42 protein-coding genes and 2 tRNA genes (1 of these 44 cut by a window edge) are annotated in these 52517 nt (G+C 57.6%); 30 read left to right on the top strand and 14 right to left on the bottom strand.

Going from position 1 to position 52517, the window contains the following annotated elements:
- Window positions 1–660 precede the first annotated feature (660 nt).
- The 4 genes from sufT (at window position 661) to HY298_02610 (ending at window position 4074) form a co-directional block, all read left to right on the top strand.
- Window positions 661–1209 (top strand): putative Fe-S cluster assembly protein SufT, encoded by a 549-nt coding sequence (gene sufT, locus HY298_02625; GenBank protein ID MBI3849174.1) that lies wholly within the window; start codon window positions 661–663, stop codon window positions 1207–1209.
- Between the two features lie 277 nt (window positions 1210–1486).
- Window positions 1487–1562: transfer RNA gene (locus HY298_02620), tRNA-Ala, on the top strand.
- A 380-nt stretch (window positions 1563–1942) separates the two neighbouring features.
- Window positions 1943–2926 carry a hypothetical protein gene (locus HY298_02615; GenBank protein ID MBI3849173.1) on the top strand — a complete coding sequence of 328 codons (984 nt, stop codon included), beginning with the start codon at window positions 1943–1945 and terminating at the stop codon, window positions 2924–2926.
- 80 nt (window positions 2927–3006) lie between these two features.
- Window positions 3007–4074: an aminopeptidase gene (locus HY298_02610; GenBank protein ID MBI3849172.1), complete on the top strand. Its 1068-nt coding sequence runs from the start codon at window positions 3007–3009 to the stop codon at window positions 4072–4074.
- Between the two features lie 343 nt (window positions 4075–4417).
- Here HY298_02610 and HY298_02605 read toward each other — a convergent pair whose 3' ends face one another.
- The gene (locus HY298_02605; protein ID MBI3849171.1) at window positions 4418–5518 is read right to left on the bottom strand and encodes a M48 family metallopeptidase; all 1101 of its coding nucleotides are present in this window, start codon (window positions 5516–5518) and stop codon (window positions 4418–4420) included.
- Window positions 5519–6048: 530 nt separating this feature from the next.
- Here HY298_02605 and HY298_02600 point away from each other — a divergent pair.
- Entirely contained in the window at window positions 6049–6795 is a 747-nt protein-coding gene (locus tag HY298_02600; protein MBI3849170.1) for a GDSL family lipase, read from the top strand.
- Between the two features lie 105 nt (window positions 6796–6900).
- Here HY298_02600 and HY298_02595 read toward each other — a convergent pair whose 3' ends face one another.
- The gene (locus tag HY298_02595) at window positions 6901–7371 is read right to left on the bottom strand and encodes a hypothetical protein (protein MBI3849169.1); all 471 of its coding nucleotides are present in this window, start codon (window positions 7369–7371) and stop codon (window positions 6901–6903) included.
- A 57-nt stretch (window positions 7372–7428) separates the two neighbouring features.
- Window positions 7429–9846 (bottom strand): polysaccharide deacetylase family protein, encoded by a 2418-nt coding sequence (locus HY298_02590; GenBank protein MBI3849168.1) that lies wholly within the window; start codon window positions 9844–9846, stop codon window positions 7429–7431.
- A 228-nt stretch (window positions 9847–10074) separates the two neighbouring features.
- Between HY298_02590 and HY298_02585 the strand changes: the two genes are divergently transcribed.
- Together HY298_02585 and HY298_02580 are read left to right on the top strand one after the other, a co-directional pair.
- Window positions 10075–11337 (top strand): beta-lactamase family protein, encoded by a 1263-nt coding sequence (locus tag HY298_02585; protein MBI3849167.1) that lies wholly within the window; start codon window positions 10075–10077, stop codon window positions 11335–11337.
- Window positions 11338–11573: 236 nt separating this feature from the next.
- Window positions 11574–13217 carry an ankyrin repeat domain-containing protein gene (locus HY298_02580; protein MBI3849166.1) on the top strand — a complete coding sequence of 548 codons (1644 nt, stop codon included), beginning with the start codon at window positions 11574–11576 and terminating at the stop codon, window positions 13215–13217.
- A 104-nt stretch (window positions 13218–13321) separates the two neighbouring features.
- Here the strand turns inward: HY298_02580 and HY298_02575 are convergent, their stop codons facing one another.
- A complete protein-coding gene (locus HY298_02575; GenBank protein ID MBI3849165.1) occupies window positions 13322–14263 on the bottom strand; it encodes a transposase in 942 nt (313 codons plus the stop codon).
- 360 nt (window positions 14264–14623) lie between these two features.
- Between HY298_02575 and HY298_02570 the strand changes: the two genes are divergently transcribed.
- The 6 genes from HY298_02570 to HY298_02545 are packed head-to-tail and all read left to right on the top strand — an operon-like array spanning window position 14624 to window position 21467.
- Window positions 14624–16375: a phospholipid carrier-dependent glycosyltransferase gene (locus tag HY298_02570; GenBank protein MBI3849164.1), complete on the top strand. Its 1752-nt coding sequence runs from the start codon at window positions 14624–14626 to the stop codon at window positions 16373–16375.
- Entirely contained in the window at window positions 16372–17583 is a 1212-nt protein-coding gene (locus HY298_02565) for a DegT/DnrJ/EryC1/StrS aminotransferase family protein (GenBank protein MBI3849163.1), read from the top strand. Before HY298_02570 ends, HY298_02565 begins: the two co-directional genes overlap by 4 nt.
- A 3-nt stretch (window positions 17584–17586) precedes the next feature.
- Window positions 17587–18534, top strand: a complete 948-nt coding sequence (locus HY298_02560) for a glycosyltransferase (protein ID MBI3849162.1) — start codon at window positions 17587–17589, stop codon at window positions 18532–18534.
- Entirely contained in the window at window positions 18527–19501 is a 975-nt protein-coding gene (locus HY298_02555; protein MBI3849161.1) for a formyltransferase, read from the top strand. The genes HY298_02560 and HY298_02555 overlap by 8 nt, the downstream gene beginning before the upstream one ends.
- Window positions 19387–20550 (top strand): bifunctional UDP-4-keto-pentose/UDP-xylose synthase, encoded by a 1164-nt coding sequence (locus HY298_02550; protein ID MBI3849160.1) that lies wholly within the window; start codon window positions 19387–19389, stop codon window positions 20548–20550. The genes HY298_02555 and HY298_02550 overlap by 115 nt, the downstream gene beginning before the upstream one ends.
- The gene (locus tag HY298_02545) at window positions 20550–21467 is read left to right on the top strand and encodes a 4-deoxy-4-formamido-L-arabinose-phosphoundecaprenol deformylase (protein ID MBI3849159.1); all 918 of its coding nucleotides are present in this window, start codon (window positions 20550–20552) and stop codon (window positions 21465–21467) included. The genes HY298_02550 and HY298_02545 overlap by 1 nt, the downstream gene beginning before the upstream one ends.
- A gap of 746 nt (window positions 21468–22213) precedes the next feature.
- Here HY298_02545 and HY298_02540 read toward each other — a convergent pair.
- The 4 genes from HY298_02540 to HY298_02525 all read right to left on the bottom strand — a co-directional run bounded on the left by HY298_02540 (window position 22214) and on the right by HY298_02525 (window position 28357).
- A complete protein-coding gene (locus HY298_02540; protein MBI3849158.1) occupies window positions 22214–24763 on the bottom strand; it encodes an AAA family ATPase in 2550 nt (849 codons plus the stop codon).
- Entirely contained in the window at window positions 24760–25992 is a 1233-nt protein-coding gene (locus tag HY298_02535) for a restriction endonuclease subunit S (GenBank protein ID MBI3849157.1), read from the bottom strand. The genes HY298_02540 and HY298_02535 overlap by 4 nt, the downstream gene beginning before the upstream one ends.
- Window positions 25993–25994: 2 nt before the next feature.
- Complete coding sequence (locus HY298_02530; protein ID MBI3849156.1) at window positions 25995–28130, bottom strand: N-6 DNA methylase; 2136 nt, start codon at window positions 28128–28130, stop codon at window positions 25995–25997.
- 151 nt (window positions 28131–28281) lie between these two features.
- Window positions 28282–28357, bottom strand: a tRNA-Phe gene (locus HY298_02525).
- A 156-nt stretch (window positions 28358–28513) separates the two neighbouring features.
- Between HY298_02525 and HY298_02520 the strand changes: the two genes are divergently transcribed.
- The 5 genes from HY298_02520 (at window position 28514) to HY298_02500 (ending at window position 33433) form a co-directional block, all read left to right on the top strand.
- Complete coding sequence (locus HY298_02520; protein MBI3849155.1) at window positions 28514–28993, top strand: (2Fe-2S)-binding protein; 480 nt, start codon at window positions 28514–28516, stop codon at window positions 28991–28993.
- 51 nt (window positions 28994–29044) lie between these two features.
- Window positions 29045–29563 (top strand): four helix bundle protein, encoded by a 519-nt coding sequence (locus tag HY298_02515; protein ID MBI3849154.1) that lies wholly within the window; start codon window positions 29045–29047, stop codon window positions 29561–29563.
- Window positions 29560–31902: a xanthine dehydrogenase family protein molybdopterin-binding subunit gene (locus tag HY298_02510; protein MBI3849153.1), complete on the top strand. Its 2343-nt coding sequence runs from the start codon at window positions 29560–29562 to the stop codon at window positions 31900–31902. Before HY298_02515 ends, HY298_02510 begins: the two co-directional genes overlap by 4 nt.
- 34 nt (window positions 31903–31936) lie before the next feature.
- Window positions 31937–32779 carry a xanthine dehydrogenase family protein subunit M gene (locus HY298_02505; protein ID MBI3849152.1) on the top strand — a complete coding sequence of 281 codons (843 nt, stop codon included), beginning with the start codon at window positions 31937–31939 and terminating at the stop codon, window positions 32777–32779.
- A 213-nt stretch (window positions 32780–32992) separates the two neighbouring features.
- Window positions 32993–33433 (top strand): carbon monoxide dehydrogenase subunit G, encoded by a 441-nt coding sequence (locus tag HY298_02500; protein MBI3849151.1) that lies wholly within the window; start codon window positions 32993–32995, stop codon window positions 33431–33433.
- A gap of 219 nt (window positions 33434–33652) precedes the next feature.
- Here HY298_02500 and HY298_02495 read toward each other — a convergent pair whose 3' ends face one another.
- From HY298_02495 to HY298_02485, 3 genes are all read right to left on the bottom strand, one after another.
- Window positions 33653–34789, bottom strand: a complete 1137-nt coding sequence (locus tag HY298_02495) for a hypothetical protein (protein ID MBI3849150.1) — start codon at window positions 34787–34789, stop codon at window positions 33653–33655.
- Window positions 34790–34952: 163 nt separating this feature from the next.
- Entirely contained in the window at window positions 34953–36308 is a 1356-nt protein-coding gene (locus tag HY298_02490) for a Gfo/Idh/MocA family oxidoreductase (GenBank protein MBI3849149.1), read from the bottom strand.
- A 140-nt stretch (window positions 36309–36448) separates the two neighbouring features.
- On the bottom strand, window positions 36449–37264 hold the full coding sequence (locus HY298_02485; protein MBI3849148.1) for a prepilin-type N-terminal cleavage/methylation domain-containing protein: 816 nt from the start codon (window positions 37262–37264) through the stop codon (window positions 36449–36451).
- Window positions 37265–37514: 250 nt separating this feature from the next.
- Between HY298_02485 and HY298_02480 the strand changes: the two genes are divergently transcribed.
- From HY298_02480 to HY298_02435, 10 genes are all read left to right on the top strand, one after another.
- Entirely contained in the window at window positions 37515–37904 is a 390-nt protein-coding gene (locus tag HY298_02480) for a VOC family protein (GenBank protein ID MBI3849147.1), read from the top strand.
- 74 nt (window positions 37905–37978) lie between these two features.
- Window positions 37979–38383 (top strand): hypothetical protein, encoded by a 405-nt coding sequence (locus HY298_02475; GenBank protein ID MBI3849146.1) that lies wholly within the window; start codon window positions 37979–37981, stop codon window positions 38381–38383.
- A 155-nt stretch (window positions 38384–38538) separates the two neighbouring features.
- Complete coding sequence (locus tag HY298_02470; GenBank protein MBI3849145.1) at window positions 38539–38997, top strand: DoxX family membrane protein; 459 nt, start codon at window positions 38539–38541, stop codon at window positions 38995–38997.
- Window positions 38998–39019: 22 nt separating this feature from the next.
- Window positions 39020–39421, top strand: a complete 402-nt coding sequence (locus tag HY298_02465; GenBank protein MBI3849144.1) for a toxin-antitoxin system YwqK family antitoxin — start codon at window positions 39020–39022, stop codon at window positions 39419–39421.
- A 9-nt stretch (window positions 39422–39430) separates the two neighbouring features.
- Window positions 39431–40600 (top strand): exo-alpha-sialidase, encoded by a 1170-nt coding sequence (locus HY298_02460; GenBank protein ID MBI3849143.1) that lies wholly within the window; start codon window positions 39431–39433, stop codon window positions 40598–40600.
- Between the two features lie 139 nt (window positions 40601–40739).
- The gene (locus tag HY298_02455; GenBank protein ID MBI3849142.1) at window positions 40740–41036 is read left to right on the top strand and encodes a MoaD/ThiS family protein; all 297 of its coding nucleotides are present in this window, start codon (window positions 40740–40742) and stop codon (window positions 41034–41036) included.
- 318 nt (window positions 41037–41354) lie between these two features.
- On the top strand, window positions 41355–42539 hold the full coding sequence (locus HY298_02450) for an NnrS family protein (protein MBI3849141.1): 1185 nt from the start codon (window positions 41355–41357) through the stop codon (window positions 42537–42539).
- Between the two features lie 106 nt (window positions 42540–42645).
- Window positions 42646–44322 carry a GTP-binding protein gene (locus HY298_02445; protein ID MBI3849140.1) on the top strand — a complete coding sequence of 559 codons (1677 nt, stop codon included), beginning with the start codon at window positions 42646–42648 and terminating at the stop codon, window positions 44320–44322.
- 6 nt (window positions 44323–44328) lie between these two features.
- Complete coding sequence (locus tag HY298_02440; protein ID MBI3849139.1) at window positions 44329–46239, top strand: ABC-F family ATP-binding cassette domain-containing protein; 1911 nt, start codon at window positions 44329–44331, stop codon at window positions 46237–46239.
- Between the two features lie 2 nt (window positions 46240–46241).
- A complete protein-coding gene (locus tag HY298_02435; protein MBI3849138.1) occupies window positions 46242–46712 on the top strand; it encodes a hypothetical protein in 471 nt (156 codons plus the stop codon).
- Window positions 46713–46788: 76 nt separating this feature from the next.
- On the opposite strand, the gene HY298_02430 is transcribed toward HY298_02435, so the two are convergent.
- Window positions 46789–48969 carry a hypothetical protein gene (locus tag HY298_02430; protein MBI3849137.1) on the bottom strand — a complete coding sequence of 727 codons (2181 nt, stop codon included), beginning with the start codon at window positions 48967–48969 and terminating at the stop codon, window positions 46789–46791.
- Window positions 48970–49080: 111 nt separating this feature from the next.
- On the opposite strand from HY298_02430, the gene HY298_02425 reads away from it, so the two are divergent.
- Entirely contained in the window at window positions 49081–51558 is a 2478-nt protein-coding gene (locus tag HY298_02425) for a protein kinase (GenBank protein MBI3849136.1), read from the top strand.
- A 116-nt stretch (window positions 51559–51674) separates the two neighbouring features.
- Here HY298_02425 and HY298_02420 read toward each other — a convergent pair whose 3' ends face one another.
- Complete coding sequence (locus tag HY298_02420) at window positions 51675–51821, bottom strand: hypothetical protein (protein ID MBI3849135.1); 147 nt, start codon at window positions 51819–51821, stop codon at window positions 51675–51677.
- A 59-nt stretch (window positions 51822–51880) separates the two neighbouring features.
- On the opposite strand from HY298_02420, the gene HY298_02415 reads away from it, so the two are divergent.
- On the top strand, window positions 51881–52057 hold the full coding sequence (locus HY298_02415) for a DUF885 family protein (protein ID MBI3849134.1): 177 nt from the start codon (window positions 51881–51883) through the stop codon (window positions 52055–52057).
- 233 nt (window positions 52058–52290) lie between these two features.
- Here HY298_02415 and HY298_02410 read toward each other — a convergent pair whose 3' ends face one another.
- Window positions 52291–52517, bottom strand: partial view of a hypothetical protein gene (locus tag HY298_02410; protein ID MBI3849133.1) — the 3' portion only. The gene runs 2800 nt beyond the window's last position; the window shows 227 of its 3027 coding nt (coding positions 2801–3027); its start codon lies beyond the right edge, outside the window — the gene reads right to left on this strand; it ends in the stop codon at window positions 52291–52293.

Here is a 52517-nt window from a genome sequence, read left to right as displayed (position 1 = left end):
CTCCACGGACCCTGTCGTATTGTCCTGCACATCCAGTTTGCTCCAGTTGAGCAAATCGCTGGACGCTTCCAAAGCGTAACTCACCCCCACTTCGCCGCTGACAGTCACCCGTATCGCTCCCTGGCCCTCGAGCCCAACCGAGGGTAGCGAGAAGGCGCCGTACCGCGTCGCTCTTGGCTCTGGATATAGCGCTCTCCGTAAATCCAGCCGGCACCGGTCCCGCGCAAGGCCCACCAGCTGCCCAACACCAAGCTGAACAAGAGGACAAGCTTTACTTGCAGCCTGATCCTTGCCTGACGAACTTTGCTCTTCGCCTCACGGCAACAAGTTCCCAATGCATTACCTCCAGTCTTCAAGTTCATCGTTAGTATTACTCCCTGACATCCACAACCGTGCCTGGTTTATCGAGGATAACCAGCAACTTGGAAATATCGAAACCTACGCGAACGAATCTATACAAGCTTAAAGAATTGTCAGTAATGGCCAGACCTTATTCTATTGTAGCGTCAGCCACGACGAGTTGTCATGGCTGCCAGTTCCCAACCCCCGTTGAAAAGGCAGCACGCGGAAACGAGATTTTTGCTTTGGGCGGGCGGCCTGATCAGGTTAACTTGTCTCTGGACGCGTCGGAACTTGATGACAGTCAAACTATTTTTCGCCATGCAAGACGTGACTTCCGTCGAACTAAGCCGTGATTGTGAAGCGGTGCAAATCCCCGCTGGCAGCGTGGTGACGTTGCCGGCACGTATGCCGGTCGATATTACTCAAACGCTCGGCGGCACTTATACGGTCCATGCGCAGGGCGGTTTGTATCGCATTGCCGCAAAGGATCGCGACGCGCTCGGAATTGAATCAACTTCGTACGCTGCACGGGGAAACGAATCGAAGGAAGGTGCCGTGGATGAAAAGCTGGTCTGGGACACTTTGAAAACGTGTTTTGATCCGGAGATTCCGGTGAACATTGTCGATCTGGGACTGGTTTACGACATGCACATCGACGCGCTACCTGATGGCAAAAATTTCGTGGCGGTGAAAATGACCCTCACCGCACCAGGTTGCGGGATGGGCAGCGTCATCGCGGGGGATGCGCAAGGGAAATTGCTGGAGTTGCCCGGAGTCGATGAAGCAAGCGTGGATATTGTCTGGGACCCGCCCTGGCACCAATCCATGATCACCGAACAAGGCAGGAAGATTCTGGGACTCGATTGATGCGGCGAGACTTGGCGTTGAGCGATCGGCGACCGCGCGCCGCGATCAGGGCGTGAGAATGATTTGCCCGTGATTGGCGCCTTGACCGGACTGGAAACAGTGCCGCTCAGGAAACAGAAGCACATGGTCAAGGTGTTCTTGCTTGGATTCGTCGCCCGGCCGCTGTCGCCGAGGGCGAACGTATTCTGAAATTGAGCCCCGTGCCGAAGGCGCGTTCTCGCATTTGGAGAATCGCTTTGACATTCCGACGTGGGATTCTAGATTGACCGCCGCGGATGGGGTCGTAGCTCAGTTGGTAGAGCACCACAATGGCATTGTGGGGGTCAGGGGTTCGAATCCCCTCGGCTCCACCATCCAGAATCCCCCAGCAAGCCCACGCATCACGCTTTGTTTGCGAGATTCACGCAGTCTCTCAACCGGTGACTTGAAATCGGTCACCACGCAGGACGGAAGGGGCAAGATGGTACTCATGTCGGCTCGAAGGAAACCACCGCGCTGAAGCAGAGGTGTGATCGACGCAGCTTCACCCCTTGCGCCTTGGAATTGGTGCAAAGGCCATGAAGGCAGGTTCTTATTCGCACTCGAAAGGTTGGGCAACGTTCAATCGGCGGTTCAACTCCGCCTGCGAAAGCTGCGTTCGACGGAGACCTCCGGTTGCGCTTGCGGTCGGAAAGGCCTATACTTATGCACGGCATCGCGGTTGCTACTTGTGAAGTAGTAAAATGGAATCGTGATGAAGACGTTCAGGACACAACGAAGTAGAGTTGCAGGAATTTTCCTTCCCGGTGGGCGGTTGCGCGGTTTCGATCTCCGTGGTGGTCGCAATCAGGTTTCCCGAAGCCACAGAATCCGAAAGAACATCTGTCTCCGCCAGCAACGCTCAATCTTTGCTCGCTCGCTCTATTGTTTGCTGTACGGTCTGGCCCTGGTTGCCGCGGTCAAGGGACAAGCCGCCGATCAAGGCGTTAACCTCCAGTACCTGCCGCCAACCGAATCGCTTGAGTCACCAGCCGGAGAACCCACCGCGTTTTGGGACCGTTACAAGGCCACGTTCGACCAAAATGTTGAGGAACAATTTGCTGATGATTTTCGACCGTTTAACGCCTTGAATTGGAGCCTGAAACTGGCGGACCGAGACTCCCAGCAACTCCGCGAGCGCATTCCCGACGCAGCCCGCCATTCGCTTTCAAGGGCGGTTGTGGACAGTTTCCGGGAAACCGTGCTCGAGCTTCCGTTCATGGTGTGGCTCAAGGATCATCAAACGTTCGTGACCGATCTGCTCCTGAACTCATTGGGCAATGTTCACGAGGAAGCGGTGTCTCCGCTCGACCCGTCTTACCGGGCTGCGGAACGCTCCTGGTGGCAGCAGTTGTCGGCCAGCCGCAGCGTGAACTACGGCGTCCGTCCATTCAGGACGAGTCCCTACGCATTCGTGAGTATGGCTTTCAAGGACGGCGACCGGGTATTTCTGCTGGCCAATGCGCGCTACTATTATCACCTGTTCGCGGAACAGAGGGTCGAGCTGGCATTGTCCGTGCCGCTGACCCACGGAATCTCTTTCGACGTCGGCACCTCCTACGAGTTCGGTCAGCGCGACGATCAAAAAGGACTCGTGGTTAAACTCTACAAGCAGTTCAAGAACGGCGGTTACCTGCATATCGGACTGGATGCGAAACGCAACCCTGTCCTGTTCGCCGGAATCGCGCTCCCGTTCTAACCCTTTCCCGCAGGGCGCGATTTTGAATCGTCGGATTGGTTATCCTCGACCCAGTCGCGGCAACATTCTAATGTTCTGAAGTGACGCGCGTATTTTTGCTCATGTTGGCGGCAGGGCTTACGGGTTGCCAGACCGCCAACTACTATAAGCAGGCGGTCCAGGGTCAATACCAGGTTCTGAAACATCGGCGGCCCATGAGCGAGTTGATTGCCGATCCGCAGACGCCAGCGTCACTCAAGGAAAAATTCCAAGTGGTCCTCAAGCTGCGTGAGTTTGCAGAGTCGGAACTCAAACTGCCGGCCAACGGTCATTACCGGAGCTACGTCGATCTCCATCGCCGCTACGTGGTTTGGAACGTTCATGCCGCGCCGGAATTCTCGTTGACGCCCAAAACGTGGTGGTATCCGGTGGTCGGCAGCCTCAAGTATCGCGGCTATTTTTCGGAACACGACGCCCGACACTACGGGGACAGCCTGGCGGGAAAAGGGTTTGATGTTTACGTGGAAGGAGTGGAAGCCTACTCCACGCTGGGTTGGTTCAAAGACCCCGTCCTAAACACGTTCATCAATCACAGCGAAGCGGAGCTGGCGGAGACCATTTTTCATGAACTGGCGCACCAACGGGAATTTATCCACGGCGACACGGATTTCAACGAAGCATTTGCCACGACGGTGGGACAAGAGGGCGTGCGACGCTGGCTGCTGGCCTCGGGGGATGCGGCGGCGTTGGGAGACTATCAACTCGCGATTGAACGTAACGAACAATTCGTGCGCTTGGTTCAAGCGACCCGGCGCGAGCTTGGATCATTTTACGACAAAGAAAGCTCGGGCTGCGCCACGAACATCCTGCACTCGTTAGCCGAGCGACGGCGACAAAGGGAAGACATCCTGGGGCGACTGCGCCGCAACTACGAGCGACTCAAAGCGCAGTGGGGCGGGGTCGGCAATTATGACAACTGGTTCTCGCAACCGCTCAACAACGCGCAACTCAACACCGTGGCCACCTACTATGATCTCGTCCCGGCATTCCAAAAGCTTTTACAACAGAACCACGGCAACCTCGAAAAGTTTTATCGGGAAGTCCGCGTTACGGGCAAACTGCCGAAAGCCGAACGGCATCGGAAACTGTTCGAGCCGGAAAAGAATTGATCAGGTCCGAGCCGGAACGACGGTGTTGAACGCCCCCTCTCCATGAACCGCTCGGACAGTTTCATGTTGCATATGCAACATAAATTTGTCCGGGCAGTTCAGGGGTTCAATGCGCGAATCTTTCGGGGAATTCTCACCCCGGCGCTCCCCATGGACCTGCTGCCAACCCAACCCACCCCTGACCCCTCCCAAGAGGGAAGCAAGCGACCGTGCGCCTGCCCACCGCGAAGCAGGCGGGCCGCTCCCCACCTGGGAGGGGCTGGCGGCGGGTTCACGGGTTTAATGCGTGGAATCGTGGAATCTTCTTTCGGGGAATTCTCTCCCCGTTGTCACAGCCGACCACTCATGGGCCGGGCGGATCAAACTGCACAAAGCCGGTCTTCCGTTTCAATTTCTCCCACTTGGCTTCCAGCCGCCGAATTCGCGCCTCGGTGGGAGGATGCGAACTGAACCCGCGCAGATTCGTGTGGCTCAATTTGAGTTTGTCTTCCTCGGCTTTCAACGCCTGCAACGCCCTGATCATTCCCCGCGGATCGATGTTGGCATTCACGAGATATTGCCAGCCGACATCATCCGCCTCGTTTTCATACGCGCGGGAATAGGTTTGCCCGACCAAGACACCGGAACTGTTGCCGATGACGCCCAACAAGCCGCGATTATTTCCAGTCAACAGCCGCGCGAGCAGAAACGGTCCCATGGCGGAGATGATCTTGCGGAAACCATGGCGTTGCGTGACGTGGGCCATTTCGTGCGCGAGCACGCCGGCCAATTCTTCCGGACCTTTCACGACCTCCAACAAGCCGGTGTTCACCATCAAGTGTCCGCCCGGCAACGCGAAGGCATTGGGGATGGGAACATCGAGGAGGTGGATTTGAAACGTGCGGTTCGTATCCGGCAGGGCGCGAGCCAGCCGGTCGGTCAATGCTTTCAGTTCCGCCGCCGGCTTCGTAGCGCCCGACGTTTTATCCTCGGTCTTGATTTCTTCGAACAGTGAATTACCAAGGTCGGCCTCCCATTCGACGGGCACCTTGGCGACCAGCGTACGAACCATCCAACCGCTGAGCCAGGACACCAGTGCCGCCGCAATGCCGAAGCAGACCAGGAAACTCGCGGTGATGATCAGCGCCTTTCGGCCAGCCCCGCGCGCCTGCACCTCCTTGATTTGATTTCGAACCTGCGTGTTTTGCGCCAGCGCATGGTGTTCCAAAATGTGCAGATCATAAGTGTAGATGGTCCAGTCGGGGTGATCGGGGTGCGAAAAGAAAACTCGATCCGCCTCCTCGCTGAACTCGATTTGCAGCCCCGCTATGGGCAGCTCGACATTCCCGGCCTCGGACTCGAACCGCAGCGTCCAGCGGCTGACAACAATCCGCCCGTTGGCCGGTTCGTCGCCAAGACTTGGATGAAGGGCAGTCGCGAGATAACTGGATTCCGCTTCTTTCACACATGGATGTGTATGACAGAATTCAGGCGGATGAGGAGGAGAAAAAGCGGTTCGTGTTCATGCCTCCCCATCGGATGGGAGAATTCCCCGAATGACGATGTCGTGCGTTAAGCCCTGAACCCACCCCCAGCCCCTCCCAGGAGGGGAGCAACGCACGTGGGATTGTTCCCCTCCTGGGAGGGGTCCGGGGTGGGTGGGCTGGCAGCAGGTCGATGGGGCGCGCCCGGGTGAGAACTCCCCGAAACAATTCGCGCCTTGAATCTCTGAACTCGGACTGCGGTCGTAGCGCGGGCGTCCTCGCCTGCGAGTTCACGGGGCGTCCCGCTCCGTGTTTTTCCGAGCGGCGAGACGCCGCACGAACTCGCAGCCGGGACGGCTGCGCTACAAGGTTCATGGAAATGGGTGTATTCAACTGCATAGTTTAGCCTCGTCACCACGATGCTAACGTCGTCCTGACACGCTGAAGCGTGAACTCCAACGCATCCAACAGACAAGTTGATCTCTGTCAAACTTCACGCTACAAAAGCCATATGCAAAAATCTTTAGCCGCTCGCTCGTTTTTAGTCACCTTCGCACTTTGCACACTCGTCGCACGGACAACGTGCGCCGCCGACCCACAAACCAGTCCGGCAGGCAACACGGCCATCAAACCCGTTCCGCGCGAGGCCGGCTGGCTCAAACGACACGAAGGATTCGTAGCGCAAGCCAAAGAGGGCGGCATCGATGTGCTGTTCGTCGGCGATTCCATCACCGACGGCTGGCGCAACCAAAAACTCTGGCAGGAACGTTACGTCCCGCTCAAGGCGGCGGACTTTGGCATTTCCGCCGACCGCACCGAGCATGTGTTGTGGCGGTATGTGTTGTGGCGGTTGCAGAATGGCGAGCTGGACGGCATCAAACCCAGGGTGATCGTCCTGATGATCGGCACGAACAACACCCGCAGTAATTCCGCTCCTGAAATCGTCGAAGGCATCATGGCCATCGTAAAGGAGTTTCGGACTCGCCTTCCGCAAAGCAAAATTCTGCTGCTGGGTATTTTCCCACGCGACGCCCAACCCAACACCCCCAATCGCGTCAAAATCAAAGAGATCAATTCCAGCATCGCCAGGTTGGACGACGGCAAACTCGTGAAGTATCTCGACATCGGCGACAAGTTTTTGGAGCCGGACGGAACGATGTCCAAGGAAGTGATGCCGGACTATCTGCATCCCAACGCCAACGGTTATCAGATTTGGGCCGACGCCATGCAGGACAGTTTAATGTCGCTGCTGAAGTGATCAGTGAATTTTTAGAGGTTCAGGTTACCTTCATTCAGTCAGCCCAGCACATCCAGGAATAGCATTGTCCACTTTATGTTGAGATAAGTTTACTGGGCTTTGCTCTTAGCGGGTTTCTCCTTTAGGAATTTTCATTTCGGATGAACCTTGTGTATCGAATTTCTCCAACACCTCGTAGAGTTGAATTGTCGTCGCTCCAGTGTGGATCAACGAAACGCTGTTCCCTGCAGAAATAGCCAACGCCGCATGTCGTGAAGCGTTCTCATCGTCATTCTGCGAGAAATACAATTTTGAAAGGCGGCCGTGAGTCAACAATAGATAGAAACTGATCCGGTCATTGTCTTCGATTTCGAGCTCTGCCGCTTTGTGAAGGCTGGGCAAAAGCCGGTTCAACTCCCATTTAGCGATCAAAGCGTCTTGGTTTTTGTAGGCATCGAACGCCTCAGTTATTTCTTTCGCCAAATCCCCTTGTTGGATGAGTCGCTCTGAGTCGACAAATTGTCGAGTCAAGAATACGGCTGTAACTATGCTTGCTATGACGGCTCCCAAGACGAAACCTAGAATGAACTTTCCCATTTGACTACACTGCCACCCTCCAGCCCGGCTTGTCCAGTTCTTCGTTCAAGCGGCCGTCTATCGCGCCATCGCTGCAATTTTCTCATACATCTTGAGCGCGCGTTGGTAATCCTCGATCAATCCTTCCGGCGCGATACCCCGGCTTCGAGCGATCTCTTCCTTCACGCGCGCCACCAGCCAGTCCGTTTCCACCCGGCGCGGCTGAAGCGGTTGGCCTGTAACTTCGAAATACCACGGCGCTGTATGAGCAAAACGGAAACGGCCGGCGAGCCTCGTTTCAAAGCAGCGCCACGCCAGCCAAGACGTTGTCTTGGGACTGAAGCTGGTCGTTATCTCTGTCGCGAACGAGCCAACTTCGGTTTTCTTGTTCTGCGGTTCGAAGCGCTGGGTCACGAGGCCGTTCACGATCAGTTCAACGGTTTCCAGTGGTTGCTTGCTCCGCACGGTGCAGTCGAGTCGGTAATCCTTCGCCTGGTTGGTCGCCTGAAATGTGGCTCCCGGCCACTGGTCATCGACTTTCGCAAACACCATCGGGCCGGTGGTCACGAAACTGCGGCCCGCTGCGAGTCCGCGCATCCAGGCATCGTAAGTGAACGGCTCGTCAAGATGAACGTACACCCGGCTGAAACCGAGGGGCACCGGATGGACGCCGTTGGCCGTGCCGGCAGAGGGGCGCAATCGAAACCCACAGTTCAACAGCGCGTAGTAGGTCTGAAAACCGTAGAGCGTCCAATCGCGTTCCGTGCCCGTGCCTGAATTGGACAACCCCATCCACGCTGGCGCCGGCACGGCCCAATTCCTCACCGCGTACTCCGTTTCCCAGTGATGATTGTTGGCGAGTTCGAACAGATCAACTTTGAGCAATGGCACGAGGGCGATGGACCACGGCCAATTGTGCTTCTCGAGGTCGAGCAACGCGCCTTCGGCCCGCGCTTTCTCGGCAATGCGCCCCACCGGCAACACCGGTTCATCAAAACGCGTCCGATGATTCAAGATCAGCAGTGCGCCCAGCATGTGGTTGCTTCTCCCGGTTTGAAAAATCTCATACTCGGTATTTCGTGGATTCCAAACATGGGTAGCGTCGATCGGCACTGGTGCATCGCCAAAGTTTCCCTGAAAGCCGCGTCCGCTCGCGCTCGGCGCTATGGTTGAACTCGTCGTCCAGTCCACCATCGGCAGGGCGACATTCACATCCTCGGCCAGCATCGTGTTGGGTAACTCAGCCGGATCGCGGTGATTGTGCGTGTCGCCGGAAAACCAACCCTCCTCAGCCATGTTCACCCACCGGCGCAGTCGAAACGTGAGCTTCGGCAATCCACGCTCAACGACCACCTCGCGAGTTTCGGGAAAATATTCCTTCCCATGCTCAAAGGTAAAGGTGTAACGGCCGGGCAGCAGTTCGATTTGAAACGGATGCGCCGAAAGTGTGGTGTGCATCTCCACTGCATTTGGGTTGGCGCCATTGCGTCGCTCGTAACGAATCGCGGTGCCGGCTGAGGAAGCGGACTTCGGAAAATACCAGGTGCCGTCGCCGCCACGAATGTAAACTCTCGCCGGGAGCAGTTTCCCGCCCGCTGCGTCCACAACCTCTCCCTCGACGACCACCTCCTTGCGCCCAGCCTTTCGCTTTTCGACAATCGCCAACGGGTCAGCCGGTGCCCGATCCGGATCGACGTAGCGGGCCAGGTCGCGAAGCGCGATGACTTTGAAGTCGTTGGTCTTCAAGTAGCGCATGTATTCCTCGAAACGCTCTGGCCGCGAGTTTACCCACGGATGCTCATTATCCGGCACGCCATGGAATTGCATGACCGCGATCCGGCCAGCGCGCGCCTGGTCCACCCCTCGCTTGAAATCATCGAGCGTCCAGTCGGGCCGCGCATCGCCCGCCGATGGAATCAACAACGGATGGTCCAAGCCCGGTTCGTAGGCGAAGCCGCGTCCCCATGCATACGGATGCTCCGGCGCGCCGCCGCGCCGGGCAAAACGGAAGCCGAGTTCCTTGAGAATTGGCAGCGCACCCGGTGTGATGGCGTTTCCCGGATAAGCGAAACTGACGGGCCGCGGAATGCCATGCTCGGCGCAGCGCGCGTTGATGGCTTCGATCTGTTCACGCAATTGCCCAAGCGTCCGGTCCGAAACACCGAGGTGATCGCGCGTATGATTGCCGATCTCGAATCCGTCCTGATGCAGTTCCCTGATCTGTTCCCACGTCATGTAATCGCGTTTGTTGGTGGGAAAGGAAAAACCCTCGGTGATGAAGAACGTGGCGCCGAATCCGTAACGCTTCAAGATGGGCCGCACCACCGAGTATTGCGACGCCACGGAGTCATCGAAGGTCAGCACAACCAGTTTATCCGGGATCGGCTCAAGCGCCGGAGTTCGTGATGATCCCATGCCCAGAGCCAGCAGCGTGACGAGATAGCAAACCACACGGGCTTTCATGTCGGCGATGGTATCGCAAACGACATGGGACACACAATGGCGCCGTTGAAAGCACGGTACGGAGCGCATCTTGACACTGCTACCCTGCTTGCTGCCGCCGGCACACCCTAAAGGGTGGACACCAAACAGGGCCGCGACGGTTCGGTGTCCACCCTTTAGGGTGCTTTCGTGGTTGGTGACAATGTCGAGTTGCGCCGTGCGACGCAGAGCGGGAAAAATCACACTTGAAACTCAGCGCAGCCCGTCACTACCCTTGCCGACATGCACACGCCAACATCTTTCCTGAAGTCGGTTTGTTTTCTGGTCAGCCTTTGCTTCGCCCTCGCCCTCGCCGCTCGTGAACTGCCTTCCGTCGCGCCCGAGAGCGTTGGCATATCATCCGCGAAATTGGAAAAGGTGGACAAGGTGATTGAAGACCTGATCCAGCAAAAGAAACTGGCCGGTACAACGGTGATGATCGCCCGGCATGGAAAAGTGGTTTACTCCAAAACGTTCGGGAAGATGGACCTGGAGGCAGACAAACCGATGCGCCCGGACGCCATCTTCCGCATTTACTCCATGAGCAAGGCGCTCACCACGGCCGCCGCCTTGATCCTTTATGACGAAGGCAAGATCAAGCTCAACGATCCGGTGTCCAAATACGTGCCCGATTTCAAGAGTCTCAAAGTGTGGAACGGAGCAGGTAACGTCGCGCCGACGCACGAACCGACCATCCGCGATTTGATGCGGCACACTGCCGGTTTGACCTATGGCGCTTTCGGCGACACGCCCGTGGACAGGCTTTACCGTGAAGCCAAAGTTTTGAATCCAAACGAAGACCTCAAGGCCATGTGTGAGAAATTGGGAAAACTTCCGCTTCTCTACGACCCCGGCACGAAGTGGGTGTATAGCGTTGCCATCGATGTGCTCGGTCGGGTGATCGAGGTCGCTTCGGGCATGACGTTTGACGCGTTCCTACAACAGCGCCTCTTGGAACCGCTGGACATGAAGGATACCGGTTTTTACGTGCCGCGCGAAAGAGCGGATCGCCTGGCAGCCATTTACAACTCCGATGGCAACGGCACTCTCAAACCCGCCGAGACGCAGACCGCCAGCCCCTACCTCACCAAACCCAAACTCTTGTCCGGCGGTGGCGGCATGGTGTCCACGACACGCGACTACATGCGTTTCCTGCAAATGATTGCGCAGGGAGGCGAACTTCAAGGCGTGCGGGTTTTGAAGTCCGAAACGGTGGCGTTGATGACGCACAACCAGTTGCCGCCCGCGCTCATTCCCATTGCCATCAGCGTGGGGAAGCGCGCCGACGTTGGCTTTGGACTTGGCTTTTCCGTGCGCGTCGAGTCCACAGATGACGCGCCGTCGGGCCGGGTGGGGGAATACGGCTGGGGCGGCATGGCTAGCACACATTATTGGACCTCGCCCAAAGATGATTTGGTGGTCGTCACGATGGAGCAGTCTTTGCCCTTTTCCATGATGCTGGAAACGGTGGTCAAAGGACCCATCTACGACGCGATCACAAAGTGATATCAACGAGTAACGTGGTTCAGTAGCGTAACTGGTAACTGAGACCGCGCACCCTCCAGAAAAACTCAAATGCGAATGGCTGTCAGTTGACAAGCAAATGCAATTCTGGCTGACTTGATTTGCGTTCAGGACGCATCCGGGTCCGCGGAAAGGGCTGAGCCTACCTACCAGTCTCGGTGCAACCGTAACCTTGATGCTGCCTGCCCGCGGACCACAGGCGATAGCAGAAAGGTTATATGTCAAAGTCGCTTCCTTCGCGGCCCAATCTTGAACAACTCAAGAACCAGGCCAAAGACCTCCTCAAAAAATATCTCGCCGGCGAGCCGGCGGCGGTGAATCGCATGCGCGAGCTTCATCCCGACTTTGGTGGTTCGTCGGTCAAATCACCAAGAACGCCCCTCACCCCATCCCTCTCCCCATCGGATGGGGAGAGGGTGACCGAAGGTCGGGTGAGGGGAAAAGGCTTCCGCCTTCACGACGCGCAACTTGTCATCGCTCGCGAATACGGTTTCGCCAGTTGGATGAAGCTCAAGGAGCATGTGGACTCCATCACACTCAAAGCAGACGACCCGGTTGAACTGTTCAAGAAAGCATTTATAGACAATGACGCAACCATGTTCCGCCAGTTACTCGAACGTTTTCCCGCGATGAAGGCAAAGATCAACGAACCCGTGGCGGCCTTCGACGCGCCGGTGATCACGCAGGTGCGCAGCCGCGAGATGCTGGACGTGTTGCTCGAAGCCGGGGCGGACATCAATGCGAAGAGCCGGTGGTGGGCCGGCGGATTCGGGCTCTTGCACGGCGCGAAACCTGACCTGGCCGCGTACGCAATACAGCGCGGCGCCGTCGTGGATGTGCACGCCGCCGCACGCCTCGGCATGAACGAGAAGGTCCGTGAACTCATCTCGGCCAATCCGTCGCTAGTGAATGCGCGAGGCGGCGATGGACAGACGCCGCTACATTTTGCCAGCACGGTCGAAATCGCGAAGTGGTTGCTGGATCACGGCGCAGACATTGACGCCCGCGACATCGACCACGATTCCACACCGGCACAATGGATGGTGGGCGACCGTCAGGAGATCGCGCGTTACTTGATTCAGCGCGGCTGCAAGACCGACATCCTCATGGCCGCAGCGCTGGGCGACGCGGACCTCGTTCGCAAACATCTGGACTCCGATCCCGGCTGCATTCACGTGCGCGTGAGCGACGAATATTTTCCCATGATCAACAAAAAGGCCGGTGGAACGATTTATCAATGGGCGCTCGGTTGGTACGTGTCGCCGCACGACGTCGCCAAGCAATTCGGTCACGACGACGTCTTCCGTTTATTGATGGAACGCAGTCCCGCCGACGTGAGACTGCTTGCTGCTTGCTGGGCCGTTGACGAAACCGCGGTGAAATCCTTGCTCGCCCAAGAGCCTGACCTCGTCGCCGATTTGTCCGACGCCTATCATCGCCAGGTCGCTCACGCTGCGCGGAACAACAATCTCGCCGCCGTCCGCGTGATGCTCACTGCGGGTCTGCCCGTGGACTCGCTCGGCCAGCATCGTGCCACGCCGCTGCACTGGGCGGCGTTTCATGGGAATGCGGAGTTGACCCGCGAGATCCTTCGTTACGAACCGCCGCTCGAACTGACCGATGCAGACTTCCATAGCACGCCACTGGGATGGGCCATTCACGGCTCGGAACATGGCTGGTATTGCCGGACGGGAGACTACGCCACGACCGTCGAGTTGCTGCTCAAAGCGGGCGCGAAGCTTCCCGAAAAAACGACCGGTGGCACGGAAGCCGTCAAGGACGCGCTCCGACGCCACGCGACGAAAGACTTCGATCGGATAAGCCTCGATGCCGTTGACGGCAGCCGAACAGACCTTGGCTAACTTGGGCAGAGTTATGGTCGAGCGCAGCCCGAAGTGCAATCCGGTTTTTGTGAGCAGCAACTCGACAGCGAAGGGGTCGGTTCTTGGTATCAGTCACTCCATGCTCACTTAGGCAACGTTCCTTTGCGCCAGCGATACAGCCGGTTGTTCACGTAACCCGCCGTCCCCATCTCAAGCCGCTCCGCAATCCACTTCACCGTCACCGTCGTTTCTTCACGCAATCGTCCGGCCAGTTTTACCTTCTCAACATCACCCTTGGCCCGCTTCGCCAGATCTCGTTCCTTCCAGCGCCGTTGTTTCAATTCCTCGCGGATAATCCGTTCCGCCTTCTCCGTCCCCGTCTCCAACCGCTCCTCTCCGTAGTGCTCCGCGCCCAAGCGCTCGCTCATTTGCTCCAGCAATCCCTCGCGAAAGGCTTTCTCACCCAGACACCAGCCCCGTCGAATCGCTCTGTAATCCGCTCCCGATTCCGCCTGGCGCCGCGCTTCCAGTTCCTGTTCCAAGTGCCGCCGCCCCGCCGCGTTGTCCTCGGGAATCCGATACTCACCCAGCAAGCGATCCACCCGCAACCACGGCCAGCGATTGCCGGGCCGCTTCAAGTATTCCGGCCAACTGCTCCAACGATAACTTCTCAACGATTCGTCCGCTGACAACAATTTCGCCCGCGCCGGATTCAAGTGCACGTAATCACAGACCGTCTTCAAATACCCGCTGCCACTGCCATCCACCACCAACGCCTTGTAACGACCGCTGAACAGATGCCCGAACAACTTGTGACGACGATTGAACCGCGAAGTGTAAGTGCCCAGAAACCATTTCATGCCCGCCACCAAATTGCCCTGCGGCGTCTCTACCACCAGATGAAAATGATTCTCCATCAAGCACAACGCATGAACCTGCCAGCCGGTCTTCTTGCACACCTCGCCGAGCGCTTCCAGAAAGCGCTCCCGATCCGGGTCATCCTTGAAAATCTCCTCACGCCGGTCGCCGCGATTCATCACATGATAAATCGCCCCCGGATATTCCACTCGTAACTTGCGCGCCATGGATGGGAGAGTGAACCGCCCATCAACAGTTGTCAATACCAAGAACCGACCCCTTTACTTTACTTTATGGGCCTTATCTAAGGGCCATTCAGAACCGACCCCTTTACTTTACGCACTACGAAACTGCGAAACAAAAAGCTCGCACAGACGCCTGCAAACCTCCGGGGTGCCGAATTGAAGCAAACTTGCCCGGAACTTGTGAAAAAGTTTTTTGGAAATCTTAACTCCATTATGTAGCCGTCAACTGACGGCACAATCTTGGTGACTCGATTGCTCCACGGACATTGCCCTGTGCCGCCAATGACTGACGAGTTAATTGCAATTGCGAGCGGGCTTGTTCCACGTTTTACTGCGCCGGGCATGAGCAACGATAAATCAAAAGCGCGAGACATTTCCAAAGATGTGGCGCTGCTGACTCTCGGTCTGGGCTTGATCTACTTTTCGATGATCGGTCTGCGACCGTTCAGCAATCCTGACGAGGGACGCTACGCGGAAATCCCGCGCGAGATGGTCGCCAGTGGCGATTGGGTCACGCCACGCCTGAACGGGGTCTTGTATTTTGAAAAGCCGCCGTTCTTTTACTGGCTCGAAGCACTGGCGCTCAAGGCGGGCGGCATGCACGAAGCCACGTTGCGGTTCTGGCCGGCGGCGTTGGGAATTCTCGGCTGTCTCACGATCTATGCCACAGGGCGGAGACTTTACGGCAGGACGGCGGGCATTTTTTCCGCCATTGTGCTGGGCACGAGTCTGCTCTTTTTCGGTTTGAGCCAGATCATTCTTCTGGACATGGCGGTGTCCGTGTTCATCAGCGGCGCGCTCTGTTGTTTCATTCTTGGCGTACGCGAACCGCCCGGACCGACGCGGCGACGACTGCTGTCGGGCTTTTATCTGTGCATGGCGGTGGCGACACTGACCAAAGGACTCATTGGTCTGGCGATTCCAGGGGCGATCATCTTTCTTTGGACACTGCTCTTGTGGCGATGGAAATCCATTTTCCCGCTTTATCTGTGGATTGGCATCCCGCTTTTTTTGCTGGTCGCGGTGCCCTGGCATGTGCTGGCAGCGCTGGCCACGCCCGCCCGCGAACACAGCGCCGGATTCTTTTCCACCAAGGAGGAAGGGCAGGGTTTTCTCTGGTACTACTTCATGCGTCAGCAGGTGTTGCGCTATCTCACGGCGGTGGACCGGCGCGAGGAACCGATCTGGTTTTTCCTGGTGGTGCTGCCGGCCGGCCTGTTTCCGTGGGTCGCTTTTTTGCCCCAGGCCATCAAGCAATCATTGCAAGGCGGATGGAAAAAGCGACACGAGCAGCCGGAAGTTTATTTCTTCATCATCTGGATTGCGTTTGTGCTGCTGTTTTTTTCCACGTCCCAATCCAAGTTGATTCCTTACATTCTGCCGGTGTATCCGGCGCTGGCGCTGTTGGTGGGAAGATATTTGTCGGCGGCGTGGGGTGATCCCGGCCGGGTTTCACTCAAAGCGGGTTACGTTGGCTATGCGATCATCGCCGCCTTGCTCGCCGCGGCCACGCCCTTCATTCTGCGTTCGCGGCCTGATACGATCCGCCCGGCTGCGCTGCCGTGGTTTGGCGTGTTGATCGGGATATTGGCCATCAGCGCCATTTTGGTTTTCCGTTTCAGCCGGCGCCGGACTTCACCGCGCGGGTTGGTTGTCCTGATGCTGGCGGCGGCTGGAATCTGTCTGGTGTTCAATCCGCTGGCCGCCGCGTTGCATCGTCCCTCCGCCCGGGAACTCTGCAAGTTTCTGAAGCCCAGACTCGCGCCGGATACATTGGTCTTCAACCTGCGCGAATACTGTCAGGACGTGCCTCCGTATCTGGAAAGGTTGATCGGAGTAGTCAGCTTCGAACCTGACGAACAGCGCTTCGGATTGCAACTGGAGAGCCATTCCGACCGTTACGTGAACGCGCACCAGTTCGTCGAACTCTGGCAAGGTAATCAACGCGTTTACGCGCTGACAAGCTGGCGCCATTATCGGGCGTTTGCCGCAATGAATCCCAGTTGGCGCCCGATCGAAATCATGAAGGACGATGATTTTGTGCTCCTCAGCAACCAGCCCGACGCCTACAATCCGCAGCCGGTCAAACCATGAAAACCGTCGCGCCGGACAAACCGCCAATTCAATCGAGCCAGAGCGTAATAACGAACGACGCTTTCCTGCCCTTTTCGAAACCGACGATCAGTCCGGCGGCCATCGCTGAGGTTGTCGCCTGTTTGGAATCGGGTTGGATCACCACCGGCCCGCGCACCAAACAGTTCGAGAAGATGTTGCAGGACTATTTGCGCGCGCCGTGCGCGTTGACATGCTCCTCGGCGACGGCCGGCCTGTTGATGGCGCTGCTCTCGCTGGATTTGCAACCGGGCGATGAAGTCATCACGACGGCGATGACTTTTGCGGCCACGATGAATTCGATTGTGCTCGCTGGCGGCAAACCGGTGCTGGTGGATGTTGAGCCAGACACTTACAACATGGATGTCTCGCGTTTGGAGGCCGCAATCACTCCGCGCACACGCGCGATCATGCCGGTTCACTTCGCCGGTCTGCCCGTGGATTTGGATTCCGTTTACGCCATTGCCAAGAAACATCGTCTCCGCGTCATCGAAGACGCCGCCCACGCCATTGGCACGGAATACAAAGGGCGGCGCATTGGAAGTTTTGGCGACACGCAGGTCTTCAGTTTTCACCCCAACAAGAACATGACCACGGGCGAAGGCGGTTGCATCACCACCACCGACGCCAACATGGAGAAGCGCATCCTGTTGCTGCGCTTCCACGGGATTGATCGCGAAGCGTGGGCGCGGTTTGGCAAATCTGGCAGCCCGCATTACGAGATTGTTTTGCCCGGTTACAAATTCAACTTCATGGACATTCAGGCCGCCCTGGGCATCCACCAACTTCCCGCGCTGGACGGTTTCATCGAGCGGCGCACGGAACTGGTTCATCGTTATTATGAGAAACTCGCCGGCTGGCCGGAGTTGACCTTGCCGGGCAAGGTTTCCTACGAACACCGTCACGCCTGGCATCTGTTCGCGCCGTTGATCAATCCCGACGCCGCCGGCGTGGACCGCGACGGATTCATGGCCGCGTTGAAAGAGCACAACATCGGCACCGGCCTGCATTATCAAGCGGTTCATTTGAGTCCTTACTACCGGGAGAAGTTCGGTTATCAACGTGGCGATTTTCCGAACGCGGAGGCGATTTCTGACCGCGTGGTCAGCCTGCCATTGTTTCCGACGATGACGGAAGCCGACCAGGACCGGGTCATTGCCGCGATGGCCGCCATTTTCAAACGCGCCTGAGCCATGAAAGCGATTTATCTCTCGGTCGTCATCCCGGTGTTCAATGAAGAAGAGAATCTCGAATCTCTCTTCACGCGGCTTACGAAGGTGCTGGATTCCGTCGGCAAACCGTTTGAAATCATCTTCACCAACGACGGCAGCGCGGATCGCTCGATGGAAATCCTCCGCGATCTTCACCGACGGCGGCCCAAAGAAGTTCGCGTGATCGACTTCAACGGCAACTTCGGACAGCACACCGCCATCATGGCGGCGTTTGAGCGCGCACGAGGTGACATCGTTGTCACGCTGGACGCCGACCTGCAGAATCCGCCGGAGGAAATTCCCAAACTGCTCGCCAAAGTGGAGGAAGGATTCGATGTCGTCGGCGGATTTCGCAAAAGCCGCAAGGACACCGTGGGACGAAAGCTCAGTTCGAAGCTCATCAACTTTGTTCGCGAACTGACCACGGACATCAAGATGACTGATCAAGGTTGCATGTTGCGGGCGTATCGGCGCGCGGTGGTGCAGGCAATTGTGCAGACCGGCGAACGGTCACTGTTCATTCCCGCGCTCGCCTACAAATTCGCCGCGCGGCCCGGCGAAGTCGAAGTCGAACACGATGCGCGCGCCGCGGGCGAATCGAAATACAGTTATTACAAACTCATCCGGCTGAACTTCGATCTGATCACCGGCTTTACCACGACGCCGCTGCAACTGTTCACGCTCTTCAGCATGCTCTGCTCGGCGGGCAGCCTGAGTCTGGTGGCCGTGCTGCTTTACCGTCGGCTGGTGCTCAATCTCGACCGCGAAACCTTCGGCGTGTTCACGTTGTTCGCAATTCTTTTCTTCCTCATCAGCGTGGCGATGGTCGGCATCGGACTGATCGGCGAGTACGTCGGGCGCACGTATCAATCAGTGCAACAACGACCCCGTTACGTGACCAGGGAAATTCTGGAGCAACTCGATGACTGAGCCGCGCGTCATTGTTTTCGGTTACAGCGAGGTGGGCTATGAATGCCTGGAGCTGTTGCTGCGCCGCAAGACGCGCGTGGTCGCTGTGTTCACTCACGAAGACAAACCGGACGAGAATCTTTGGTTTCGATCAGTCGCGGGCTTGGCGCGGGAACATGACGTTCCGGTTTTCACGCCCGATTCTTTGAAAACGCCGGAAACAGAAGAGCAACTTCAGACCCTTCGACCCGACGTCATCTTTTCCTTCTACTATCGGAACATGATTCCCATGCGGTTGTTGAACCTCGCACCGCTCGGCGCTTTCAACATGCACGGCTCTCTGCTGCCGAAATATCGCGGCAAAGCTCCCGTCAACTGGGCCGTGCTCAACGGTGAGAGCCAGATCGGCGCCACACTTCATCACATGGTGCAACGCGCGGATGCCGGAGCCATAGTGGATCAGGAAGCGGTTGCCATCGGACCGGAGGAAACCGCCATTGAAGTGATGAAGAAAGTTCAAGCGGCGGCGTTGAAGGTGTTGGAGCGACAATTGAACGCGATTCTCACCGGCCACGCGCCGCGTCATCCACAGGACGAAACTCAAGCGACTTATTTCGGCGCGCGCAAACCGGAGGATGGCCGGATTGACTGGCACCAGCCCGTAATCAACATCTTCAACCTGATTCGCGCCGTCACGCGGCCTTACCCCGGTGCGTTCACTGATTGCGGCGATGCGCGGCTGATGATCTGGCGGGTCCAGCCGCCGGGGTTCTCTTCGAGAGGCGCAGGCGACGTGGTTCCCGGACAAGTCATCAGCCTCAATCCGTTTGCCATTGCGACCGGGGACGGCATTTTGCAGATCACCGATTGCCAATGGGTGAACCCGCAGCAACCGGCACAACAGATCGCGCCGCCGCAATTCGAGGTCGGCCAGGTTCTTTCCGCGGTCGGCGAGCAATCCAAACCCTTAACCTTGAAAACATCTTGAGCCAAAAAATTCTCATCCTCGGCGTCAACGGCTTCATCGGCAACAGCCTTGCCTGGAATATTCTCACCACCAAAGACTGGGAGGTTTTCGGCATGGACATGGCCACCAACAAACTCACGCATTGCCTCGGCCATGAGCGTTTTCATTTCTTTGAAGGCGACATCACCATCAACCGCGAATGGATCGAATACCATCTCAAGAAATGCGACGTCGTCATTCCGCTGGTCGCCATCGCCACGCCCGGACTTTACGTGAGCGACCCGATCCGCGTTTTCGAACTGGATTTCGAGGCGAACCTGGAAATCATCCGCAAGTGCGTGAAATACAAGAAGCGCCTGATCTTTCCCTCCACCTCCGAAATCTACGGCATGTCGATGGACAAGGAGTTCGACGAATACACGACCAATTTCGTCCTCGGCCCGATTCCCAAGCAACGCTGGATTTACGCCTGCATCAAACAACTCCTCGACCGCATCATCTTCGCTTACGGCGACAAGGAGAACCTCGACTACACTCTGTTCCGCCCCTTCAACTTCATCGGGCCGAAGCTGGACGACATCAACGAGCCGAAGGAAGGCAGTTCGCGCGTTGTCACACAATTCATTCACAACATCATCAATGGGCTGCCGATCAAACTGGTGGATGGCGGCCAGCAGAAACGCTCGTTCACGTTCATCGACGACGGCGTGGATTGCCTGGTGCGCATCATCGAGAACAAAGACCAGGCCGCCTCACAGCGCATCTTCAACATCGGCAATCCCTACATGAACTATTCAATCAAGGAGATGGCTCAACTCATCATCGAGCTGCTGAAAGACTACGAGGAATACCGTGACAACGCGGAAAAGATTCAACTGATTGACGTCGATTCACGCGAATACTACGGCGAAGCGTACCAGGACATCGCCCATCGCGTGCCCTCCATCAAGGAAGCCGAAAAACATCTCGGCTGGAAACCCACCACCGACCTGCGCACCGCCCTCAAGTTGACACTCGACTATCATCTGCGAAATACAAACTACGAGCTGAACAAAATGCAGACGCGTTGATGAAGTCCGAAGCGCCTCAACTCATCATCAAGATCGATGTCGATACCGACCGCGGCACGCGCGAAGGCGTTCCCGCGCTCGTCGCCATCCTCAAACGCCATTCCGTGCCCGCCACGTTTCTGTTTAGCCTTGGCCCGGACAACACCGGCAAGGCGATTCGACGGGTCTTCCGTCCGGGCTTCCTAAAAAAAGTCACCCGCACCCGCGTCACCCAACTTTACGGCTGGCGCACGCTCCTCTCCGGCACACTCCTGCCCGCACCGCAGATCGGGAAACGCAACGAATCCGTTTTGCGCGCCGTCAAAGCCGATGGATTCGCTGCCGGCATTCATTGTTATGACCATTTCCGCTGGCAGGATTATCTCCATCGCCTTTCGCTGGAAGAAACGCGCGCAGAGTTCGGTCGCGCCGTCGCGGAGTTTGAACGCATCTTCGGCGAGCATCCGCAGGCAGCAGGCGCAGCGGGCTGGCAGGCCAACGCCAGCAGTTTTCAGGTCTATGACGAACAGCAACTTCTCTACGGCAGCGACTGCCGGGGCGCATTTCCATTCTTTCCGCAAGTGAACGGGAAAACTTTTCGGACGTTACAAATTCCAACGACGCTGCCGACGCTGGACGAATTGCTTGGCCGTCCTGATTTCCCGGAAAACTCCATCGTCGCTCACTATCTTGGCTTGCTCAGGTCGGAGTTACCGAATGTCCTGACCATTCACGCCGAAATTGAAGGGATGCAGAAGGCAGAACTGTTCGAACAACTCGTGACGGCAGCGAAGCAAACGGGCGTTACCTTCACGACGATGGAAGAAATCGCGCATCGAGTTCTGCAAAATCGCAACGCGATTCCGGCGTGCGTAGTGGAAGAAGGCACAGTGGATGGCCGGTCGGGTTTCTTGGCGAGCCAAAGAATCGCCGCTTGAAGACAGGTGACTGACAACTCTCCGTGCCGTTCGAGGCGATGAGCAGCGCGTTGAACCAAAAGAGCTGCGGTATTTCCGCCTTGTAGTGCGTCAGGTTCTCGTCGAACGCCGCACGCGCTGGCACGCCGGGCTGCTTCAGCTCGATGACCACCAGCGGCAGGCCGTTGACGAAGCCGACCAAATCCGGGCGGCAGGTGTAGAGCGCGCCCGTGACGCTGAACTGGCTGACCAGCAGGAAACCATTGTTCGCCGGATGCTCCCAATCAATCACCCGCACCCGGACACTGGTCTGACCTCCCTTGGTAGGGCGTGCTGTCCCCAGCGCACCGTGATTTCCCGTGCGGCTCGCACCCTCTCCGCCTCGACCGGGGAGAGGGCCGGGGTGAGGTGTCGATTCCGCATCCAGCACGGAAACGGGAATCCCCTCCTTCAACAACCGATACACCTCGCGATTCGCCGCCTCCAGGCTCATGGCCGAACGGTCGCGGGTCAATTCGTCCACGGCGGCGGTGATGGCCTCGGGCGGCAGCGCGGGATTGAGCCGCTCCAACGCCGCGCGCAACCGGGACACCAATACCACCTCGCCCTTCGTCTCGCGCCCGAGCAACCCGGCGTCACGCGGCTCGCCGGCCACGCCGGCATTGGGAGGTGGCACTGCCACGGCCCAGCCAAGCTCCGCGAACAACCCGATGGCGGGCTGCTCGACAAGCTGGTCTTCGGTGTAGGCGTGGGGCATGGCTTGGGTTCTATGCGATGCCGTAACGGTGTTCGCGCTTCAAGAAAGCTTCTGGCCCACCTTCGAGGCGAAGCAACTCGGAGCGGTGGGACAGGTCTTCGATAGTTGTGCTCACGATTTTGGATTGCTTGTCGTCCCCCATCTCCAAAATGTGGATCAGCTCGGCGTCACCGTTGACCACGAAGTTTGCATTGTGGGTCGCGAAAATAATCTGGCGGTTGACCTTCTTGCTCTTCACGAGCTCGACCAGGTAATTCGCAATGAGCGCGCTGTCCAAGTGCGCTTCTGGCTCGTCGATCACGATTGGTGTATTCCCTAGTATCAACAGCACGACGATGGCCGCGGTGCATCGCTGGCCGAACGATGTGTTTTCGACTGGCTTCTTGTCATAAAGCACTCGGAAACGGCCAAAGCCTCCAACTTCGAGCAACTGCCGTTCAACTTCGATGCGCAGAAGGTCGAACCGCAGCGGAATCGAGTAGCACTCGCGGATGGCCTTACCGGTTTTGTGTGCGTCCGAGATTCTTTGAAGGAACTTTTCTCGGCTGTCCAAACGGAACAGGTCAACGTCCTGCAACATGCTTTCGACGTGGTCAATCCGGACGCCTGCATCGCCCAACACATCCTGAATGTGTTCAATCAGCGTCTGGCGACACGCGCCGTAATCAAATTCATAGTGCAACTCGATTTGTTTAACTTCTTTGCTCAGATTCCTGAGTGCATTGTTAATCGGAGCGAGGAGCGCTTGGACCGCGCCAGAGTATTTTTCTGGCAAGTCTCGCCGCGCCCGGAAGGCCGAGATTTGCGCGGCGAGTGTTTGGGTTCTTGCCTTGAGTGAGGGCAGCTCATGCTCCAGTTGCGCAGCTCTTTGATTTGCCTTTCCCACATCGGCAAGATTCTCCTGCGAAAGCCCTCGCCCTCTGAGGAATGCGTCGAGTTTTTCTTTCAGTGCGGCAACTTGGCCGTTTAAGTCAGCCTCTCGACTGGCAGCCGCAGCCATCTCCGCACTTGGTTGAGGTGGCTGCACAGCGCCTTGGACGACACCAAGTATTCGCAGAAATTCTTTTTCGTAGCCGTTAGGGTTCTCGGATATCGGATGGCTGTGATGTTCCGGCAAATTGTTGAGGTCGTTCTTCAGCGCTTCAAGCCGTTCCCTCCAGATTCGCAAGCCTTGGAGTTCTTGGCTTAACTTACCCATCTCGTCGTTGATGCGTTTGTATTCTTCGTTCTGGAACGAGGCAATCAACGCCTTCTTGGATACTAATTCCTTCTCCGCATCTGCGAGCCGTGACACCAAATCGGTGTGCTCCTGTAATCGCTTCGCCTGTTCAGCCGTTGCGGATAACGCGGCGGCCAACTCAGCGTTAACCGCGTTGAGTTTGCCCTCCTCGTCCCGCTTCACGAGCCTAGAAAAGACGGCTTCCGTGAAACGCCAGGGGTCGGTGGCGAAGCCCTCGATTTCGTTTTGCTGCAAGAACTCGACAACCTTCTTTGCGGTGTCACCGTCAATCTGAACACAGGTGGCGACTGAAGCGTCTGGCTGTGGGGCAAGATGATTTGCAGCGAAAAACTTGTTCTGTCCCCGCTCAAGTTTCTCATGAATCAGATTTAGCAGAGTGCTCTTGCCTGAACCTCTTCCCCCGATCAAACAAGTGAGATACGGACTAAAAACCACCGCAGCCTTTCCTCTGAAGCAGAATGCGTCGCGACGTTCTTCCCCGTTAAACTCCGAAACCAGCTCGGTTTCAGCAGGAAAATCCAAGGTGACGCGGTCCACCCGCAACAGCGGCTTCAGCGGTTTATCCGGTGTAACACCAACGCGACACGACGGCTCAAAAAGTGTTTGTCGCAGCGCCTCGAATGACTTGTCTCCCTTAATCCAAAGCGGGCACTTCGTCGAATAGCCCCGAATGTCATGATTGTCCGAGCACAGAATCAGCGGGATTGGCCGGTCAAGGTGCGGGAACACCTTTTCAAGGTAACTTTGGATGTCGGTGGCATCGCCGACCTCGTAGATGTCAATGCACTCCCTGACCAAATCCTTTTTGATAATCTGTTTGATGTAGTCGGTGTTCTTGAGGCCCTCAATAGAATTCGATTTCTTTCCAGCATGCACGGTCACCAAGCCGCCTAGTTCGTGTATCACATTTGCCGTTTCGACGAACGGACAATAGATCGTGTCGTCTCCGCGCTTGGCCACCTCTGCTTCAGTGATATTGAGCTTGCCGGACAACTTCGTCCACAGGTCCACTAGATCGGAGTCTTCAGGAAAGATGCCGATGAAGTGAACCGAGTCGCTGCCGCCCAACTCTGACCTCAACTCGATCCCTGGCAGCACCGTAAGGTCTTCGCCTCCCAGCTTCTGAAGTTCTAAGACTCGTGCCGTGTCGATTCGGTGATGGTCGGTGATGGCAACGACCTCAATGCCGGCCTTGAGTAGCCCGTCAACGATTTCCTGGTTGGTCGCGCCTTTGTGACCGTAGTCGTAAGAAGCCGGCGTGTGAAAGTGCAAATCCCACTTTCGCCAGATTGAACCAAGCGGACTGGATTTCGGATTCATAGGTTAATAGCGCCCGACAGCAGACGCGGCAGCAGCAGGTCGCGCGTCCGGCGGAGGTTTTGGATTTTGCGTTGGAGCGCGAGTGCTTGCTCGGCCATCGGCGCGGCGGCGTCCTCGAAGCGGCGGACCAGTTCGGCGGGCGGTTGCAGGAACTCGATTGTCTTGAACACACCGCGACTGATTTCTTTGAAGGTCGCGCCTGACGCCATGCGTTCAAACGTCGGCACGTTCTCCGTCAGCCAATGGAAAAGGAAATAGAGCGGCACGCGCTCGTTCGGTAGGCAGGTGATGAAGCCTTGGTTGGTGCAGGCTTCGTGCGTGTTGATGGCGATTGCGCCGATGGTGGCACGGCTGGTGAGCATTACGCAGCGAGCCGGGAACAGTCGTGCGGAACTTTCGGCCAAGCCAAGTTCGGTGATGTGGTCGCTGGAATCATCCATGAACATCGTGCCTGCGCCGGTGAGGTTGCTGGGCGAGAACCACTGGATTGTTCCGCCGTCCCAATACTTTTCTTCCTTTCGTGACGGTGTGCCGCCACCGGAAATCTCGAACGAGTCCGCAACGGTCTTCACCTCCCAGCCTTGGGGGATGTCGCCGAGGGGGGAGGCGACGCGCGGGAGCTTTTCGTGGCCGGGGAAGCGGAAGTGGACGAACCACTCGCGGTAGAGGGCGCGGGCCATCGCCTCCAAGAGCCGGATGCGCCGCTGACTGTTCTCCATCAGCTCGTCGTAGGCCGACAGGATTGCCCCGATACGGCGTTGCGTGCCCATATCGCGATGAAATTGAATGCAGTGTCCGCGCAACTGACTGAGTCCGAGAAATGGTTGCGCCGAGCCAGTCTTCGTCCCCTTGGCGAGTGATTGAAACGCTGGGCTGGTGACGAGGTAGTAAAGGTAGCGTGCATCAATGACGGCTGGGTTCGGCTTGAACAGTGCCACGTTCTTGATGCTGAACTCGCGCGTGGTGTTCACGAACGCTGCTTCACCCAGCGATGCGCCAATGTGAGCGAAGAGTGTGTCGCCAAATTCTGGCTTTGACCGAGCGATTACTTCGAGGTGTTCCTCCTCCGAAATCTGGTCGCAGTTTTCAAAATCAATTCGGCCGCCTGTGATTTCCTTTGCCTTGATTAGCGGAAAACCGGAAGCGACTCGCTTCGGTGTGTCGTGCGTGCCGTCGGTAACGAGGCTGCACACTTCGGCGAGCGTTGATTCGGTCAGTCCGTTTTCCATCGTCACGCCTCCAGAATCTCCGCCACGTTGCCGGCGATGGTTTGTTCGAGGTCGCGCGCTTGGGCGTTGAGGGTTTCGAGTTCCTCGTTCAGCGTTTCGAGTTGTTCCTTGAAGTCCTCGTCGCTCACGGCTTCGCCGGCGGCCACGCCGACGTAGCGGCCGGGGTTGAGCGACCAGCCTTGCGCTTCGATTTCCTTGAGCGTGGCGGCGCGGCATAAGCCTGCAACATCGCGATACGCGACCTTGCAGTCACCCTCATCCCCGGCCCTTCTCCCAGCGGGAGAAGGGAGAGCGGCGGCGATTTTCCCGAGCACCGATTCAAGATCGTTCAAGATGTCCTCGTTGCGAAAACGCAGGACCGTGAACCCCTGTCCTCGCAGCCATGCATCGCGCTTCTTGTCGTGCTTCTTCTGATAGCCAGCATCGTGAACGTCGCCGTCAGCCTCCACGACGAGGCTGTGTTCGTGGCAGAAGAAATCCACGAGGTAATCGCCCGCCTGATGTTGCCGCCGGAATTTCAGATTTTCAAACTGCCGGTCACGCAACACTTCCCACAGGACCGCCTCGGCTGGCGTCTGCTTCTTTCGCAATTCCCGACCACGTTCGACCAATCCGGCAAACTTGTAGCCCCCTCTCCCGTTGGGAGAGGGATGGGGTGAGGGTTGGGTGGCGAACACTTCAAGGATTTTGGCCTTCGCTTCTTCGCCACCCAATGTGAAGTCGAGGGCTTCGCCGCGATAGAGGCGGACGAGGTTGGCGAGGAAGCCAATCTGCGCGGGCGTCCATTCGCGGTGCGCGCGGTCCACCTGCCGGTAGATGTGGCGGGCATCAATGAACAGCACCGAGTCGGTGCGCCCACTTTTGCCCTTGCCCTTGTCGAAGAACCAGAGGGTGCAGGGGAGCGTGACGGTGTAGAAGAGGTTCGGGCCGACGGCGACCATCACGTCCACGGCGCGGCTTTCGATGAGCTGGCGGCGGAGTTCCTGTTCGGAGGAGCGGGCGTCGGAGGCGGAGTTGGCCATGACGAAGCCGGCCCGCCCGCCGGAAGTTCCGGCCTCCCCATTCTTCAACGAAGAATAGAAGAGTTGAATCCAGAGGTAATTGGCGTTGTCAGTGCGCGGCAGGCCGAAGGGGAAGCGGCGGCCTGGGCCGACCATGTCTTTCAACCGCTCCTTGTCCACGGCGTTGACGTTGAACGGCGGGTTGGCGAGGACGAAGTCGAAGCGGCCGGTGGCGTCGTGCGGGTCGTCGTAGTAGCTGTTGATGTTGCCGCCGTGTTTGATTTCGCCTTCGAGGCCGTGGACGGCGAGGTTCAGGCGGCAGAGGCGGCCGGTTTCGTCGGTTTTCTCGACGCCGTGGATGGAGAGTTCTTTGGATGGATCACCGGAATAGTTTTCACCCCTCACCCCGGCCCTCTCCCCTCCGAGGGGCGAGGGAGAAGATTTGCCAGCGGCAGCTTGCCGCTTGTGCTCGGAGACGAAGCGCGCGGAGGAGACGAACATGCCGCCCGAACCGCACGCGGGGTCGAGGATGCGCCCGTGATAGGGTTCAATCACTTCGGTGAGGAGGCGGACGATGCTGCTGGGGGTGTAAAATTCGCCGCCGCCCTGACCCTCGCTCATGGCGAACTCGCCGAGGAAGTATTCGTAGATGCGCCCGAAGGCGTCGTAGTCCAGCGAGGCGGGAATCTCGGAGACTTTCTTGAGTAGTTCCTTGAGCAGGGTGCTGGTGAAGAGGTTGTAGGTCTTGGGCAGGACGCCAGCGAGTTGCGGGTTGTGCTTCTCGATGTCGCGCATGGCGGCATTGACCTTCGCGCCGATGTTCTCGGCTTCGGGGCGGTTGAGCAGGTAATCGAACCGCGCTTCGGCGGGCAGATAGAGGATGCCCTCGGCGTGATAGGCGGCGGGTTCATCCAGCCGTGATCCACGGCGGGCGGAGGCGCTGGCTTTCTCCAGCTTGGCGCGCTGGGCAGCGAAGCGAACCTCGGCGAAGCGCAGGAAGATGAGGCCGAGGACGGGCGCGGAGTATTCCTGGGACTTGAGGCCGGAGTTGGCGCGGAACTGGTCAGCGGCGTCCCAGAGGCGTTTTTCGAGTGCGGCGTTGTCGGTGTCCTTTTCGGATGGGGCGATCCAAATCATGAGTCTGGCACCGATGGTATTTCAAAGCGTGGCAGACGCAACATTTGAAAAGAGACTCGCGCAGACGCACACCGAGGAAACTACACGGCCGGATTGACCTGCCAAGCTGTCAATAGTCGACGAGTGGATGAAAAGTGAACGGAGGTTGAAGTGGTGGCTGGAGCCGGAATTGAACCGGCGACACAAGGATTTTCAGTCCTCTGCTCTACCAACTGAGCTATCCAGCCAACTCCCTGAACCCCGGATATTGAAAATCGTCCGGCTCGATTTGGCAAGGGGATATTTCTGCGCGTCGCGCGCAATTTTTCCCGTTGCAACGCCGGGGCGCAGGATTATAGTCAGCCCGTTACCTGACGACGGGCAATCAACGTGGATGCGTTTTCATGAAAAGTCTTGTCAACATCACCGTCAACGGAGTTCAGCATCAGCACGAAGTCGAACCCCGCCTGCTGCTGGTCCATTTTCTGCGCGATCACTGCAACCTGACCGGCACTCACATCGGCTGCGAAACCAGCATCTGCGGCGCCTGCACCGTGTTGATGGATGGCCAAGCCGTGAAGTCATGCACCCTTCTGGCCGTTCAAGCGGATGGTTCGCAGATCACCACCATCGAGGGACTCGCCCGCAACGGCCAGTTGCACCCGGTCCAGGAAGGTTTCTGGGAATGTCACGGGTTGCAGTGCGGTTATTGCACGCCCGGCATGATTCTGAGCGGCGTCCAATTGCTCCAACGCAATCCCAAACCCACGCGCGATGAAATTGCCCATGGGATTGAAGGCAACCTCTGTCGGTGCACCGGCTATTCGCACATTGTTGATGCAATCGAATACGCGGCGAAGAAAATGGCGCGGGTGGAGAAGTGATCGGTAATCGCTAATTTGTGATTGGTGAACCTACGACACACTGAAATGGTTATGGAACAGACAACGACAAGATACGGCTCATTTGAAGATTTGGAACTTTATCGGACGGCACGAGAGTTTCGAAAGAAGATGTACCGTGTCGCGAAGTCGTTGCTGGACACGGAGAAGTTTGTGTTGAATCCGCAAATGCGCAAGGCCGCGTTGTCCGTCACCAATAACGTTGCTGAAGGGCATGGCCGGTATCATTACGCGGACAATATCCGTTTCGTGCTGATCGCCAGAGGCTCGGTGTCGGAACTTGTTGACGACCTCAACACTTGCGAGGACGAGGGCTATCTGACCCCGGCCGAGGTTGCAGGACTCAAAGCGGAAGCGGCCAGCGTGTTGCGTCTGATTAACGGCTATATCCGCTATCTGCGCGAAAGCAAAACCGGCGCAAACCTCGGTTTGCGGGAAGACTCTGTCCCTTACCGCGTGAACGACGATGACCTGTCGTGTTCCGACGCGTTGCTCGCCGAGTCACCGATCACCGACCCCCCATCACCGATCACCAATCACCCGCCACCATGAAAGCGGCGAAATCCAACGGCTACTTCGGTCGCGCGATGAAGCGTGTCGAAGACCCGCGCCTCATCAAGGGCATCGCCACCTATGTGGACGACCTCAAAATGTCAGGCCTGCTGCACGCCGCCATTCTGCGCAGCCCGTACGCCCACGCCATGATCAACCGGATCAAGACCGATGGCGCGAAAGCCCTCCCAGGTGTCGTTGGCGTATTCACTGGTGCCGACGTGAATGACAAATGCGGTGTCGTGCCGTGCTCTTCCACGTTTCCTGACTTGAAAGCGCCGAAACACACCGTGCTGGCTGGCGACCGCGTTTATTTCGTCGGACATCCGGTGGCCGTGGTGATCGCGGCCGATCGTTACGCGGCCTGCGACGCGCTGGATTTGATCGACGTTGACTACGATCCGTTGCCGGTGGTCAGCGATCCCGAAAAAGCACTCGCGAAAGATTCGCCGCTCACGCATCCGGAATTCGGCAACAACGTCGCCTTTACCTGGTCGCTGGCCAATGGCGATCTTGACGCCGCGTTCAAGCAGGCCGATCGCGTCATCAAACAGCGGATGGTTCATCAGCGGCTCACGCCGATGGCCATCGAGCCGCGCGGCTGCGTTGCGTCATTTCACGCCGGCGAAGGCACGCTCACGCTCTGGACTTCCACGCAGATTCCGCATCTGGTGCGCACGCTCTTGCCCGGCATGATCGGTGTGGCGGAAAATAAAATCCGCATCGTTGCACCAGAAGTGGGCGGCGGGTTTGGCTCGAAACTAAACCTATACGCCGAAGAAGCGCTTTGCTCGCACCTCGCCATGAGACTCCGTGCGCCGATCAAGTGGATTGAAAGCCGCCGCGAAAACGCCTCGGCCACGATTCATGGCCGCGACCAGATTGGCGATTACGAAGTGGCGGTGAAAAAAGATGGCACCTTGCTCGCCATCAAAGCCCGCACCATCGCCGACCTCGGCTCGTATTTGCAACTGCTGACGCCCGCCATTCCGACGTTGACGGGTCTGATGCTCGCCGGTTGTTACAAACTCAAGGCGGCGCGCATGGATGTGACCGGGGTTTACACGCACAAGATGGCCACCGACGCGTATCGCGGCGCGGGCCGACCGGAGGCGACCTACCTCGTCGAACGGCTCATGGACATCATCGCCGATGAACTTGGTCTCGACCCCGTGAAGGTGCGGCTGAAGAATTTTCCGAAGCCAAGCGAGTTTCCTTTCAACACCGCCACCGGTCTGACCTACGACAGCGGCAATTACCAGGGCGCGCTGCGGAAGGCGCAGAAGATGGCCAACTGGGACAAGCTGCTCAAGCAACGCGAGACGGCGCGCAAAGCCGGCAAACTTTTTGGCGTCGGCCTTTCCACGTATGTCGAAATCTGCGCGCTCGGACCGTCGAAGATGATGGCCGCGGGCGGTTGGGAATGGGGCTGCGTGCGCATGGAGATTTCCGGCAAGGTCACCGTCATCACGGGCGTCTCGCCGCACGGACAGGGACAGGAAACCAGCTTCGCTCAAATCGCCGCGGACAAACTCGGCGTGCTCATCGAAGACGTCGTCGTCATGCGTGGCGACACGGCTGTGGCTCATTATGGTCGCGACACTTACGGCAGCCGCGCAACGGTCGTGGGCGGGACGGCCATCGTCATGTGCATCGACAAGATCATCGCCAAGGCGAAAATTCTTGCTGCGCATCTGCTCGGTGCTTCAGCGAAACGAGTTGAATTTCGCGACGGGAAATTCTTTGTGAAGGGCAGACCCAAGAAAGCGCTGACGTGGGCGCAACTGGCGGCTGAAGCTTACGTTGCGAAAAATCTGCCGAAAAATTTCGAGCCTGGCCTTGAAGCATCCAGTTTCTTCGAGCCGCCAAATTGCACTTTTCCTTTTGGCACGCACATTGTCGCTGTTGAAGTGGAACGCGACACCGGTGAGGTGAAGATTGTGAAGTACGTGACGGTGGACGATTGCGGCCCGCAGGTGAATCCATTGCTGGTTGAAGGGCAGGTGCAGGGCGGTATTGCTCATTCGCTGGGCCAGGTTTTGTTCGAGCGCACGGTCTATGACGAGAATGGCCAGTTACTCACCGGCGAATTCATGGACTACGCCATGCCGCGCGCCCGCGACATCCCGGAATACCTGATGGGCAGCACCGTCACGCCGTCGCCGAGCAATCCGATGGGCATCAAAGGCGTGGGCGAAGCTGGCACCATCGGCGCGACTCCGGCGATTGCCAACGCCGTCATCGACGCGCTTTCGCCGCTCGGCGTCCGGCATCTCGATCTGCCGCTGACGCCGGAAAAAGTATGGAACGCGATTTCATCAGCGTCTCTCCCTTTGTAACCCAAGTAACCATGCAACCCTGTAACTCCGCACCATGATTCCCGCAGCCTTCGATTACTTGCGACCCGGGACGCTCGACGAAGCGGTCGGCTTGCTGGCCCAGCACGGTGAAGACGCGAAAGTGTTGGCCGGAGGTCACAGTTTGATTCCAGCGATGAAACTGCGACTAGCGCAACCAAAGACGGTCATCGATATCAGCCGAATTGCTGACCTCAACTACATTCGCGAACAGGACGGGAAGATCGCCATCGGGGCGATGACCACGCACTATGAACTCGAATCGTCGTCGTTGCTGCGCGACCAATGCCCGTTGTTGCCCGAAGTGGCGGCGCACATTGGTGATGTTCAGGTGCGCAACAAGGGCACCATTGGCGGCAGTCTCGTTCACGCCGATCCAGCCGCGGACTGGCCCGCGGCGATTCTCGCGCTGGAAGCCGAGTTGCACCTCGCCGGCCCGAATGGCAGTCGCATGGTCAAAGCCGCAAATTTTTTTGTCGAGATGATGCAGTCCACGGTGCAGCCCAATGAGATTCTTTTTGAAATTCAAGTGCCGCTGACTCCCAAATCCGTTGCGTATGTAAAATTCGCGCAGAAAGCCAGCGGCTTTGCCATCGCGGGCGTCGCGGCAGTCGTGGACAAAACCAACAAGACTGTTCGTGTGGGTGTGACGGGCATCGCCCCCAAGCCGTATCGCGCCAAGTCGGTCGAGAGCAAGTTACGCGGCGCGACGCTCACGACGGAGACGATTGAGAAAGCGGCCAGGAAAGCCGCGCAAGGAGTCGAGCCGCTGAATGACATTCATGCATCGTCCGCCTTCCGGCTGCACCTGGCCCAACTGAACACCCGGCGCGCGCTGGCACTGGCGGCCAGCCGTTGATACGGTCCTAACATTTTGAAGTGATTGCCATAAAAGAATTCCGGATAGAAAAATAGCGATCCCCTTACCCGACCTTCGGCCACCCTCTCCCATGATCTTGCTGCCAACCTACCCACCCCTGACCCCTCCCGGGAGGGGAACAATCCACCGTGCGCCGCTCCCCTCTTGGGAGGGGCTGGGGGTGGGTTACTTTCGGCAACAGGTTTGAAGAATATGAAATTGACCGCCACGTACCAAATCGCCGCGTCTCGCGACAAAGTTTTCTCCTCGCTCATCGACCCCGACATTTTACAGCGCTGCATCGATGGCTGTGAAAAAATGGTCAAGACCAGCGCGGAAAGTTACGATGCCCATCTGAAAATCGGCGTCGCCGGACTGAAGGGCAATTACATCGGCAAAGTACAGCTCAAGGAACAGAAACCGCCGGAGTCATTCACCTTGATCATTGAAGGCAAAGGCGGGCCGGGATTCGTCAAGGGCACCGCACAGATCAAGCTTGCGGAAAAAGGAAATCAAACTGAACTGCATTGCGACGCCGACGCGCAGGTGGGCGGGTTGATTGCGGCCATTGGTTCACGCCTCATCGAAGCCACCGCCAAAAAGATGATGGACGAGTTTTTCAGAAAGTTCAGCGAACAGGTGCAGCCGAGTTGATTCACCCACAGCGACCAAGGCCACGATACGGGAAAAGCGGCGGTGAACACGCCGCAGTCCAGACGCTTCGCGAAGTTCGAGGACACCCGGCAAGCGCGCCAGCGTTTGGAGTGCGGTGGCTTCAGCACCGCTTTCAGACCATGTGCCTTGCGGAGACGCTCACTGGTGCGCGTGTCTGTAACGTTGAGCACATTCCAAGGCTCCATGTGTCTTCCCTATTCAGAGGATAATTCTTTGCGCCGTCTTCTCCTTAGCGAAAAAGTTGATAGCCGTTCCTGCAGGCAATTTCTTTTCATGCAGGACTCGCTGCACAATTTCGAGACTGCTCGTCCCGTCAAAAATCAACAAGTCGATGTAGGCAGACTTCCTTCCGTGGGCGCCTCCAAGCAACCGACCGCTATATGCAGCTTTGAGTGCGTCTTCCAAGGCATCTTCGATTGTCCCACGAGCCGCACTTTGTTCTCCTTCCGGCAGGAGATGGACATCAAACGACACAAAAATGTAGTCCGCGCCAGTGCCTGCGAGTGGATCCTGGAGTTCTCCTTTGGCCTCAAGGTATTCGTTGATGAGTTCTATGTGGGTTGTTTTTCCAACGACAACGTCGCCGCGAGGGAACCGATCATGCTGCTCTTCGCACCTATACACGACGCCTTCCTGGCCCGGAGGCAACTTCTTCCACCCCGTCTCAGATTCGACCTTCTTGATAAACTCGTGAAGCTCCTTCAGAGGGATCGCATCGGAAAGCCGCGGATCGTTGAGTTTGATCTCGCCAATCCACTGGCCCGTCCCGAATTCGCCGAGAACTTCATCAAGGAACAGGAACAAAGTACCCAAGCGCTCACCTTCTTCACGGAGGCGCTCGAACAAGGGATGCCAAACCGTGATATCCACTTTCTCCGCCTCGTTATTGATCGTGGGAGTGAGCCAGAATTCCATCGGGTCAAACTTGTGCCTCCCGATTTCCATTTGGACTCCTTCAATCGAACCAGGTTGGCGTGCTGGATAAAACGTCCAGCCGTTGAGCTTTGGAGCGCGGCTCACGCAGTGAATGGCGAGCAATTGACGGTGTAGCACGCCTTCACCAGACAAGGTGAAAGAATGACCGACTCCTCCTGCGCCTGGTCCGAATACCCAAGCGAACCCCGGCAAAATGTCATCGACATTGTTACTCACTTCAGCAGCCAGGTCAGAACATTTGCCATTCTCGATCGTGCGGTAAAATCTTTCAGCGACCTCTGCATACCACTCCCAGAATCGCTCCACCCGCGCTTTGAAAGTAAGTTCGGGTGAGGTTTGACGCTTCTTGAATGACGAGAACATGCTGTGCCAAATTATCCAACCTCCCAATAAATCCAAGCAAAGGTTTGGTCTTGTAAGGTTGTCAATTTCGACAAGACCTACTCCCGCGATACACGGCACTTCGACCTCATGATCATCGGCTAGGCGCGGGCGATGGGACGCTGCTGAATCGGCTCGCGCCGAGCAATAAGCGCATTTTCGTGCGTTCAGAGGTTCAAGTTCACAAACTCCAACCCGACCGATAGGGCGGGTTGATGTATTGATTGGCTTCGCGGGAATTCGTGAAGCGCATCCGCGTCGCATCCCACTCGAGCTTCGTGCCGGCCAGCTTGATCGCGATGACGCCCAGCAACGCGATTTCTGTGAGCGGTCCGCCGTAAGAGAAATCTGATCCGGCCTTGGTGCCGTTCTTGATCGCCTCCAACCAGTCCCGATGATGCTCCCGGGCGCGCGGGATGGTCGGCTCCGGTCGCTTGTAGGCGTCCATTTTGGCCTGCGGGATCAGGTGCACCTTGCTGGCGCCGTGTGAGCCATAGACCATCGTGCCTTTGTCGCCAATCACCGCCGCGCCGGTGTCGATGTCCTTGTCGTCAGCCTCAAATTCCGGCGGACGCGGAATCCGCTCGGTGCCGCTGTACCAGTGCAAAGTGACCGGCCCGCGTTTGCCTTTGGCGGGAAATTCAAACGTGATGCTGTCGCCTTTGGGATAGGCGTCGCCTTGCGTTTTGAAATCGTAATCCTTCACCTTTGCTTGAATCGTCTTCGGCGCACCGAGGTCCAGCGCCCAAAAGACGGGATCGACGACGTGGCAGGTCCAGTCTCCTATGGTCCCATTGCCGAACGGCACCCAACCGCGCCAGGCGGCGGGCAGGTAAGCCGGATGATAAGGCCGTTTCTGCGCCGGCCCCAGCCAGAGGTCCCAGTCGAGCGTCGAAGGGACGGGGTGTTGTTCCTTGAGCTGAGGCAGTTGGTCGATGCCGGAGTTCACCGCGTTGCAACCGGCGTGGATGGTGTGAACGTTGCCGATGGCGCCGTCCCGAATCCATTCGCAACAGACGCGGATGGAAACGGTGGAGTGTCCTTGATTGCCAAGCTGGGTGACTACTTTGTGCTCTTGGGCGGCCTTCATCAGCGCGCGCACTTCGTGGATGGAATGGGCCAGCGGCTTTTCACAATAGACATGTTTGCCCATCTTCAGCGCCCGGATGGCGGCCACGGCATGTGTGTGGTCGGGCGTGGAGACGGCCACCGCGTCGATTGACTTGCCTATCTGATCGAACATGCGGCGGAAATCCTGAAATTGTTTTGCGTCGGGAAATCTCTTGCCCGCAGTGGCGAGGCGCTGGGAATCAACGTCGCAAAGTGCGACGACGTTCTCCCCCGCCCGGGCGAGTTCATTGAGGTTGTCGCCGCCGCGCCCGCCCACGCCGATGAAGGCCAGGTTGAGTTTGCTGTTGGGTGGGGTCTGCCCTCGCAGCCCGAGCACATAGCTCGGCAGGATGGAAAAGGTGGCGACGGTCGTCGTCGTGCGGCGGATAAAGCTGCGCCGTGAGGTTCGGAGGATTTGTGTTTTCATATCATTTAGAGTTGCCTGAAGAGCAGACGAACAGTCATGAGCCGCTTATTCATCTCGTAGCAGCGGACGTCAGTCCGCTTCATCTGAATTCGCCGAAAGTCAGAGCCGACTCACGTCGGCTGCCACGGCCCGCTAAAGTTTCAATAATAATACTTCGTGTCGGGACTCGGCCCGCCCAAGGCGCGCGCCCGGATTTGGGTCTTTTGACGGATGATGACGCTGCCGTCAGCTTGACATACGGGTTGATCCGGTGTGAGGGCCCAGGACCAAAGCGGTTTGGTTTGCGTGCCTCCGCCGAAACTGCCGAGATGCCCGAGGTCCCACAGAGCGGTGCCCGGAGTGTCGCTGACGCGATGCGTGATGAACGCCCGGCGACTGTCCAGTTCGGAGGTCTTCGTCGGCCACGCAGGTTCATTGTCCTCGGGATTGGCGCTCACCGCGCCCTGGGAATTGAGAAATTTCATTGCGGGAGTGGCAGTGAAATTCGCAAACCACATGTAGGGCGTGAAAACGTAAGATGCCGTGGTGTCCCATCCGCCGTAATCCGTAGTGGTCTTGTCCGCGAAACTGGCCGGGTTGGCATAATTCAACCACGTCTTGCCGACGCCGTTCGCGGTAATGGGGCAGATGAGGATGCGCGTGTTCTTGACATAAGTGCCGCGCATCGCATCCACGATGCTGCGCTTGCCCGTGATGCTAGTGCGGTGGTAATCCGGGCTGAGATCCTCGTGATAAGGAAACTTTCCGCTGGCGTCGTCCGCATACATGATTTGACTCAGGTATTGCTGCTTGATGTTGTTCAAGCACGCGGCGCGCTGGCCGCTGTATTTTGCCTTGGCCAGAGCGGGCAGCAATAATCCGGCAAGGATCGCAATGATGGCAATGACCACCAGCAATTCAATCAACGTGAAGCCGCGCCGGTCGCTTCCGTTTGTGCTGGTCGGTTTGAGTGTCATGGGGCGGCAGAACCGTAGCATCAAGCGGCTTGCTCGTAAATGACAGATTCAATGTCTTATTCGCAAGCTGAACTCCTGTCGCCTCCGCAACAAAGCCCTGGTGGATCAAAAAGGAAGAAACGGAGAAAGAGAAGTTGACGAGACTGCCTGGCTGGTCAAAATTTTTGGGCGACATTGTCTCGAATGCACCTGCTCATTCGTTGTATCATGGACAGAACAAAATCAACACGTATCAATAGAAAGGCAAAACATGAGCAAATCGAAGAAAAGAACGGCTGCGAACATCGTCTGGTTTGAAATCCCGGCCGACGACATCCAGCGCGCGAAGAAGTTCTACAACACACTGTTCGGCTGGAAGATCAATCCGTTTCCTGGGATGCCGGATTACCAGCACATTGACACCGGCGGTGCAGATGCTTCGCCAGATGGTGGGCTGATGAAGCGCATGCACCAGGCCCACACGATCACCAACTACATTCTGGTGCCATCGGTGACCAAGTTCATGGCGAGGGTCGAAAAACTCGGCGGTCGCATCTACAGACCCAAGACCGCCGTGCCGCAGATGGGTTACTTCGCCATTTGCCGGGACACTGAGAACAACGAGTTCGCCATCTGGGAAATGAATCCAAAGGCAAAATAATTGTCCTGACGACGCGCGTTCGTTCGTCGGATTAATGAACAAACAAAACAATCAACCAACAAAAAAAGAAAATTATGAGCACACAATCGCAAAATGGCTACATGCTGATCTTCCGCGGCACCGACTGGCACAAAGGCCTTTCGCCCGAACAAATACAACAGGTCGCCGACCGCTGGATGGCGTGGTTCAACCAACTCAAGGACGAAGGCAAATGCGTCTCTGGAAACCCGCTCGAACCGGAAGGCCGGATTGTTTCCGGCAAAAACGGACGCGTATTATCCGACGGTCCTTTTGCCGAATCGAAGGAAGCGATCGGCGGTTACTTTCTGCTCAAGGTCAACACGCTGGATGAGGCCGTGGCCATCGCCCAGCAATGTCCCGGTTTGGCGTATGGCATTCGTGTGGAAGTGCGTCCCGTGGCGGGCGAATGTCCCGTCGCTGCGGAAGCTCGAGCCGAGAAGCAACTTGCCCACGCCTGAACAGGTTCACTCCGGGACCAGGAAACTTTATCCTAGATGAATGTTGATCCCGCGCGGCGCGCCTCGGGCGCGCCGCGCGACGGAATGAAACGGGGCTGGATGGGAAGATTCGAGCAACTAGCCAGGCATCTGGCGAAAAACTGAAAGGAAAAACAATGACCGACATCGCACCACAGGCGGCCGAAACCAAAACCGGCGAATCAAAGTTTTTTACCCGTTATCTTCCGGCCATTGCGCGAGTGCTGATGGGCCTGATGTTTTTCGTTTTTGGGTTGAACGGTTTTGTGAACTTCATTCCGCAACCGAAGGATCCAATGCCTGAAGGCGCGGCCGCCTTCGCCGGAGCATTGATGAAAACGGGTTATATGATGCGCTTGGTAATGGGCACGCAGTTGCTCGTCGGCGTGCTGCTGTTATTGAATCGCTTCGTGCCGCTGGCGCTGGCCCTCATCGCACCGATTATCGTCGGCATCGTCACGTTCCACATTTTCCTCGCGCCAGCAACCATCGCTCCGGGCGTTGTCGTCCTGGTTTTGGAACTTTACCTTGCTTGGGCCTATCGTGGCACGTTCCGTCCGATGCTCGCCTTGCGGACGACGCCGGGCGCGAAATGAACTGCCTGTGCGACCGTTGCCGATGAAGTTGGACCAAAGCGCTAGCGACGCCGACGGCAGCTTGAAGAGCGGCGTATTCAAGGAGCATTACAAGGACGGTTCGCTGGCTTGTATCGGTAAGTATCGCGATGGCGCGAAAGTCGGCACGTGGAAGTATTATCTGCGCAACGGACAATTGCGGGCCGCGGGCAAATTCGTTAATGGAAAAATGACCGGCGCATGGAAATGGTATCGCGAGAATGGCAAACTGCTGCAAACGGGTTCGTTCGTAGCGGAAATGAAATCGGGCGTCTGGAAACGTTACCATCCAAACGGCGCGTTATATGACGAGGGCAGATTCGCTAAAAACCAAAAGGTCGGCGAGTGGCGCGTCTATGACGCCAGGGGCAAATTGATTAAATCTACAAAACACAAATCAAAATAGGAGACTACCATGAGCAAAGTTCGATTACTGGTCGGCACGAAGAAGGGCGCGTTCATTCTGACCGCCGACGGCAAGCGCCAGAATTGGGAAGTCAGCGGGCCGCATTTCGCGGGCTGGGAGATGTATCATCTTAAAGGCTCGCCTGTGGATCCAAACCGCATCTACGCATCGCAGACGAGCGGTTGGTTCGGCCAGTTAATCCAGCGCTCGGACGACGGTGGCAAAACGTGGAATCCACCCGGAACGAAACTCGAGGATTTGATGGGGCCGGATGGTTTTCCCAAGGGCGGCAAGAGCAACATGTTCCTCTACGAGGGCGAGGTGGGCACGCACAAGTTTTACGACGGATCCCAGCACCCGTGGGAGTTCAAGCGCATCTGGCATATTGAGCCGTCGCTGACCGACCCGGACACGGCCATTGCCGGCGCGGAGGACGCGGCGATCTTCAAAACCACTGACGGCGGTAAAACGTGGAAGGAACTTCCCGACTTGCGCAAAGCCAAAGGACACCTCTGGCAACCCGGAGCGGGTGGCATGGGGTTGCACACCATCCTGCTCGACCCGAAGGATCCCAACCGCATTTACATCGCCATCTCGGCAGCGGGCGCTTTCCGAACTAACGACGGTGGCAAAACGTGGAAGCCCATCAATCGCGGCCTGAAGTCTCAATACGAACTCCCCGACCCGGATGCGGAAGTCGGCCATTGCGTGCATCGCATCGCCATGCATCCGTCGCGCCCAGACGTTTTGTTCATGCAGAAGCATTGGGACGTACTCCGCACTGACAACGCCGGCGACCAATGGACCGAGGTAAGCGGAAACTTGCCAACGGATTTTGGCTTCCCGATTGATGTTCACGCGCATGAACCGGAGACGATTTACGTCGTGCCGATCACGAGCGATTCGCTGCATTATCCGCCTGACGGAAAACTGCGCGTGTATCGCAGCAAGACCGGTGGCAACGAATGGGAAGCGCTCACGAAAGGACTGCCGCAAAAGGATTGTTACATGAACGTGCTGCGCGACGCGATGGCGGTGGATTCGCTCGATAAGTGCGGTGTGTATTTTGGCACAACGGGCGGGCAGGTCTATTGCTCGGCGAACAGCGGCAACTCGTGGAAGCCCGTCGTGCAGAATCTGCCGGCGGTTTATTCGGTGGAAGTGCAAACGCTGAAATGAAAGCATCAAATCCCAAGCACCAAGCTCCAGGGAAGCACCGGGCACCCACCACCGAATCACCTGCTGGCGCTTGTTTGCTTTGGTATTTGGCGCTTGGTATTTCTCTGGAGCTTGGATGTTGGAGCTTGGAACTTTTCTCATGATTCGCGTGGTGCTTCCATATCATCTGCGCAACCTGGCGCACCTGGATGGCGAGGTTGAGCTTGAAGTCGAGAATCCGGTCACGCTGCGCTCGGTGCTCGATGCGCTCGAAGTCCAGTATCCGGTGCTGCGAGGCACAATCCGCGACCACGACACGTTGAAGCGCCGGCCATTCATCAGGTTTTTCGCCTGCAAAGAAGACCTGTCGCTCGAATCACCAGAGACGAAGTTGCCCGAAGAAGTCGTCAATGGCGCGGAACCGTTTCTGATTGTCGGGGCGATGGCTGGAGGTTGAAGCCACGGAATCGAAGCAAAACGAATCGCACCCGAGAAGGGGCAGGCGCCGGAATCCTCCCGAGTGGTCGAATACGTTCGCTTCGCCGGAGACGTGATTCAGGAAGTGCTGATCCGGGCGTTGCAGAACTGGACGTTTTACCGTGTTCCGAACGAAGTTTCTGCGTGTAACCTTTGCACGTCTTTTGCGCGCCCCGCAGCCAAACATATGTCTTTCCTGGAAAAAGGTTTCGCCCCCGGCAAAGGGAGCGTTGAGGGCGCGTGATTTGAACTTGGGAATAGCAGCAGCGTCATCAAGACTGTAAGCAAGAATATGGATGTGAACCAGGCAAAACAGATTACATGGAGCGACGTCGGCAAAGAACCGTTCCGCCTTTTCTTCCCCGAAGGAGTGCTGGCGGGAATCGTTGGCGTCAGTCTTTGGCCACTGCATTTTGGCGGACTAATCAGCCTTTACCCGGGCCAGGCACACGCCCGCATCATGGCCTACGGGCTTTTTGGCGGATTTATGTTTGGATTTCTGGGAACGGCCATGCCCCGCATGCTGTCGGCGCCGCCGCTTGGGCTTCGAAATGTGCTGCTGCTCCTGGGGCTGCATCTGTCCATGGTTGTCGCTTTCGCAATGCAGAAGATTATTTGGGGCGACAGCTTATTTCTCGCGCTGCTCAGTTTCTTCGCCGTCCTGATATTTAGGCGGGCAAGCCATCGTAAGGACACGCCACCACCCGGATTTGTGCTGGTCGGTCTGGCCTTCTTGTGCGTCGCCGCGGGAACTTTGCTGGCGGTGTTTCAACCTGGGGGAGACGAGGCGGGCGCGTACTGGGTCAGTCTGCAACGGCTGTTATGTTATCAAGGATTCGTTCTGCTTCCAATCCTCGGCATCGGCCCGTTCATTCTGCCGCGATTTTTTGGGCTGCCCAGCCCGCACGATTTTCCTGAAAGCATGGCGCCCGCAGCGGCGTGGAAGAAGAAGGCGGCATTGGCCCTCGTCGCCGGTGGTTTGATCGTGGCTTCATTCTTCATGGAGGTGGAAGGATGGTTTCGCACGGCGCATGCGGTCCGTTTTGCGACGACTTTGGTTTATCTGGCGTTTGAATTTCCGTTTCGCCAGGCACCAAAGCTCAGCAATGCGCTCGGGGCGTCTTTGCGCATTGCATTCGCCGCCTTGGTCAGCGGGTTTGTCGCAATTACGCTTTGGCCCTCCTTTCGGGTCAGCTTGCTGCACCTGACTTTGATTGGCGGTTTTGCGGTGGTCACATTTACGGTCGCGACTCGCGTCGTGTTCGGACATAGCGGCAATCTGGAAAAGTTGCGCGGACGAAACCGGTGGATGCTGGTCGCCGTGGCCTTGATGCTCCTGGGTATGGCGACGCGTATCAGCGGAGATTTCTGGCCGAAGATCACGGTTTCTCATTACAATTGGGGCGCGGTCATCTGGATTGCCGGCGTGCTGGTCTGGTCGTGCTTTGTGCTGCCCAAAGTGTTGCAGGTTGAGAACGAATGATCCGCGGCGAGAACGGAAGTGCCTACCGATTTCCCGGAGCATCTCGATCCGCGGCCAATCTTGCTTGGTCGTGATGCACCGGTCTGCTACCTTCTGCGGCTCGATTGTGAGCATTACGGAAGAAATCTCGAAGCGGCGCACGTTCGCCATCATCTCGCATCCGGACGCGGGTAAAACCACGTTGACGGAAAAGCTGCTGCTGTACGGCGGCGCGGTGCAACTCGCCGGCTCGGTCACGGCGCGTAAAAACCAGCGCGCCACCACGTCCGACTGGATGGAACTGGAAAAGAAGCGCGGCATTTCGATCAGCTCCACGGTTTTGCAGTTTGATTACAACGGTTACCGCCTCAACCTGCTCGACACGCCGGGTCACAAGGATTTTTCCGAGGACACCTATCGCGTCCTCACCGCCGTGGATTCGGTGGTGATGGTGATTGATTCGGCCAAAGGCATCGAGCCGCAGACGCGCAAGCTCTTCGAGGTCTGCCGCCAGCGCGGCGTGCCGATCTTCACATTCATGAACAAGTGCGATCGCCCGATGAAAGACCCGCTCGCGTTGCTCGATGAACTGGAGCGCGTGCTCGGCATCGGCGCGTTCCCCGTGAACTGGCCCATCGGCAACGGCTTCGAGTTCCAGGGCGTGTTCGATCGGCAGACGCAACAGATGCACCTCTTCGAGCGCACGGTCGGCGGCCAATACCGCGCGCCGGTGCAGGTCGGCGGATTGCATGACGAACTCATCCGCGGTCGGCTCGACGACGGAACGTTCCATCACACGGTCGAAGAACTGGAAATGCTCGAACACGCCGGGCACGACTGGGATGACACCGCGGTGCTGGCGGACAAAACCACGCCGGTGTTTTTCGGCAGCGCCCTCAATAATTTCGGTGTGCAGTTACTCTTGGATGGTTTCTTGAAACACGCGCCGGGTCCGAAAGGGCGAAATGCCCTCGTAGCCGCCGAGGTGACGAGGCGGAACGTGCCTGGTGGCAGAAACGGTGAACAAACCAATCCGCCTCCTCACGTCGGCGGCTACATTCCTCCCGAGCATTCCGCGTTCTCCGGGTTCATCTTCAAGATTCAGGCGAACATGGACCCGAAGCACCGCGACCGCATCGTGTTTGTCCGCGTCTGCTCCGGCAAATTCGAGCGCGACATGACCGTGCATCACTCGCGCTCCGAGAAGAAAGTTCGCCTCTCCAGTTCGCACAAACTCTTCGGCAACGAACGCGAAACGGTGGACGAGGCGTGGCCCGGCGACGTCATCGGCCTCGTCGGCCACGACAGCTTCGGCATCGGCGACACGCTCACCACCGACCCCAAGATTCTCTACAAGGAAATCCCGCGCTTCACACCCGAAGCCTTCGCGCACCTGCACAATCCGAACACCGCGAAGTTCAAACAATTCCGCCAGGGCCTCGAACAGCTTTTGCAGGAGGGCGTGATCCAGGCGCTTTATCTGCGCAACTCATCGGTGAAAACGCCGTTGCTCGCAGCGGTTGGCCCACTGCAATTCGAAGTCGTGCAATTCCGTCTCGAAAGCGAATACGGCGCGGTGTCACGCCTTGAATCTGCCCCGTGGACGGTCGTGCGCTGGCTGCCGCCCGACCTGAAGGAGGACGACCTCGACGCCCTTTCGCTGCCGACCGGCGCAAAGCTCGCCTACGACATTGGCAAGAACCCCGTGGCGCTGTTTCAGAACGAGTGGTCGGCAAATTATTTCAGCGAGACGAACAAGCTTGTCCCGCTCTCGGCTCTTCCAGCGCAGACGGCGAGGGAATAGTTTCGCATGGCTTCGATCCTCACCGCCACTGACCTCGTTGTGCGCTACGGGGAGCGTGCCATTCTCGACAGCGCCACGCTCGGTATTGAAGAGGGCGATCGCATCGGGCTGGTTGGGCGCAACGGTTGTGGCAAGACGACGTTCCTCCGCATCCTCGCCGGGTTGCAATCGCCTGACAGCGGCAATGTCAAGCGACGGCGCGATCTCGTTGTCAGTTACCTGCCGCAGGATTTCATGCTCGATGCGGCTAAGTCGGTCGAGGAGAACATTCGCGACGGCGCGAAGCCGGTGCTCGATTTGATCGCGGAGTTTGAATCGCTGCCTCACGACTCAAAGCGACACGAGGAACTTGAACATCGCATTCAAGCGCTGGAAGGTTGGTCGTTGGATCAGCGCATTGCCACGGCGATGTCGCACTTGAATTGTCCGGCTGCTGACCGGCGCATTGACACGCTTTCCGGCGGCGAGAAACGGCGAGTGGCGATGTGCCGTGCGATTGTCTCGTTGCCTGACTTTCTGATTCTGGACGAACCGACAAACCATCTCGATCCGAAATCCATTGATTGGGTTGCGGACTTTCTCGACGAGTTCCACGGCACGTATCTGGTCGTCACCCACGATCGCTATTTCCTCGACCGCGTTGCGAAACGCATGGTCGAGATGTCGGATGGTCGCTTTTTCTCACACGACGGCAACTACACCGATTACCTGCTGGCAAAAGCTGAACGCCAGGAAGCCGACGCGACCATCGAACACAAGCGCCAGATGTTTTTGAAAAAGGAACTCGCGTGGGTTCGTCAGGGCGCGCGCGCGCAGCGCAGCAAACAGAAGAACCGTTTCGAGCGTTACTACGAAACCGCCGCGCAGGATGGGCCGACAGTCGAGGAAGACGTTGAACTTTGCATTCCACCGCCGCCACAACTGGGCAATCGCGTCGTCGAGTTGAGCAATCTCGGCATGGACCTTGCCGGGCGGACGTTGTTTCGCGGATTCAGTTTCACGTTCGAGAACGGCCAGCGCATCGGCGTTTGCGGGCAGAATGGCCTCGGCAAAACCACGTTGCTCAAGGTCATCATCGCTGAACTCAAACCCACTGAAGGCACGGTCAAAGTTGGCCAGCTCACCAAGTTCAATTACGTGGACCAGGGCCGGCTGCAGTTGCGCGAGGAACGCACGGCGCTGGAGGAGGTCAGCGACGGCACGGAGTTCGTCATCTTCGGTGATGGTAAGATTTCGGTGCGCTCGTATCTGAGGCGGTTTCTGTTTGCGGACGAGCGCATCATGACGCAGGTGAAGTATCTATCTGGCGGCGAGCGCAGCCGGTTGCTGCTGGCGCGCGTTTTGAAAAACGGCGGCAACTTTCTTATCCTCGACGAGCCGACCAACGATCTCGATCTGCCGACATTGCGCGTGTTGGAAGAAGCGCTGATCGCGTTCCCAGGCGTGGTGTGCGTGGTGAGTCACGACCGTTATTTCCTGAACCGCGTTTGTACCGACGTGCTGGCGTTTGAAGGCGACGGCAAAATCCATCACAGCGTCGGCGACTACGATTATTATCTGGAGAAAAGGCAACGCTCCGTTGTAGCCGCGTCTCGTGAGAGCGCGGTCATTGTCGCCTTGAACAAGCCATCCGCACCCTCAGGGGAGGCGGCTACGAAAATAACGAAGGCGCGCAAACTCTCCTTCAAGGAAGCGCGCGAACTTGAAGGCATGGAGGCGCAAATTCACGCCGTTGACGAAGAGATCGCCCACATCGAAGGGCTGTTCGCTTCGCCAGAATTTCATCGCACGCACGCGACGCAAACCAACCAACTCACCTCCGACCTCGCCGCCGCAAAGGAAAAGCTTGCGAAGCTTTATGCGCGGTGGGAAGAGTTGGAAACGATCAAGGCGACGTCAGCTTCGTCGATTACCTAATCATGGCTTCCTTCATACATCTTGCTGACGCAAAGAATAAGCGGTTGATTGAAAGGAATGGCATCAAGGCTGGGAAGAGGGGCGTGTTCAGTATTCCTGTCACGAAGGATTTTTCGGTCACACACCAGTGGGCGCGTGAATTGAAGCGCACTGGAGTAAAGTCATTGATATGTGTTCAGTTTCGTGTTCCTGATGACGAGGTGGTTTCGGTTGGAATGTATAACGGCGAGAAGCTTTCGATGACTGCAGCCGAATCGGTGGCAACTGTGGCAAATCACACTGGCCCAATGGGACTGGAGGTTGTATTTGATCGAAAGATTCTGCCCAAAGAAATCTTTCGGATTTATCCTGCGCCAAGAATCGTTGGATGGCGCTATTACCCTGACGCAAAAGGTAAGAAACCATTTTGCCACTGTCGTTTTTGCAACCGCGGAGAGATAAGGGCGCAACGATTGATTCGAGAAGATGACTGATTTGCCGTATTCGCGCTGGGAGGAGTTGGAAATAATCAAGGTGGGCGGCGAGCGGAAGTAGCGATCCTCCCGCATTTCATTCTGCGACAACCATGGGCGTCCAGGTAACGGTGCTGCGCCCGGCTAGGTCAACGGTCGCCGTGCGAAGCCGGTAGTGACCGGGTCGGTTCAGTGTAAAATTGACGGTCACATCATAACTCGAATCCTTTCGCGTGACACGGGGTTTCAGACCGGCGGGTTGAAGGTGGCGATAATCTTCCTCACCCGGGCCGTAAATCTCCCACGCCACCACGGCATTGTGATAGACGCCTTCGGTGTCCGTGCCATAGGTGTAAAAAACCGGTGCGGACTTTTCAGCGACGCTCGCTCGCGCCGTGATTTCCAACGGCGCTTTTCCTTCCCTGGCCGATAGCTTGACCGCAAGTCCGGGTGGGATTCCCGGCGGGCGCGCCGGCACACGCGCTTTGTTCAGCAGACTACGCTTTCTGTCCTGCTCAACTTCCACTTTCCCATCTTCTCGAATGCGCACGACTTCGCGGTATCCCGATGGATGAATCCCGGGCAAATCCCAAAGCAGATCAAACGCGACACCGAGCCGAAGACACCGCTCAATCTCCGTGAAAAAGTTGCTCATTACAGCGCGATACTTTACGCCTTTCCGGTTCACGCGCTCCAAATTGAGTTCGCCGAGTCCCCAAAGACTGCCCTTTCCCAGGTGCACATGGCCGAGGTTGTAGCCCGGCGGCAGGAGAATGGCGACTTCAGCCGCACGATTGAGTCGAGGCAAATCTCGCTGCGGAAAGTTTCTGGCGTGTGTCTGGAGATTCCGCGCCAGCGCGAGACATTCACCGTAAGTGACGCTGGCCGTGGGGCCATTGTCCCAAAAGAAAAAACGCGTGGCGCCGAGGTCGTAAGCGTGAGTCAGAAACCAAAATGAGTCCGCCTGGTCCACCGCACCGTAGATGCTCGTGCCCCAGCTCTTGTCCGTCACTCGCGCCGCGCCGCGCAAGAAACCGTAGATGATGTCGGCAAAATTCTTTGGGTTGTCCACCGGCAGTTGGCACCCGTAGGTCATGTTCATCTCGGGCAGCGTCCGCAGAGTTCCAACCCGACCGGGCGGTTCGAAAACCATCGCCGCCGGAACATGAGGCGCTTGGGACAATTGATACGCGGCCGTGCTGACCATCGTTTCCCAACTGTAAAGATTCTCCTGTGCGAACTGCATATTCCCAACATCCACATCAGTGTGCGCTTTTAACCCTTTGAGCAGACTCGTCGGCGCGCCTTCCTGCACGACATGGCGAAAGTGCTCTTGAAACGCTTCGAAAACCGTTTGCGGCGTCAACGCCTTCCGAAAGGCCGCGTCCTTCTCCAATTTCGGGCGGATCACATAATCTCTGGTGGTGACCGCCGGCTCATCGAGGAACAAGGACGGGCCGAGATAACAACTCCGGTAAAGACTTTCTGGATAAGGGACATCGTTTCCGCCGACGCCCCAATAAAAAATATTGAGACCGTCCATCCAACGAAGCTGTTCGGCATCCACGCGAACACAATTAATCCCGGCCTCGGCCATCTCTTGGTAATCTGCTTGTGTGAGTTTCGCCGTTTCGTAGTTGGAATTGTCGTAACGGCGCGCGTTGTTCTTCGTGCGGGTGTTGGAAGGCACACCGATCAGCACATCCGGGAGAAGTTCGACCCGTCTGGCGTTCGGAGGCGTGGCATTAGTCGCCGCTTCCACCGTTTCGAGTTTGTAACGATGTCCAAGGTAAGCCGTTTGTTGCGGGAAGATTTCAACCTGCTTCTGGCTGGCGTCGCTTGCGATTTCACGGGGCAACAGGTATTGCCAACCGCCTTGAGTCGGTAACACCGCATCACCCGTGAAACGATTTCTAAATTCCGAGGGTTGCGCGTCGCCTTCCTGAAAAATGTAACGTGCGATTCTTTGTTGTGCGGCCTTCAGCGTCGGAGGCGGAAACCCGGCGCTGAGAAGCCAGACGCGGAACTGATCTCCGTTCGCCTTCGTCGCAAGCAAAAACATCCATTGATGAATTGCGCCCGCCTTTTGTTCGATTGGTCCCAGTGCGAGCGTGTAGGTTTTTATCACGGAGCCGCGCAAGCCCGATTCCATTTCGTGACGGTAGCGCGCCAATTGACCCGGCTGTCCGATCGGTGGCGCAGAGGACACCTGCTCAACGGCATTCAAACTCGCGGTAGCGAGGATACTTGCGGCAAAAAGGACGAGGAATGATTTCACTCCGCCAGCCTATTACGTGGAATCTCCTCGTGTCAAAAACATCGCGACCTCAGCCAAGCCCGCCCGCCTAATCGTCTTGAATTCGTCCCTTCTGTTTCCTATCTTCGGGCCATGGCAGAACAGATGATCGCCCGTTATCGCATTCTGCGCCGCCTTGGGGTCGGCGGCATGGGCGAGGTCTTGCTCGCGGAGGATACGCGACTGGAACGGTCAGTTGCCCTCAAACTCATGTCCGCCGAGCTGGCGAAAAATGAGAACCAGCGAAAACGTTTCCACACCGAAGCCAAGGCTGCTTCTGCTCTCAACCACCCGAACATTTGCGTGATTCACGAAGTTGGTGAGACCGAGGACGGCCGGCCCTTCCTGGCGATGGAATACGTCGAAGGCCAGACGCTTGATGTGGTCCTGCAGCAGCGTCGCCTGAAAATCCGTGAAGTCCTCGCGCTCGGCGCGCAAGTGGCCGACGCGCTCGACGCCGCCCATGCCCGGGGCCTCCTGCATCGTGACATCAAGCCCGCCAACATCATGCTCGACCGGCGCGGACAGGCGAAGGTGCTCGACTTCGGCCTGGCCAAGCGTTTTGGGAACGGCGCGAGTGCCGTTTCCAACCTCTCCACCGCCGATACCCAGACCGGCTTTTTGGTTGGCACGCCGCATTACATGAGCCCGGAACAGGCGCTGGGCGGGGAACTGGACCGGCGCTCAGATGTATTTGCCTTGGGCGTTGTGCTCTACGAACTCGTGGCTGGGCAAAAGCCGTTCCTCGGAAAAACCGTCGGCGAGACCATCAACAAGATCATCAATCAACAACCGGATTCACTGGGTCTCGAAAACCCGCTGTTCTCACCGACGCTCGACGGCATAATATTCAAATGTCTGGAGAAAGATCCGGCGAAACGTTACGCCACGGCCAAGGCGCTGGCTGAAGACCTGAACAAACTCAGGCATGAATCCGAGCGCGCCTCTGCGCCCGGGGTCGAACCAGCCGCCCCGGTGGCGACCTCTCCCTCGAAAGAGCCGCGAGCCGAGCCGACCAAACTCTGGCAGCTCGCCGCAAAGTCCGACCGTCATGAAGCACGTCATGTAATGCGCTTGGTCCTCGGGACCGTGCTGGTTATCGCGGCAATCGCCGCTGCCGGCTGGTTTGTGGCAAGCACGCGCTCGACAAGACTGGCGAATAACGACACCCCGACCAGCTCCAGTGTCTCCGCCCTCGCTCAAAAGTCCGTGGCCGTCCTGCCATTCGACAACTTCAGCGCGGAGAAGGACACCGAGTATTTGAGTGACGGCCTGACGGAAGAAATCACGACGGCGCTTTCGCGCCTGCCCGGACTGAAAGTGGTTGCGCGCAATTCCGCCTTCGCCTTCAAGGGCCGGAAGGAGGACCTGCGCAAGGTCGGCGCCGCCCTTGGCGTCACCACGATTCTGGAAGGCAGTTTGCGGAAAGCCGGCCGGCAGTTGCGTGTCACCGCGCAACTGATCAACGTTGCTGACGGTTACCACTTGTGGTCGGAAACTTACGACCGCAGTGTGGACGACATCTTCGCTGTGCAGGAGGATATCGCGCGCCGCATTGCGGAACGCCTGCAGGTGGAAATTGCTGGCGGGGCACAACCGGCATCACACCAGACAGCGATTGCTCCGGAAGCCCACACTCTCTACTTGCGCGGGCGGCATTTTTGGAACGAGCGCGGCAAGGACAATTTGGAAAAGGCCGTGCAGCTCTTTCGGCAGGCGATTGACAAAGCCCCGACCTACGCCGCCGCGCACGCCGGGTTAGCCAGTGCGTACGCGGTGTTGCCCGGATACTCGCTCCGGCCGGAGAGAGAATATCTGCCTCTGGCCAAGGCCGCAGCGGTGAAGGCGCTGGAGTTGGACGCTGAATCTGTTGAAGCCCACTGCGTGCTGGCCCATACGCGAATGCAGGCTTACGATTTCAAAAGCGCGGAGGAGGAATTCAGGCGGGCCATCCAAATCAATGCCAACGATGCCACCGTGCATCATTGGTACGGTTTGATGTTGCGGGAATTGGGGCGCACCGACGAGGGGCTCCACGAATTGCGGCGGGCAGAGGAACTGGATCCACTGTCACCGATCATCAAGGCCAATCTGATCTATTCTCTCGTTTACGCGCGCAAGACCGAAGAAGCGTTGTCGCAATGCCAGCAGGCGGTGCAGGTGTTTCCCAATTTTCCCATGCTGCACGCCACCTTGGGCTGGCTCTACCTGAAAAACGATCAGCCACGGCAGGCCGTTGCCGAGGTGACCAAAGTGCGGGAGCTTGAAAAGGACAGTCCCGTGGGGCTTGACATGCTGGCGTACGTCTGCGCCCGCGCCGGCGATCCGGCTCGCGCGCGCAGGGCACTGGCGGAAATGGAAACCTGGCTCCAGAAAGGCTACGCCATGCACGGCCTGATCGCCGTGGGTTATCTCGGTTTGCGCGAGTACGATCGGGCGCTGGACAACTTGGAGGAGGCCTTTGCAGCAAACGAATCCCTTTTCGGTTTGCTCAACGATCCGGTGTTTGACGACATCCGGTCCCACCCACGCTTTCAGGCGCTCATTCGCAAGTGCGGATTGAAGCCATGAGCGCACTGACATTCTGCTGGCCGCCATTCACGCGGGCATGAAATGCAGCGATGATCTTCCGTTCGTGGCCTGCGGCAGAGAAGCGCGCCGGGGCGGCGATGCGTGGCGCCGCAGATTCAAGCAGGCCAGGTGACAGGATTGGCGACGGGGAAACCATCTTCAATTGTGCTGCCCGCCATGATGCCGACCCGGGCCTGGACGCAAATGAAATACAGGTCCTCGGTCGAGTCGTTCTTCCAAACGCGCTCGCCATCGGGCGACACGCGGATGACCGTGCCCGGCTCGCTACGTCGTCTGGCCGGGACAGGCGCTAGTTTACAAAATCGGCCAGTTGAAAATGAAGGAACTCCGCGTTTACATACAAAAAGGACTCGGCGAACAGTTTGACACACGCGCCTTCTACGACGAACTCCTCGGCAACGGCGCATTGCCAATGGACATTCTGGAAGCGCGGATGAAGGCGTGGGTGGCGGGGAAGGGGCGGACGGGGAGCAGGTGAGAAAGGGAGAAAAGGAGAAAGTGGGAAAGTGGGAAAGCGGGTAAGTGAGCGCGCTTGAACGGGAGTATATGGACTGCGCCAGCAGAGCGTAGTGGCGATGGCGCTTTCGCATGATGAGAAGTTACCGCATCTTCCAGTGCACCCAACAAAAGCGGTGTCGCGCTCCGCTTGCCACCGCAGTCCAAAGTTGGAAGCAGCGGACACTCCCTCGACTCCGCTGACGAATGGGGAGTTTATTCGAATCGTTGCGGCGGAATCTGATCGGCAGGGAACGGGAGGTTGCGGCCCGTATGAATCTCGTTGCCGGCTGGATCAACGATATGCAGTGTAAGGAACACAAGCAGGCGTTTCTTGCCGTCGTTGGGAGATTCCGACGACCGGCCCTGATCATCCGTTGGACTGCCAAGAACCAAGGTTTGATGATCGTACAAGACAGCTTTCCCCGACAGCTTCCGGGCGT

The organism is Verrucomicrobiota bacterium (assembly GCA_016200005.1).
Taxonomy (GTDB): Bacteria; Verrucomicrobiota; Verrucomicrobiia; order Limisphaerales; family PALSA-1396; genus PALSA-1396.
The sequence above is the reverse complement of the archived record's forward strand: the minus strand, read 5'-3'. Positions and strand labels throughout refer to the sequence as shown.

Coding starts and splice junctions, on each gene's coding strand:
- HY298_02545 (MBI3849159.1), top strand. CDS start 20,550: ATGAAGTCCGAAGCGCCTCAACTCATCATCAAGATCGATGTCGATACC.
- HY298_02460 (MBI3849143.1), top strand. CDS start 39,431: ATGAGCAAAGTTCGATTACTGGTCGGCACGAAGAAGGGCGCGTTCATT.
- HY298_02550 (MBI3849160.1), top strand. CDS start 19,387: ATGGGTGAACCCGCAGCAACCGGCACAACAGATCGCGCCGCCGCAATT.
- HY298_02470 (MBI3849145.1), top strand. CDS start 38,539: ATGACCGACATCGCACCACAGGCGGCCGAAACCAAAACCGGCGAATCA.
- HY298_02465 (MBI3849144.1), top strand. CDS start 39,020: ATGAAGTTGGACCAAAGCGCTAGCGACGCCGACGGCAGCTTGAAGAGC.
- HY298_02575 (MBI3849165.1), bottom strand. CDS start 14,263: ATGGCGCGCAAGTTACGAGTGGAATATCCGGGGGCGATTTATCATGTG.
- HY298_02490 (MBI3849149.1), bottom strand. CDS start 36,308: ATGAAAACACAAATCCTCCGAACCTCACGGCGCAGCTTTATCCGCCGC.
- HY298_02555 (MBI3849161.1), top strand. CDS start 18,527: ATGACTGAGCCGCGCGTCATTGTTTTCGGTTACAGCGAGGTGGGCTAT.
- HY298_02480 (MBI3849147.1), top strand. CDS start 37,515: ATGAGCAAATCGAAGAAAAGAACGGCTGCGAACATCGTCTGGTTTGAA.
- HY298_02505 (MBI3849152.1), top strand. CDS start 31,937: ATGATTCCCGCAGCCTTCGATTACTTGCGACCCGGGACGCTCGACGAA.
- HY298_02530 (MBI3849156.1), bottom strand. CDS start 28,130: ATGATTTGGATCGCCCCATCCGAAAAGGACACCGACAACGCCGCACTC.
- HY298_02425 (MBI3849136.1), top strand. CDS start 49,081: ATGGCAGAACAGATGATCGCCCGTTATCGCATTCTGCGCCGCCTTGGG.
- HY298_02580 (MBI3849166.1), top strand. CDS start 11,574: ATGTCAAAGTCGCTTCCTTCGCGGCCCAATCTTGAACAACTCAAGAAC.
- HY298_02510 (MBI3849153.1), top strand. CDS start 29,560: ATGAAAGCGGCGAAATCCAACGGCTACTTCGGTCGCGCGATGAAGCGT.
- HY298_02435 (MBI3849138.1), top strand. CDS start 46,242: ATGGCTTCCTTCATACATCTTGCTGACGCAAAGAATAAGCGGTTGATT.
- HY298_02475 (MBI3849146.1), top strand. CDS start 37,979: ATGAGCACACAATCGCAAAATGGCTACATGCTGATCTTCCGCGGCACC.
- HY298_02570 (MBI3849164.1), top strand. CDS start 14,624: ATGAGCAACGATAAATCAAAAGCGCGAGACATTTCCAAAGATGTGGCG.
- HY298_02565 (MBI3849163.1), top strand. CDS start 16,372: ATGAAAACCGTCGCGCCGGACAAACCGCCAATTCAATCGAGCCAGAGC.
- HY298_02560 (MBI3849162.1), top strand. CDS start 17,587: ATGAAAGCGATTTATCTCTCGGTCGTCATCCCGGTGTTCAATGAAGAA.
- HY298_02535 (MBI3849157.1), bottom strand. CDS start 25,992: ATGGAAAACGGACTGACCGAATCAACGCTCGCCGAAGTGTGCAGCCTC.
- HY298_02500 (MBI3849151.1), top strand. CDS start 32,993: ATGAAATTGACCGCCACGTACCAAATCGCCGCGTCTCGCGACAAAGTT.
- sufT (MBI3849174.1), top strand. CDS start 661: ATGCAAGACGTGACTTCCGTCGAACTAAGCCGTGATTGTGAAGCGGTG.
- HY298_02600 (MBI3849170.1), top strand. CDS start 6,049: ATGCAAAAATCTTTAGCCGCTCGCTCGTTTTTAGTCACCTTCGCACTT.
- HY298_02520 (MBI3849155.1), top strand. CDS start 28,514: ATGAAAAGTCTTGTCAACATCACCGTCAACGGAGTTCAGCATCAGCAC.
- HY298_02455 (MBI3849142.1), top strand. CDS start 40,740: ATGATTCGCGTGGTGCTTCCATATCATCTGCGCAACCTGGCGCACCTG.
- HY298_02485 (MBI3849148.1), bottom strand. CDS start 37,264: ATGACACTCAAACCGACCAGCACAAACGGAAGCGACCGGCGCGGCTTC.
- HY298_02440 (MBI3849139.1), top strand. CDS start 44,329: ATGGCTTCGATCCTCACCGCCACTGACCTCGTTGTGCGCTACGGGGAG.
- HY298_02540 (MBI3849158.1), bottom strand. CDS start 24,763: ATGAATCCGAAATCCAGTCCGCTTGGTTCAATCTGGCGAAAGTGGGAT.
- HY298_02595 (MBI3849169.1), bottom strand. CDS start 7,371: ATGGGAAAGTTCATTCTAGGTTTCGTCTTGGGAGCCGTCATAGCAAGC.
- HY298_02515 (MBI3849154.1), top strand. CDS start 29,045: ATGGAACAGACAACGACAAGATACGGCTCATTTGAAGATTTGGAACTT.
- HY298_02615 (MBI3849173.1), top strand. CDS start 1,943: ATGAAGACGTTCAGGACACAACGAAGTAGAGTTGCAGGAATTTTCCTT.
- HY298_02585 (MBI3849167.1), top strand. CDS start 10,075: ATGCACACGCCAACATCTTTCCTGAAGTCGGTTTGTTTTCTGGTCAGC.